The sequence below is a fragment of the Microbacterium schleiferi genome, from assembly GCF_038150145.1.
GTDB lineage: Bacteria > Actinomycetota > Actinomycetes > Actinomycetales > Microbacteriaceae > Microbacterium > Microbacterium schleiferi_B.
Genome location: NZ_JBBWSA010000008.1, coordinates 1 through 57,671, shown reverse-complemented (window position 1 = coordinate 57,671; position 57,671 = coordinate 1). Strand labels below are relative to the sequence as shown.

General features: G+C 66.6%; 48 protein-coding genes, 1 tRNA gene and 3 rRNA genes (1 of these 52 running past the window's edge). 44 read left to right on the top strand and 8 right to left on the bottom strand.

Features of this window, described 5'->3' with window-relative positions; translation table 11 throughout:
* Window positions 1–254 carry the 5' portion of a DUF1844 domain-containing protein gene (locus AADH62_RS10655; protein WP_341579530.1) on the bottom strand. 166 nt of this gene lie to the left of the window's left edge, so 254 of the gene's 420 nt are visible here — the first part of the coding sequence; the start codon lies at window positions 252–254; its stop codon lies beyond the left edge, outside the window.
* A 286-nt stretch (window positions 255–540) separates the two neighbouring features.
* On the opposite strand from AADH62_RS10655, the gene infC reads away from it, so the two are divergent.
* From infC to xerD, 32 genes are all read left to right on the top strand, one after another.
* On the top strand, window positions 541–1,158 hold the full coding sequence (gene infC / locus AADH62_RS10650) for a translation initiation factor IF-3 (RefSeq protein WP_341579529.1): 618 nt from the start codon (window positions 541–543) through the stop codon (window positions 1,156–1,158).
* Window positions 1,159–1,204: 46 nt separating this feature from the next.
* Window positions 1,205–1,399 carry a 50S ribosomal protein L35 gene (gene rpmI, locus AADH62_RS10645; protein ID WP_228177767.1) on the top strand — a complete coding sequence of 65 codons (195 nt, stop codon included), beginning with the start codon at window positions 1,205–1,207 and terminating at the stop codon, window positions 1,397–1,399.
* 30 nt (window positions 1,400–1,429) lie between these two features.
* Window positions 1,430–1,813, top strand: a complete 384-nt coding sequence (gene rplT, locus AADH62_RS10640; RefSeq protein WP_228177768.1) for a 50S ribosomal protein L20 — start codon at window positions 1,430–1,432, stop codon at window positions 1,811–1,813.
* 126 nt (window positions 1,814–1,939) lie between these two features.
* Entirely contained in the window at window positions 1,940–2,743 is an 804-nt protein-coding gene (locus tag AADH62_RS10635) for an RNA methyltransferase (protein ID WP_341579449.1), read from the top strand.
* 71 nt (window positions 2,744–2,814) lie between these two features.
* On the top strand, window positions 2,815–3,462 hold the full coding sequence (locus AADH62_RS10630; protein WP_341579448.1) for a response regulator transcription factor: 648 nt from the start codon (window positions 2,815–2,817) through the stop codon (window positions 3,460–3,462).
* A complete protein-coding gene (locus tag AADH62_RS10625) occupies window positions 3,455–5,662 on the top strand; it encodes an ATP-binding protein (protein WP_341579447.1) in 2,208 nt (735 codons plus the stop codon). The genes AADH62_RS10630 and AADH62_RS10625 overlap by 8 nt, the downstream gene beginning before the upstream one ends.
* 183 nt (window positions 5,663–5,845) lie before the next feature.
* The gene (gene pheS / locus AADH62_RS10620; RefSeq protein ID WP_341579446.1) at window positions 5,846–6,886 is read left to right on the top strand and encodes a phenylalanine--tRNA ligase subunit alpha; all 1,041 of its coding nucleotides are present in this window, start codon (window positions 5,846–5,848) and stop codon (window positions 6,884–6,886) included.
* Entirely contained in the window at window positions 6,886–9,420 is a 2,535-nt protein-coding gene (pheT, locus tag AADH62_RS10615) for a phenylalanine--tRNA ligase subunit beta (RefSeq protein WP_341579445.1), read from the top strand. Before pheS ends, pheT begins: the two co-directional genes overlap by 1 nt.
* 130 nt (window positions 9,421–9,550) lie before the next feature.
* A complete protein-coding gene (locus AADH62_RS10610; protein ID WP_341579444.1) occupies window positions 9,551–12,451 on the top strand; it encodes an MMPL family transporter in 2,901 nt (966 codons plus the stop codon).
* The gene (locus AADH62_RS10605; protein ID WP_341579443.1) at window positions 12,448–14,280 is read left to right on the top strand and encodes a hypothetical protein; all 1,833 of its coding nucleotides are present in this window, start codon (window positions 12,448–12,450) and stop codon (window positions 14,278–14,280) included. The genes AADH62_RS10610 and AADH62_RS10605 overlap by 4 nt, the downstream gene beginning before the upstream one ends.
* A gap of 226 nt (window positions 14,281–14,506) precedes the next feature.
* A complete protein-coding gene (gene argC, locus AADH62_RS10600; RefSeq protein ID WP_341579442.1) occupies window positions 14,507–15,550 on the top strand; it encodes an N-acetyl-gamma-glutamyl-phosphate reductase in 1,044 nt (347 codons plus the stop codon).
* The gene (argJ, locus tag AADH62_RS10595) at window positions 15,547–16,704 is read left to right on the top strand and encodes a bifunctional glutamate N-acetyltransferase/amino-acid acetyltransferase ArgJ (RefSeq protein ID WP_341579441.1); all 1,158 of its coding nucleotides are present in this window, start codon (window positions 15,547–15,549) and stop codon (window positions 16,702–16,704) included. The genes argC and argJ overlap by 4 nt, the downstream gene beginning before the upstream one ends.
* Window positions 16,701–17,600 (top strand): acetylglutamate kinase, encoded by a 900-nt coding sequence (argB, locus tag AADH62_RS10590; protein WP_341579440.1) that lies wholly within the window; start codon window positions 16,701–16,703, stop codon window positions 17,598–17,600. Before argJ ends, argB begins: the two co-directional genes overlap by 4 nt.
* Before the next feature lie 32 nt (window positions 17,601–17,632).
* On the top strand, window positions 17,633–18,886 hold the full coding sequence (locus AADH62_RS10585; RefSeq protein ID WP_341579528.1) for an acetylornithine transaminase: 1,254 nt from the start codon (window positions 17,633–17,635) through the stop codon (window positions 18,884–18,886).
* A complete protein-coding gene (gene argF, locus AADH62_RS10580) occupies window positions 18,883–19,806 on the top strand; it encodes an ornithine carbamoyltransferase (protein WP_341579439.1) in 924 nt (307 codons plus the stop codon). Before AADH62_RS10585 ends, argF begins: the two co-directional genes overlap by 4 nt.
* On the top strand, window positions 19,785–20,870 hold the full coding sequence (locus AADH62_RS10575) for a heparan-alpha-glucosaminide N-acetyltransferase domain-containing protein (RefSeq protein WP_341579438.1): 1,086 nt from the start codon (window positions 19,785–19,787) through the stop codon (window positions 20,868–20,870). The genes argF and AADH62_RS10575 overlap by 22 nt, the downstream gene beginning before the upstream one ends.
* Window positions 20,867–22,294 carry an argininosuccinate lyase gene (argH, locus tag AADH62_RS10570; protein ID WP_341579437.1) on the top strand — a complete coding sequence of 476 codons (1,428 nt, stop codon included), beginning with the start codon at window positions 20,867–20,869 and terminating at the stop codon, window positions 22,292–22,294. Before AADH62_RS10575 ends, argH begins: the two co-directional genes overlap by 4 nt.
* A 69-nt stretch (window positions 22,295–22,363) precedes the next feature.
* Window positions 22,364–23,008 carry a SatD family protein gene (locus AADH62_RS10565; RefSeq protein WP_341579436.1) on the top strand — a complete coding sequence of 215 codons (645 nt, stop codon included), beginning with the start codon at window positions 22,364–22,366 and terminating at the stop codon, window positions 23,006–23,008.
* Window positions 23,005–23,703 (top strand): hypothetical protein, encoded by a 699-nt coding sequence (locus AADH62_RS10560; protein ID WP_341579435.1) that lies wholly within the window; start codon window positions 23,005–23,007, stop codon window positions 23,701–23,703. Before AADH62_RS10565 ends, AADH62_RS10560 begins: the two co-directional genes overlap by 4 nt.
* A gap of 40 nt (window positions 23,704–23,743) precedes the next feature.
* Window positions 23,744–25,072 (top strand): tyrosine--tRNA ligase, encoded by a 1,329-nt coding sequence (gene tyrS, locus AADH62_RS10555; RefSeq protein ID WP_341579434.1) that lies wholly within the window; start codon window positions 23,744–23,746, stop codon window positions 25,070–25,072.
* Window positions 25,073–25,585: 513 nt separating this feature from the next.
* Window positions 25,586–27,107 (top strand): 16S ribosomal RNA (locus AADH62_RS10550).
* Window positions 27,108–27,512: 405 nt separating this feature from the next.
* A 23S ribosomal RNA gene (locus AADH62_RS10545) occupies window positions 27,513–30,612 on the top strand.
* A gap of 101 nt (window positions 30,613–30,713) precedes the next feature.
* Window positions 30,714–30,830: ribosomal RNA gene (gene rrf, locus AADH62_RS10540) — 5S ribosomal RNA — on the top strand.
* The 16S, 23S and 5S rRNA genes sit together here, the layout of an rRNA operon.
* Before the next feature lie 599 nt (window positions 30,831–31,429).
* Window positions 31,430–32,074: a hypothetical protein gene (locus tag AADH62_RS10535; protein ID WP_341579433.1), complete on the top strand. Its 645-nt coding sequence runs from the start codon at window positions 31,430–31,432 to the stop codon at window positions 32,072–32,074.
* Window positions 32,074–33,108 carry an HAD-IIA family hydrolase gene (locus tag AADH62_RS10530; RefSeq protein WP_341579432.1) on the top strand — a complete coding sequence of 345 codons (1,035 nt, stop codon included), beginning with the start codon at window positions 32,074–32,076 and terminating at the stop codon, window positions 33,106–33,108. Before AADH62_RS10535 ends, AADH62_RS10530 begins: the two co-directional genes overlap by 1 nt.
* Window positions 33,109–33,167: 59 nt before the next feature.
* Complete coding sequence (locus tag AADH62_RS10525; protein WP_341579431.1) at window positions 33,168–33,389, top strand: hypothetical protein; 222 nt, start codon at window positions 33,168–33,170, stop codon at window positions 33,387–33,389.
* A gap of 10 nt (window positions 33,390–33,399) precedes the next feature.
* A complete protein-coding gene (locus AADH62_RS10520) occupies window positions 33,400–34,200 on the top strand; it encodes a TlyA family RNA methyltransferase (protein WP_341579430.1) in 801 nt (266 codons plus the stop codon).
* Window positions 34,197–35,120 (top strand): NAD kinase, encoded by a 924-nt coding sequence (locus AADH62_RS10515; protein WP_341579429.1) that lies wholly within the window; start codon window positions 34,197–34,199, stop codon window positions 35,118–35,120. The genes AADH62_RS10520 and AADH62_RS10515 overlap by 4 nt, the downstream gene beginning before the upstream one ends.
* On the top strand, window positions 35,117–36,814 hold the full coding sequence (recN, locus tag AADH62_RS10510) for a DNA repair protein RecN (RefSeq protein WP_341579527.1): 1,698 nt from the start codon (window positions 35,117–35,119) through the stop codon (window positions 36,812–36,814). The genes AADH62_RS10515 and recN overlap by 4 nt, the downstream gene beginning before the upstream one ends.
* Before the next feature lie 17 nt (window positions 36,815–36,831).
* On the top strand, window positions 36,832–38,583 hold the full coding sequence (locus AADH62_RS10505; RefSeq protein ID WP_341579526.1) for a CTP synthase: 1,752 nt from the start codon (window positions 36,832–36,834) through the stop codon (window positions 38,581–38,583).
* A gap of 8 nt (window positions 38,584–38,591) precedes the next feature.
* Window positions 38,592–39,182, top strand: a complete 591-nt coding sequence (locus tag AADH62_RS10500) for an NUDIX hydrolase (RefSeq protein WP_341579428.1) — start codon at window positions 38,592–38,594, stop codon at window positions 39,180–39,182.
* 2 nt (window positions 39,183–39,184) lie between these two features.
* Window positions 39,185–40,108, top strand: a complete 924-nt coding sequence (gene xerD, locus AADH62_RS10495) for a site-specific tyrosine recombinase XerD (RefSeq protein WP_341579427.1) — start codon at window positions 39,185–39,187, stop codon at window positions 40,106–40,108.
* A 9-nt stretch (window positions 40,109–40,117) separates the two neighbouring features.
* Here the strand turns inward: xerD and AADH62_RS10490 are convergent, their stop codons facing one another.
* A complete protein-coding gene (locus AADH62_RS10490) occupies window positions 40,118–41,065 on the bottom strand; it encodes an NAD-dependent epimerase/dehydratase family protein (protein ID WP_341579426.1) in 948 nt (315 codons plus the stop codon).
* Between the two features lie 77 nt (window positions 41,066–41,142).
* Here AADH62_RS10490 and AADH62_RS10485 point away from each other — a divergent pair, with 77 nt between their 5' ends.
* From AADH62_RS10485 to der, 7 genes are read left to right on the top strand one after another with little or no spacing between them, the layout of a single operon-like run.
* Complete coding sequence (locus AADH62_RS10485) at window positions 41,143–42,045, top strand: ParA family protein (RefSeq protein WP_341579425.1); 903 nt, start codon at window positions 41,143–41,145, stop codon at window positions 42,043–42,045.
* Entirely contained in the window at window positions 42,029–42,886 is an 858-nt protein-coding gene (locus AADH62_RS10480; protein ID WP_425355674.1) for a segregation and condensation protein A, read from the top strand. The genes AADH62_RS10485 and AADH62_RS10480 overlap by 17 nt, the downstream gene beginning before the upstream one ends.
* Window positions 42,876–43,460 carry an SMC-Scp complex subunit ScpB gene (gene scpB / locus AADH62_RS10475; RefSeq protein WP_341579424.1) on the top strand — a complete coding sequence of 195 codons (585 nt, stop codon included), beginning with the start codon at window positions 42,876–42,878 and terminating at the stop codon, window positions 43,458–43,460. The genes AADH62_RS10480 and scpB overlap by 11 nt, the downstream gene beginning before the upstream one ends.
* Window positions 43,457–44,296 (top strand): pseudouridine synthase, encoded by an 840-nt coding sequence (locus AADH62_RS10470; RefSeq protein ID WP_341579423.1) that lies wholly within the window; start codon window positions 43,457–43,459, stop codon window positions 44,294–44,296. The genes scpB and AADH62_RS10470 overlap by 4 nt, the downstream gene beginning before the upstream one ends.
* Complete coding sequence (locus AADH62_RS10465; RefSeq protein WP_341579422.1) at window positions 44,293–45,426, top strand: prephenate dehydrogenase; 1,134 nt, start codon at window positions 44,293–44,295, stop codon at window positions 45,424–45,426. The genes AADH62_RS10470 and AADH62_RS10465 overlap by 4 nt, the downstream gene beginning before the upstream one ends.
* Window positions 45,419–46,177, top strand: coding sequence for a (d)CMP kinase (gene cmk, locus AADH62_RS10460; protein ID WP_341579421.1), 759 nt, complete (start codon window positions 45,419–45,421; stop codon window positions 46,175–46,177). The genes AADH62_RS10465 and cmk overlap by 8 nt, the downstream gene beginning before the upstream one ends.
* A gap of 2 nt (window positions 46,178–46,179) precedes the next feature.
* On the top strand, window positions 46,180–47,715 hold the full coding sequence (der, locus tag AADH62_RS10455; RefSeq protein WP_341579420.1) for a ribosome biogenesis GTPase Der: 1,536 nt from the start codon (window positions 46,180–46,182) through the stop codon (window positions 47,713–47,715).
* Between the two features lie 4 nt (window positions 47,716–47,719).
* Here the strand turns inward: der and AADH62_RS10450 are convergent, their stop codons facing one another.
* The 3 genes from AADH62_RS10450 to AADH62_RS10440 are packed head-to-tail and all read right to left on the bottom strand — an operon-like array spanning window position 47,720 to window position 50,573.
* Window positions 47,720–47,899, bottom strand: coding sequence for a hypothetical protein (locus AADH62_RS10450; protein ID WP_292713242.1), 180 nt, complete (start codon window positions 47,897–47,899; stop codon window positions 47,720–47,722).
* Window positions 47,900–47,952: 53 nt separating this feature from the next.
* A complete protein-coding gene (locus tag AADH62_RS10445) occupies window positions 47,953–48,702 on the bottom strand; it encodes an anaerobic ribonucleoside-triphosphate reductase activating protein (protein ID WP_341579419.1) in 750 nt (249 codons plus the stop codon).
* Window positions 48,699–50,573 (bottom strand): ribonucleoside triphosphate reductase, encoded by a 1,875-nt coding sequence (locus AADH62_RS10440; protein ID WP_341579418.1) that lies wholly within the window; start codon window positions 50,571–50,573, stop codon window positions 48,699–48,701. Before AADH62_RS10440 ends, AADH62_RS10445 begins: the two co-directional genes overlap by 4 nt.
* A gap of 408 nt (window positions 50,574–50,981) precedes the next feature.
* Between AADH62_RS10440 and AADH62_RS10435 the strand changes: the two genes are divergently transcribed.
* Both AADH62_RS10435 and AADH62_RS10430 read left to right on the top strand, forming a co-directional pair.
* The gene (locus AADH62_RS10435) at window positions 50,982–53,459 is read left to right on the top strand and encodes an FAD-dependent oxidoreductase (protein WP_341579417.1); all 2,478 of its coding nucleotides are present in this window, start codon (window positions 50,982–50,984) and stop codon (window positions 53,457–53,459) included.
* 42 nt (window positions 53,460–53,501) lie between these two features.
* The gene (locus tag AADH62_RS10430; RefSeq protein ID WP_341579416.1) at window positions 53,502–54,425 is read left to right on the top strand and encodes an NUDIX hydrolase; all 924 of its coding nucleotides are present in this window, start codon (window positions 53,502–53,504) and stop codon (window positions 54,423–54,425) included.
* Window positions 54,426–54,432: 7 nt separating this feature from the next.
* Here AADH62_RS10430 and AADH62_RS10425 read toward each other — a convergent pair whose 3' ends face one another.
* Window positions 54,433–54,807, bottom strand: a complete 375-nt coding sequence (locus AADH62_RS10425) for an RNA-binding S4 domain-containing protein (RefSeq protein WP_292727525.1) — start codon at window positions 54,805–54,807, stop codon at window positions 54,433–54,435.
* The gene (locus AADH62_RS10420) at window positions 54,804–55,523 is read right to left on the bottom strand and encodes a lysoplasmalogenase (RefSeq protein ID WP_341579415.1); all 720 of its coding nucleotides are present in this window, start codon (window positions 55,521–55,523) and stop codon (window positions 54,804–54,806) included. The genes AADH62_RS10425 and AADH62_RS10420 overlap by 4 nt, the downstream gene beginning before the upstream one ends.
* A 107-nt stretch (window positions 55,524–55,630) precedes the next feature.
* Here AADH62_RS10420 and trxA point away from each other — a divergent pair, with 107 nt between their 5' ends.
* From trxA to AADH62_RS10405, 3 genes are all read left to right on the top strand, one after another.
* Window positions 55,631–56,059, top strand: a complete 429-nt coding sequence (gene trxA, locus AADH62_RS10415) for a thioredoxin (protein WP_341579414.1) — start codon at window positions 55,631–55,633, stop codon at window positions 56,057–56,059.
* A 69-nt stretch (window positions 56,060–56,128) separates the two neighbouring features.
* Window positions 56,129–56,202 (top strand) — tRNA-Pro (locus AADH62_RS10410).
* A gap of 220 nt (window positions 56,203–56,422) precedes the next feature.
* The gene (locus AADH62_RS10405; protein ID WP_341579413.1) at window positions 56,423–56,680 is read left to right on the top strand and encodes a transposase; all 258 of its coding nucleotides are present in this window, start codon (window positions 56,423–56,425) and stop codon (window positions 56,678–56,680) included.
* A gap of 19 nt (window positions 56,681–56,699) precedes the next feature.
* Here the strand turns inward: AADH62_RS10405 and AADH62_RS10400 are convergent, their stop codons facing one another.
* Complete coding sequence (locus AADH62_RS10400; RefSeq protein WP_341579412.1) at window positions 56,700–57,614, bottom strand: IS3 family transposase; 915 nt, start codon at window positions 57,612–57,614, stop codon at window positions 56,700–56,702.
* Window positions 57,615–57,671 lie beyond the last annotated feature (57 nt).

Genomic DNA, 57,671 nt, shown 5'->3' with positions numbered 1-57,671 from the left:
GCATTGATGAGCTTGCGGGCCTCGTCGAGGTCCTTCTGCCTGTCGGGGTCGTCGGCAAGCCCGACCTTCACTGCCGCGGCGCTCATGAGGTGCACGGCAGTGGTCGTGATGACTTCGACAGCAGGAACATCGGCGATGTCCCTGGATGCAGCGGCAGCAGCCTCGGCATCCTCCTCCCAGCGTTGCTCGCGCTCGCGGTCTCGGCGGTCGGCCGATTCGCTGGTGGGTGCTGCAGGGTCGGAAAAACCGGGAATCGTCGACACGTGATGCCTTCTGCTAGACTCGTGCGGGCTCCGGAGCACTATGCCCCGGACACGAAAGAGGATCACATCCCACCCGCGCTTGCCGCTCAAGGCTACCGGGTCCACGAACTCCGCTTCCTCCGGCAATCCGATTGCCAGGGAAGTAGCGCTCGACAAGCTGTCGAACGTCAGGGTGAATGAAGCCGATGCAGAGCGTCGAGCGGGTGGAGTGTTCTGATCTCACCCGCGGCGCACCCCGTGTCGCGGTGCCTTACACCCGCACGAAGAGGAGTTCCGCATCAGCGATCCCCGCATCAACGAGCGCATTCGCGTGCCCGAGGTCCGTTTGGTCGGTCCCGGCGGCGAACAGGTCGGTGTCGTTCGCATCGAAGTCGCGCAGCGTCTGGCTCAGGAGGCTGACCTCGATCTGGTCGAGGTCGCCCCGAACTCGAAGCCGCCCGTGGTCAAGATCATGGACTACGGCAAGTTCAAGTACGAGGCTGCGCAGAAGGCGAAGGAAGCGCGACGCAATCAGGCCAACACGGTTCTGAAGGAAGTCCGGTTCCGCCTGAAGATCGAGCCGCACGACTACGAGACCAAGCGCAAGCACGCGGAGTCGTTCCTGAAGGCCGGCGACAAGGTCAAGGCGATGATCCTGTTCCGTGGTCGCGAGCAGTCGCGCCCCGAGCAGGGTGTGCGCTTGCTCCGCAAGTTCGCCGAGGACGTCGCCGAGTTCGGCACTGTCGAGTCGAGCCCGACGATCGACGGCCGCAACATGACGATGGTGATCGCACCTCACAAGAACAAGTCCGAGGCGAAGGCCGAGCAGAACGCACAGCGCGCTGCCACCAAGGAGGCGGCACGTCAGTCCGCCCGCGGTGAAGCCCCTGAGCCCACAGCCGCTCCCGCCGAGTAGGCCCCCAGACTCCCGCCCGGCGGGAACCACAACGAAGGAAAAGAAGATGCCGAAGCAGAAGACCCACTCGGGTGCCAAGAAGCGCTTCAAGGTCACCGGAACCGGGAAGATCAAGAAGCAGCAGGCGAACCTCCGCCACAACTTCGAGGGCAAGCCCACCAAGCGCACTCGCCGCCTGTCGGCGGACAAGATGCTCGCCCCCGGTGACGCGAAGGTCGCCAAGAAGCTCCTCGGCATCTGAGCGCCACGGTACGAACAGGAACGAAACGAAATGGCTAGAGTCAAGCGGGCTGTCAACGCCCACAAGAAGCGTCGCGTCATCCTTGAGCGCGCGTCCGGTTACCGCGGGCAGCGCTCGCGTCTGTACCGCAAGGCGAAGGAGCAGGTCACCCACTCGCTCGTTTACGCCTACCGTGACCGCCGCAAGCGTAAGGGCGACTTCCGTCGCCTGTGGATCCAGCGCATCAACGCTGCGAGCCGCCAGAACGGCCTCACCTACAACCGCTTCATCCAGGGCCTGAACCTGGCCGGTGTCCAGGTCGACCGTCGCATGCTCGCCGAGCTCGCGGTCAACGAGCCGAAGGTCTTCGCGTCGCTCGTCGACACCGCCAAGAAGGCGCTGCCCAGCGACGTCAACGCACCCAAGTCGGCCTGATCGGTCGTTCTTGCCTGGAGGGCGCTTCCCGTGCGGGAGGCGCCCTTCGTGTCGTTCGTGGCATATATGTTCGTGTGGCCCGCGATGGCGCGGGAATCGCCGTCGCTGTACCTCTAAACTGGGCCCGTGCTGGAGAATCCGCGATCCCCACGCGTTCGCGCGGTCGCGAAGCTGTCCAAGCGCAGTGCGCGACAGGAGACCGGGCTGTTCTTGCTCGAGGGACCGCAAGCGGTTCGCGAGGCGCTGACCTATCGATCTGATGCCCTCGTGGAGCTCTATGCGACTCCTAGCGCACTGGATCGGCACAGCGACATCCGGGACGCTGCCCGTGCCGTGGGGTTGGACGTGGAACTGGCAAGCGATGCCGTTCTGGATGCCATGGCCGACACAGTGACACCCCAGGGGCTCATCGCGGTCGCGCGCCAGACCCCCTCGAGCGTCGCTGAGGTCTTCGCCGCCCGCCCGCGGCTCGTCGCGATCTGCGAGCAGGTGCGTGACCCGGGGAACCTCGGGACGATCATCCGCGCGGCCGATGCGGCGGGCGCCGACGCCGTGATCCTCACGGGCAAGTCGGTCGACCCGTACAACCCGAAGGTCGTCCGTTCCACGACCGGCTCGCTCTTCCACCTCCCGATCGCCGTGGGGGTCGACCTGCCGGAGGCTGTCGAACAGGCGCACGCCGCTGGTATCCGCGTGGTGGCCGCAGACGTGGACGGGACCGACTTCCTGGCATCCCGCGACCTTCTTGCGGAGCCCACTGCGTGGCTGTTCGGCAACGAAGCGCGCGGGCTCGAAGAGGATGCCCTCTCGCACGCGGACCTCTCGTTACGGCTTCCCATCTACGGCAAGGCCGAGTCGCTCAACCTGGCGACGGCGGCGAGTGTCTGTCTCTACGAGACCGCGTTCGCCCAGCGCAGCGCGCTGGCCTGAGCTGCGTTTCGACCGGTACACGCGCGCGCGTGCGCCATACTCGGAAAGGGGGCTTTTCTGGGAAGGTCTCTATGGTGCTGCCCGCGCGCGTTGCTGTCGTCGATGACCACGAACTCGTAGCGCTTGCTCTGCAGTCGGTCCTGACCGACGTTGACGACCTCGACTTCGACCGGCACGCGCGCACCGTCGCTGCGTTGACCACTCGGCCCCGCGAGGCTGACGTTGTCGTGCTGGATCTGAGTCTGCGCGATGGGAGCGATCCGGCCGCTAATGTCGCCGCGCTGCGGCAGTGGGGGGCACACGTGCTTGTCTTGACTTCGGCCGAAGACCCGTACCTGGTGCGCGAAGCATCTCGCACTGAAGCGCTCGGCATCCTTCGCAAGACCGCGCCTCGCACGGCGCTGGTCGACGCTCTGCGCTCCGTTGCTGCCGGCGAGCATGTGCCGAGCACGGAATGGGCATCGGCAATCGATTCCGATCCGCTCGTCCACGCCGCCCCGCTGACCCCGCGGGAGCGAGAGGTGCTCGCGCTTTACGCCTCCGGGATGGGCGCACGCGAGGTGGCAACGGCACTGTTCGTGAGTGAGAACACCGTCAACGATCATCTCCGCCGGATCCGGACCGTGTACCACCATCTCGGTCGGCCCGCGGCCACGAAGGTCGAGCTCTACCAACGTGGACTCGAAGACGGCTTCTTCCCGGCGCCGCGCCGTGAGTGAATCACCGCATCGCGCCGAGTTGATCGCGCGGCGCGCCCTCACCGTGTGCGTCTCGCTCTCGGTGTTGGGAACGTTCGCTGGCGTTGTGCTCGCGCGTTCCACGTCGCCGACGGCCGCAGTACCTGCCTGGTACATGGCCCCCGTCATCGTGACCCTCGCGGTACTGATCGTCCCGGGCGCCGTTGTCGTCTGGTTGCCGCTGTCCGCCCTGCGCGTGGTCTCGGGGTTCGGCGCGGGGTGCTACATCGTCATGCTCGCCGGTTTCGGCCCCGCCCTGGCAGTGATCGACGCGGGCGTCGGCTCGGGCGCACTGCCTTGGGCGCTCGCCGTCTACGCTGGACCGGCATTGGCCGCCGTCGTCGCAGCCGGGGAGGGTGCGGGCCTGGTCGTAGCCGCCGCCTCGATGTGCACGGTGCCCATCTACCGGCTCGCCCTGGGGACCGGTGACGCGCTGGGCCCCGCCGTGAGTGATGTGCAGACCGCGCTGTGCGCGCTCGCCGTGTGCGTCGTCGGCGGCGCCCTTGTACGAGGGTCGATCCGTGTGGATGCCCTCGCGGCTCGCGGCGGGGAAGCCAGTGTCCGAGAAGCGGAAATCAGGGGGCGGGTCGCGGCACGCGCCCGGTCAGCGGCGTTCGTCCACGATGAGGTTCTTGTTGCGCTGCGGGCAGCAGCAGAGGGTGGCGCGATCGCACAGGCCGCCATCCAGCGGCAGGCCCGTCGTGCGCTCATGCTTGCCGATCGCTTTCACAGTGGCATGTCGGCAGATGCGGGGACCAGGAACGACGATCTGTGGCTGGACGAGATCCGACGACGTGCCCTCGACGTCGATCCTCGGATCCGTGTTGAGGTGTCCGCGAGTGATCAGCCGGTTTCCGTTCCCGGAGATGTCGCCGAGGCGCTGGTGCGAGCGGCGCGGCAGGCCCTCGACAACAGCGTGCGCCACGCCGGACCCGCAGCGCGTGCTCTGCGGATCGAGCAGAGCGGCGACGGTGTTGTGGTCGACGTCTCGGACGACGGCACGGGGTTCGAGCCTGGCAAACTCCCGCCCGGCCGACTGGGTATCGGCATGAGTATCGTCGAGGCGATGCGCACCGTCGGAGGGCGGGCACGAGTGCAATCGGCGCCGGGGTCCGGGACACGGGTCGTGCTCGAGTGGCAGCGAGCCACCGTCCCCGACGTTGCGCAGCACGAGGGTGAAAGCTTGGACTTGCCGACGGCGGTCCAGGCCTTCGAAGACGCGCGCTTCGGCCGCGGTCTTCGCGCACTTACGATCATGTTCTTCGCGTCGCAGGCTGTCATCGCCGGCATCGTCGGGGTCTCGGCCGGCCAGATGGCAGTGTCTGTCGGCGTACTCGTCGCACTGGCTGCGAGCGGGATCCTCATCGTGCGCGCGCGTGGCAGGGGTCTTACTGCAGGGGCACTGGTGACGGTCCTCCCGGTTGCGGCAGGTCTGACGGGTATCGCCCTCAACCCGGCGCCGGCGGGCTACGAGCAGGTCTGGTTTCTCCCTGCCATCGGGCTCGTCCTCGGTGCGACTGCACTCCGGGCCCACCCTCTTGCCGCGACGATCGGTACGGTCGGGCTGCTTGCCGGGGCGATCCTGATCACCTCCCTCGCAGGCTCGCACAGCGTCGCGTTGGCCCTGGCGACGGCGCGAACCGTGCTCATCGTCTCGCTTGCGATTCTGATCGCGCTCGTCATTCAGCGTGCCCGCGATCTGAGCGTGCGAGCAAGCGAGCGCGCCGTGAGTGCCATCCGCGCGAGCGCAAGGGACGCTGCCGCGCAGCGGGAGATCGAGCGACGCGCGTCGGATCTGGATGTCCACGCGCGCCCGGTCCTCGAGCGACTGGCGGCAGGTGAGGTGCTCTCGCCGGCGGATCGCTCGTTCGCGTGGGCCGTCGAGGGGCGCCTGCGCGACGGCTACCGCGCCCACGCTCTTTCCCGCGGACCACTGGTCGACGCGGTCATGGATGCCCGGAGGCGGGGCGTCGATGTCGTTCTGCTCGATGACAGCGAAGACGCTGAGTACCCGGATGAGGTGTGTGCGGCAATCGCGGACTGGATGACTCCCTACGTGGAGCAGGCGCTCGAGCGATTTGTGGGTCGCCTGCTGCCACCCGGGCGCCCCTTGGTTGCCCGGGCCGTCGTCGACGGGCAGACCGCCGGCTATCCGGCTCGCGGTGAATGGGGAGCTCGATGAGCGTCCACGTCTGAGGGTGCGGCGGCTCCCGGGTGGGGGAGACGGAGCCGCCGCGCACCCATCGTGTCGTCAGCGGCGTACGCGGGCGGATTCAGAAACCACTGATTCTGGTGGTTTCGACATCCGTTCGCCGCCGTGGCAGAAGAGAAGGGGCACCCTGTTGCCTCGGTAGACTCGACTCTCGTGTCCGACGCTCCAGAGATCACCCCCGAGACCGTCGCCGCAGCGGCAGATGCGGCACGCGCCGCGATCGCCGCTGCTACCGATTCGGCATCCCTCAAGCAGGCGCGAGCCGCGCACGTCGGTGAGGGCTCGCCGCTGGCGCGCTTGAACGCGTCGCTGCGTGATGTCGCTCCCGAGCGCAAGGCCGAGTTCGGCAAGCTCATCGGTCAAGCTCGCGGTCAGGTGACGCAGGCACTCGCCGCCCGGGAGGCCGAGCTCGAGGCGGCCGAGCTGGCAGCACGTCTGGATGCCGAAGCTATCGACATCACGGCGTTGCCCTCTCGCGCGCGGGTGGGAGCCCGGCATCCGCTCACCCTGCTGCAGGAGGAGATCTCGGATGTCTTCGTCGGCATGGGCTGGGAGGTCGCGGAAGGACCCGAGCTCGAACACGAGTGGTTCAACTTCGACGCCCTCAACTTCGACGTCGATCACCCCGCCCGGCAGATGCAGGACACCTTCTTCGTCGACCCGATCGACCGCCACCTCGTGATGCGCACGCACACGAGCCCCGTGCAGGTGCGTTCCATGCTCGATCGTGAGCTTCCGGTCTACGTCGTGTGCCCCGGACGTGTGTATCGCACCGACGAGTTCGACGCCACGCACCTTCCCGTCTTTTCGCAGGTCGAGGGGCTCGTGATCGATAAGGGCATCACGATGGCGCACCTCAAGGGCACGCTCGACCACTTCGCGCGCGTCCTCTTCGGTCCCGAGGCCAAGACGCGCTTGCGTACCAATTACTTCCCGTTCACCGAGCCGAGCGCGGAGCTCGACCTCTGGCATCCCACCTTCAAGGGGGGTGCGCGCTGGATCGAATGGGGCGGCTGCGGCATGGTCAACCCGAACGTCCTCCGGGCTGCCGGAATCGATCCCGAGGAGTACTCCGGGTTCGCGTTCGGAATGGGCATCGAACGCACGCTGATGTTCCGCAGCGACGTGAAGGACATGCGCGACATGGCTGAGGGCGATGTGCGCTTCAGTGAGCAGTTCGGGATGGTGGTGTGATGCGCGTTCCGCTGTCGTGGCTGCGTGAGTTCGTCGAGGTGCCCGCCGAGGCAACCCCCGAAGACGTGCTTGCCGCGCTGGTGTCGGTCGGCTTCGAAGAAGAGGACGTTCACCGCTTCGAGCTTTCGGGCCCGATCGTTGTCGGCGAGGTTCTCGAGTTCGTCGAGGAACCGCAGTCCAACGGCAAGACGATCCGGTGGTGCCAGGTGCGCGTTGCAGACGGAGAGGGCACGGATGACGCGCCCGCCGTCCGCGGCATCGTGTGCGGCGCGAGCAACTTCTTCGCCGGCGACAAGGTGGTCGTGACCCTGCCCGGAGCGGTGCTGCCGGGACCTTTCCCGATCGCCGCGCGCAAGACGTACGGACATGTCTCGGACGGCATGATCGCGTCGGCCAAGGAGCTGGGGCTCGGTCAGGACCACTCGGGGATCCTGCGTCTGGTTGAACTCGGCATCGACGCTCCGGTGGGCTCGGATGCCATCGCGCTGCTCGGGCTTGACGATGAGGCAGTCGAGATCAACGTGACCCCCGACCGCGGCTACGCGCTCTCGATCCGGGGTGTGGCGCGCGAATACTCGCACGCCACGGGGGCGGCGTTCCGTGACCCTGCGGATCGGCCGTGGGGCGAGGTCGATCCCGGCGAGGGCTTCCCGATCACCGTCGATGATCCCAACCCCATTCGTGGGCAGGTCGGAGCCTCCGAATTCGTTGCGCGTCTCGTGCGTGATGTGGACGCTTCCAAACCCACGCCACCCTGGATGATCACGCGGCTGACCCTTGCCGGGGTGCGACCGCTCGGCATCCTCATCGACATCACCAACTATGTGATGCTCGAGCTCGGAAACCCCATCCACGGGTACGACTACGACACCCTGCGGGGCGGGATCACCGTGCGACGCGCTCGCGCCGGTGAGAAGCTCGAGACCCTCGATGGGCAGGTGCGCACGCTGGATGCCGAGGACCTCCTCATCACCGATGAGTCTGGTCCGATCGGTCTTGCCGGAGTGATGGGCGGGGCTACGACAGAGATGGGGCCCGCGACGCGCACCGTGCTCGTCGAGGCAGCCCGGTTCGACCCGGTGTCGATCGCGCGGACGGCGCGCCGACACAAGCTGTCGTCGGAAGCCTCGCGACGCTTCGAACGAGGCGTGGACCCCGCTATCGCCTTCGCGGCCGCTCGTCGGGTAGCAGACCTGATGGTGGAGCTGGCTGGCGGGACGCTTGACACGTCCTTCGGGGGCGCCCTGCGCTCTGGTCACGGACAGGACGCGATCGAGCTGCCGCGCGGCTTCGTCTCCGGTCTGATCGGCGTCGACTACACGGCCGACCAGATCGTCGAGGCGCTCCGGCTGATCGGGTGCGACATCCAGGATGCCGGCACCGACCCGGCCGCGCCCTGGCTGGTCTTCCCGCCGTCGTGGCGCCCCGACCTCACCGACCGGTGGACCCTCGCCGAGGAGGTCGCGCGCATCCACGGGCTCGACCAGGTGCCCTCCGTGCTGCCCACCCCGCCATCGGGACGCGGGCTGACCGCTGCCCAGCGCGCGCGCCGTCGCGTCTCCAACGCGCTGGCGGCTGCGGGGTACGTCGAGACCCCGTCGTTCCCGTTCGCCGCGGCCGAGAGCAACGACCTTCACGGCAGTGCCGGCGGAGGCAATCTTCCGAGCATCAAGCTCGCGAACCCGCTCGACGGGCAGTTGCCGTACCTGCGTCGTTCGCTCGTGCCGGGCCTGCTGCAGGTCGCGCATCGCAATGTGTCGCGTGGGCTCGTCGATCTTGCCCTCTTCGAGACCGGCGTCGTGTTCCTGCCCGCTGCGGGAGTCGAGTACGGCACGCCGTTCGTTCCGCCGCTGGGCATCCGGCCCGATGCCGCCACCCTCGCGGGTCTTGACTCGTCGATCCCGTCGCAGCCGCGCCACGTCGCGATGTTGCTGACGGGAGCGCGGGTCGCCAAGCAGCCCGGTCAGAGTGCCGAGACCGCAGACCTCGCCGATGTCATCGATGCGGTTCGCACGGTGGCTTCTGCGGCGGGGGTCGACGTGACGATCGTCCAGACGCGGCGCGCGGCGCTGCACCCGGGGCGTGCCGGTGACGTTCGTGTCGGCGATGTCACCGTCGGGTACGTGGGCGAACTCCTGCCTGCTGTGGCTGCGGATGCCGATCTGCCCGGCCGTGTCATCGTTGCCGAGCTCGACCTCGACCTCGTGATCTCTCTCGCGGGTGAGCGTGTCGTGGCGGCATCCCTGTCGGGTTTCCCGGCGGCGACGCAGGATGTCTCGCTCGTCGTGGCGGAGGCGATTCCCGCGGCCGAGGTCGAGGCTGCGCTCGTCTCGGGCGCCGGCGACCTGCTCGAGGCGGCGCGTCTGGTTGACGACTACCGCGGCCCGGGCGTCGAACCCGGCACGAAGAGCCTCACCTTCGCGCTGCGCTTCCGAGCCGCAGACCGCACCCTGACGGCGGCGGAAGCCACCGAGGCAAAGCTTGCCGGCGTCGCCGTGGCAGCCGAGAGGTTCGAGGCGCGCATCAGGGAGTAAGCGGCAGCTCGGCGTTCCGGTGCCGTGGCTCCTGCGAGCGGCGGGCCTGGACCGCTACGCTGGCGACGGGTCCGGGCGCTGAGGCCGGCCCCTTGCCGCGACCACACGACCCCGAGAAGGAGCCGCGCCGATGTCGTCGTTCCTCTACCGCGTGGGTCGATTCGCGGCCCGCCGTCGGTGGACGGTCATCGTCATCTGGGTGGCTGTTGTCGTTGGAGCCTCGGCGCTGGCCGGAGTGCTTGGCAACCACCTCCAGTCGAGCTTCACCGTGCCCGGCACCCAGGCTCAGTCGGCACTGGATGCCCTGGAGCAGCGCTTCCCGCAGATCAGCGGCGCCAGCGCAAAGGTGGTCGTTGCCGCACCCTCCGGTGGGCAGGTCTCGGCGAGTGAGGACCTGATCGCCACCGCCTGTGAAGACATCGCGGCCCTGGACGACGTGGTAGCAGTCACGTGCCCCTATGCCATGACCGCGAGCGGTTCGACGGCGGCCTCGGACGGCACTGCCTCGCAGATCTCTGCCAACGGTGACATGGCGTTCATCGCCGTGCAGCTCTCGGTAGCCGCGACCGACATTCCCGACTCGCTTGTCTCCTCGGTGGCCCAGGCCACTGCACCGCTCACGGATGCCGGCCTCACCGTCGCGGTGTCGGGACTTGCTGCGAGCGCGTCCTCGGGAGTCGACTGGACCGAGCTTGCCGGAATGGGCATCGCCTATGTCGTCTTGGCGATCACGTTCGGGTCTCTCATCGCCGCGGGGATTCCCCTCGTGACCGCGGCGCTCGGCGTCGGACTTGCAGCGAGCGCCATCACGATCGTCGGTGCCCTCGTACCGGTCTCGTCGACCGCGCCGGTCCTCGCGACGATGCTGGGCCTTGCCGTCGGTATCGACTACGCCCTCCTGATCACGTCCCGGCACCGCGACAACCTTCGGGAGGGGATGGATCCCGCCGAGTCGGTAGCCGTGGCCATCGCGACGGCGGGTACGGCTGTCGTGTTCGCGGGGATGACGGTCATGATCGCACTCGTGGGGCTCGGAGTGGCGGGGATCCCCTTCCTCACCGTCATGGGCCTGGGGGCTGCGGGGGCCGTGCTGACAGCATTGTTGGTCGCTGTCACGCTGCTCCCGGCGATTCTGTCGCTGCTGGGGCGCCGCCTCATCCCGCGAGGTCGGGCAGAGCGTCGCGCAGCTCGTCGCGGTGCGGAGCCGGCGCGCACGGCGCGGTGGGTGAAGATCGTCACGCGGCAGCCGCTGCTGACCGCGCTCGGTGTCGCCGCGGTGCTCGCGGTGATCGCGATCCCAGCGTCCGGGCTGCGTCTGACACTGCCGGATGCCGGCTACGACCCACCGGGCTCTGAAGCGCGGGTCGCGTACGACCTGCTCGACGAGGGCTTCGGCCCGGGTTTCAACGGGCCGCTGCTGGTGACCGCCGATATCTCGCGTACGCTGCAGATCGAGCAGGCTCTCACCGCTCTCGAGAATGCGTTCCAGGGCGTCCCTGGGATCACCGCGGTCTCGCAGGCCTTCCCCAACGAAGCCCTGGACATGGCCGTCGTCACGATCACTCCCGACAGCTCCCCGTCCTCCGATCAGACAGCGCAGCTGGTGCAGACCCTGCGCGATCGTGCCGCAGCGTTCGAGGCGACGAGCGGCTTCAGCTATGAGATCACCGGCCAGACTGCCCTCGCCATCGACATCTCCGATCGCCTGGGCGCGGCGATGCTGCCGTTCGCGATCGTGGTCGTCGGGCTGAGCCTCGTGCTGCTGACCATCATGTTCCGCTCGATAGCCGTGCCGGTCACCGCGACCTTCGGCTACCTCCTGACAGTGGGTGCGGGCCTGGGGATTGCCACCGTGGTGTTCGAATGGGGGTGGGGGGCTTCTGTTCTCGGCGTCGGCAAGGTCGGCCCGGTGATCAGCTTCATGCCGATCCTCGTCATGGCGGTGTTGTTCGGGCTCGCGATGGATTATCACGTGTTCCTGGTGTCGCGGATGCGCGAGCGGTTCGTCAATACCGGCGACGCGCACACCGCGGTCCTGCAGGGGTTCTCCGCCTCCGCGCGGGTCATCACCGCCGCGGCGTTGATCATGTTCTCGGTCTTCTTCTCGTTCGTTCCCGGCGGCAACGCGATCATTCAGCCGATCGCTCTCGCGCTCGCGGTGGGAGTCCTCATCGATGCGTTCGTGGTGCGGATGACTCTCATCCCTGCGCTCATGGCCATGTTGGGTGCCCGCGCCTGGTGGCTGCCGCGGTGGCTCGAGAAGCTCTTGCCGGATGCCGACATCGAGGGCGAGGCCGTGCGGCGGATGCTCGATCAGCGAACCTGGCGTGAGGCCGAGCGCGCGGTACGCGGGAGCGGTATCCACGCACACGAGGCGACGTTCGGTGATTCAGCACCGCTCACCGTCGACCTGCCGGAGTCCGGAGTCCTCGTGGTCCATGGCCCCGAAGCCGCCGCCGTCTGTGCGGGCCTGTCTGGCCGGATTTCGGATGTCGGCGGGGACCTTGCGGTGAGCGGCCGACTCATTCCGTTCGAGAGGGAGCCCCTCTCTCGGGTCTCGGTTCTCGTTCCGGCGCTTCCCGCGCCCACGGACGCGAGCACTCTTGTCGAACACGTGCGGCGCCAGGTGCGCCTGGACGGCAGTCGCGGTGATCATCGTGATCGGGCACGCCGGGCGATCGAGCTGTGGGGCGAGCTGACGGGCGGGCCGAGCGTGCTCGACGAGGTCGATGTGCCGATGTCGCGCCTGGACGAGCATCAGCGCTGGACGCTCGACGCCGCTGCGGCGCTCGCATCGATGCCCGAGGTCACAGTTCTGGATCTGCAGCGCCGGTCAGATCAACCGGCGCTGCTGGGCCGCATTCTGCGCGCCGTATCACCCTCCACGACGCTCGTGGTCGCCGTCGGCGACGCGGCGGTCGAAGAGGCTGTTCACCTGACACCCCACGGGCGCTCCGTGAGCGTTCTCCGGGCAGACCGGTCAGCTGAGGATCCCGGCCCGCAACACGCGAGTACGGAGGCCGTCGTATGACCGGGCTGTCGGGGCTTCTGGCCGGCGGCGGCCGAGGGCGGGCGATCGCGCTCGCGGTCTTCGCGATCCTCATCCCGCTGCTGGTCATGCTGACGCTGTTGCCGCGTCAGACCCAGGAACAGGTTCCCGTGGCGATCGTGAACCTCGATGTTCCGATCCAGAACGGGAGTACGCCCGTCGCCGCGGGCAAGCTCGTCACCGAGAACCTGCTGACAGCCGACGACGGGATCGCCTGGACTCTGACGGACACGGCGACGGCAGATCAAGGGCTCGCCGCGGGCACGTATCTCGCTGTCGTGACGATCTCAGCCGACTTCTCGAAGGACGTCGCCACCCTCAGTACGGATTCGCCCACACAGGCGGAGCTGAGCGTGCAGACCAGCACCCGTCACGGGTATCTGTCCGGAGTGTTGGCCGAGGCTCTGGCAGCAGGGCTGCCGCGTGGCGTGGAAGCTCAGCTCACCTCCGGCTATGTGTCCGGCACGCTCGAAGCTTTCACGGAATTGCATAGTGGCATCGGTCAGGCTGCCGACGGTGCGAGCGAGCTCGCGACGGGCATCGCTGATGCCGCCGGGGGCGCCGGGGTTCTCGCACAGGGCCAGCGAGAGCTCGTCACGGGGCTCGAGGGCATCGGAACAGTACTTCGCGCCCTCCCGACGGGAGTCCGCGACCTGGGTGCGCTCAGCGCGACAGCCGGGTCAGATGCCGCAGCTCTCGCGGGCTCGCTGGCCGGGGCTGCCATCGAGGCCGAGGCGCTCTCCCTCGCACAGGATGCCGGGGTGGCAGACCTCGACGTGCTGGCTGCGCTGATCTCGGCTGATCCGACGGCACCAGCCGGTGACCTGCTCGATGACATCCTCGCGCTCCGGGGCGGGGCAGCCGCGGTCGCGTCGGACCTCCAGGATCAGGCGGGGGCGCTCGCCGGCGACGCGGCAGACGCCGCCGAACTTGCCGTCGGAGCCGATGCCGTGGCCGATCTTGCACGACCTGCGGCGTCAGCGCTCAGCCAGCTCTCGGCGGCCCAGCAGGCCGCGGTGTCCGGCGCATCCGATCTCGCCGCAGGCACGGCAGAACTCGCGAGTGGCCTCGACAGCGCGGCCGGCGCCGCGGGTGACCTGGCGGGCGGTCTGGATGAGGCGGCATCCAGCATCCCCAGCTACTCCAGTGCTCAGCAGCAGAGCATCGCGAGCACGGTGGCCTCCCCGATCGGGGTCACCACCTCGAGCATCGGTGGACCGGATTCCGCGCTGGCAGCGGCGGTGGCAGCATTGGCTCCGGTGTCGCTGTGGCTGGGCGCGCTTGCGACCTTCCTGGTCGTGGCGCCGTTCGCGCGATCATCCCTGGTGACCCCCGCGACGTCCGCGCACATCGCCGCTGACGCTGCCTTGGTTGCCGTAGGAATCGCCGTCGTGCAGTCGGTGCTTGTTTGGCTGGGGGTTGCCGTCCTGGGTGTCGTCCCCGATCGGATCGCGGTGGCCTACGGGCTGACCCTTGCCGTCGCGGTGTCGTTCACGCTGTTCCACCAGGCCCTCACCGCCCTGTTCGGTCGTGCTGGTCTCATCGTGTCGGTGCTGGCACTGGGCCTTCAGCTGGTAGCCGCGGGCACCCTGCAACCGGTGACCGAGGGGTCGCTGGCTGCCACGCCGTTCTCGATCCTGCCGCTGAGCGTTGCCCTGCAAGGCGCCGACGCTCTGGTGGGCGGCTCGCTGCACGAAGTGGTCGGGGCAGCGGTCGGTCTTCTCCTCTGGGCCGCCCTCGCCTTCGCAGGGACCGTGATCGGAGTGCGCCGTGCCCGCGCGCGGGCGGTCAGCGCACTGCTTCCAGTGTGAGTGGGCGCGTCGATTTGCGGCGCCGAGGCCGAGATCGGTACTCTCGCGACATGCTTCCGGCACCGCACGACCTCGTCGCTTCCGCGACGGTGGTTCTCGTGCTGCGCCGACGTCTGGGCGGTCGCCGACTCTAGGCGACCCCGCTGCGTGCACGCGCGCGGCGGTGTCGCCACCTCCGGCTCTGTGCTTTCGATGCACGACGAACCCAGACAATAAGGTGGAATCCATGACCTACTCGGTCGCCGTCTCTGGCGCCTCCGGCTATGCCGGCGGCGAGATCCTGCGGCTGCTGGCGCAGCATCCCGATATCGACATCCGCACCGTCACAGCCCACTCCAACGCCGGTCAGCCCCTCATCGAGCACCAGCCGCACCTGCGTTCGCTGTCTCACCTGACGCTGCAAGACACCACCCCGGAGGTCCTCGCGGGCCACGACATCGTGTTCCTCGCCCTTCCGCACGGGCAGTCGGCGCAGTACACGGATGCCTTGGGCGAGGTGTCGTTGGTGATCGATGCCGGCGCCGATCACCGGCTTCGCGACGCAGCGGCGTGGGAGCAGTTCTACGGTGGGCCGCATCCCGAGGCGTGGACCTATGGTGTGCCCGAACTTCCCGTCGCGGGCGGAAAGATCCGTGACACCCTCGCCGGCGCGACTCGCATCGCCGCGCCCGGCTGCAACGCGTCGACGGTGAGTCTGTCCCTTGCCCCGGGTGTGGCTGCCGGGGTGATCGATCCGCGTGACCTCGTCAGCGTGCTCGCCGTCGGCCCGTCGGGTGCGGGAAAGAGCCTCAAGCCTCACCTGCTGGCAAGCGAAGTGCTCGGCAGCGCGAACCCGTATGCGGTCGGCGGCACACACCGTCACATCCCCGAGATTCGGCAGGCGCTGCAGGATGCCGGGGCCGCCGAGGTGCGCATCTCGTTCACCCCGGTCATCGTCCCGATGGCCCGTGGGATCCTCGCCACCTCGACGGCGCCGATCGCGCCCGGCGCGACGGATGGCGACATCCGTACCGCCTGGGAGCAGGCATACGCCGACGAACCGTTCGTCCAGCTACTGCCGGAAGGACAGGTCCCGCGCACGGCGGATGTCGTGGGGGCCAATACGGCGCTCCTGGGGCTCGCGATCGACCGGGCCGCGGGCCGGGTCGTGGTCGTTGCCGCTGTCGACAATCTCGTAAAGGGCACGGCGGGTGCCGCGGTCCAGTCCATGAACATCGCGCTCGGCCTTCCGGAGGCCCGCGCTCTCACCACGAACGGAGTGGCACCGTGAGCGTCACCGCGCCCGCAGGGTTCGAAGCGGCAGGGGTTGTCGCAGGCCTGAAGTCGACCGGGAAACCGGACGTTGCCGTGGTCGTCAACCGCGGTCCACTCGCCGTCGGTGCTGCGGTGTTCACGAGCAACCGCGCCAAGGCCAACCCGATCCTCTGGTCGCAGCAGGCCATTCAGGACGGCGTCGTCGAAGCAATCGTGCTCAACTCCGGCGGCGCGAACTGCTTCACCGGATCGTTCGGATTCCTCACCACGCACCTGACCGCCGAGCGCGCTGCTGAACTGCTCGGAGTGAGTGCCGGCGACATCCAGGTGTGCTCGACGGGGCTGATCGGCACCGGTGATCAGGTGTTCCGCGACAAGGTGCTCGCGGGTACCGAGGCAGCGATCGGCGCGCTGTCGCCGGACGGCGGCGAGGATGCTGCCCGAGCGATCATGACGACGGACTCGCGGCCGAAGACCACCATCGTCGCCGGCGACGGCTGGACGATCGGTGGAATGGCCAAGGGCGCCGGGATGCTGGCCCCCGGGCTTGCGACGATGCTCGTGGTCCTGACTACCGACGCCGTCCTGACCTCGGCAGAAGCCGACGAGCACCTGCGCGCCGCGACACGGGTGAGCTTTGACCGACTCGACTCCGACGGGTGCATGTCAACGAACGATCAGGTGACCCTGATGGTCAGCGGCGCGAGCGGTGTCACGCCCGCACAGGAGGCGTTCCGTAGCGCGCTCATCGCCGTCTGCACGGACCTCGCTACCCAGTTGCAGTCGGATGCCGAAGGCGCGAGCCACGACATCACGATCGAGGTGATCCACGCGGCATCCGAAGACGACGCCGTGGAGGTCGGCAGGTCGGTCGCGCGTAACAACCTCTTCAAGGCGGCGATCTTCGGCAACGACCCGAACTGGGGACGCGTGCTGGCAGCCATCGGCACGACGGCTGCCGAGTTCGACCCCTACGCCGTGGATGTCGAGATGAACGGCATCCGGGTGTGCTCCAACGGGGGACCCGACCAGCCGCGGGAACTCGTGGACCTCACTCCGCGGGCGACGAAGGTCGTCATCGATCTGAAGGTCGGAGACGCTGCAGCCACGATCTACACCAACGACCTCACCCACGACTACGTTCACGAGAACAGTGCCTACTCGTCATGACTGACCTACAAGAGACCACCCCCGATGAGGCAGCCGAGAAGGCAGCCGTCCTGATCGAGTCGCTGCCCTGGCTCAAGCGTTTTCGCGACCAGATCGTCGTCGTCAAGTACGGCGGCAACGCGATGGTCTCCGAAGAACTGCAGCGTACGGTCGCCGAAGACATTGCGTACCTCCGCTATGTCGGCGTCAAGCCGGTCGTCGTCCACGGCGGCGGCCCGCAGATCTCCCGGATGCTGGAGCGCCTCGACATTCCGAGCGAGTTCCAGGGCGGCTACCGGGTGACCAGTACCGAAGCGGTGTCCGTCGTCCGTATGGTGCTCACCGGCCACATCAACCCGCAGCTGGTCTCGAAGATCAATGCTCACGGCCCGTTCGCCACCGGCCTGTCGGGCGAAGACGCGGGCCTGTTCGGCGGCCGCCGCCGTGGGGTGGTCATCAACGGCGAAGAGGTCGATCTCGGCTCGGTCGGCGATGTCGTCCACGTCAACCCGACAGCGGTCCTCGATCACCTCGCCGCCGGTCGCATCCCCGTCGTGTCCTCGATAGCGCCCGACCTCGATCGGCCCGGGCACACGCTGAACGTCAACGCCGACGCCGCGGCCGCGGCGCTCGCTGTGGCGCTGAACGCCGCCAAGCTCGTCATCCTCACCGACGTTCCGGGACTGTACGCCGACTGGCCGAACCGCGACTCGCTCGTCTCGCACCTGACCTCGGCAGAGCTGCGCACGATGCTCCCGACGCTGGAGTCGGGGATGGTCCCCAAGATGCAGGCGTGTCTGGACGCCGTCGACGGGGGAGTGGACACGGCAGCGATCATCGACGGGCGCGTGCCGCATTCGCTTCTGATCGAAGTCTTCACGAGCAAGGGCATCGGAACCGAAGTGGTGAGCGCATGAGCACGGTGCTCCCCGAGACGAAAAGAGGCGACATGAACGACGAGGCAGCAATCCCGGCATCCTGGCGGGACGATGCCCGCCGCGACCTGCTCGCCAACGCCGGCGACCGCCTCGCGCTGTTCACCCGCGGCGAGGGTGCCTACCTCTGGGATGAGGCAGGCAAGCGCTACCTGGACTTCCTTGCCGGTATCGCGGTGAACTCCCTGGGACACGCGCATCCGGCGTTCGTCGAGGCGGTGTCGGCGCAGGCGGCGACGCTCGCTCACGTGTCGAACTACTTCGCGACCCCGCCGCAGCTCGCGCTGGCAGCGAGGCTCAAGCGGCTCGCGGGAACCGGCGATTCCGGCCGCGTTTACTTCTCGAACTCGGGAGCGGAGGCCAACGAAGCAGCGTTCAAGCTCGGCCGACTGCATGGCGGGGCCGACAGACCACGCATCCTCGCCCTCACCGACGCGTTCCACGGCCGCACGATGGGCACTCTCGCCCTCACAGGCAAGCCGGCCATGCAGCAACCGTTCCTTCCGATGGTTCCCGGTGTGGAGTTCCTGGACTCGACGATCGAGGCACTCGAGGCGGCGATGGATGACGCGGTGGCCGCGCTTATCCTCGAACCCATCAAGGGGGAGGCTGGCGTTCTGCCGCTCCCGGACGGCTATCTCGAGGCTGCCCGCGAGCTGACTTCGCGCCACGGCGCGCTTCTCATCCTTGATGAGATCCAGACTGGTGCCGGCCGCACCGGCGAGTGGTTCGCGTTCCAGCACACCGGCATAACCCCGGATGCCATCACCGTTGCCAAGGGCATCGGCGGCGGGTTCCCGATCGGTGCGCTCATTACGTACGGCGCGGCGAGCGAGCTGTTCTACCCCGGCACCCATGGTTCGACGTTCGGCGGTAACGCGCTGGCCACCGCAGTGGCCGGGGCGGTGCTGGAAGAGATCGAGCGCGCCGACTTGGTGAGCAACGCGCGCACGCGTGGCGCCCAGGTGCGTGAGGGCGTCCTCGCGATCGATTCCCCGCTGATTGCCGGATGCCGCGGGCAGGGCCTGCTGCTTGGCGTGGCGCTCTCGCGTCCCGTTGCGAAAGCAGTCGTCGCAGCGGCACAGGAACACGGGCTCATCGTCAACGCCGCCAACGACGAGACGATCCGGATCGCGCCGGCACTGACGATCGGCGATGTCGAGATCGATGAGTTCTTGACCCTGTTCACCGCGTCCCTGGCAACCGTGACCGATGCCCTCCTGCTCGATGAGACCTCGCAGCCCGACCACAAGGAAGCCGCGCAATGACCCGCCACCTGCTTCGTGACGATGACCTGACCCCGACAGAGCAGGCGGAGATCCTCGCTCTTGCTGCGGAGTTGAAGAAGGATCGCTGGCAGGTCCAGCCGCTGGCGGGCCCGCAGACCGTCGCGGTGATCTTCGACAAGTCATCAACGCGCACCCGCGTGTCGTTTGCCGTGGGCATCGCGGATCTCGGCGGGTCCCCGCTGATCATCTCGACGGCCAACAGCCAGCTGGGTGGCAAGGAGACTCCCGCCGATACCGCGCGCGTGCTCGAGCGGCAGGTTGCCGCGATCGTGTGGCGCACCTACGCGCAGGCGGGGCTGGAAGAGATGGCCGCCGGTACCCGCGTGCCCGTCATCAATGCGCTCAGCGACGACTTCCATCCGTGTCAGATCCTGGCCGACCTGCTCACGATCCAGGAGCACAAGGGTGAGTTGAAGGGCCTCACGCTCGCCTTCTTCGGTGACGGGCGCACGAATATGGGTCAGTCCTATGTGCTCGGCGGGGTCACAGCCGGGATGCATGTGCGGGTCGCCTCGCCGGTGGAGTACGCACCGCGGGAGGATGTCGTTGCCGATGCCGACCGCCGCGCCGAACAGACTGGCGGCTCGGTCTCGCTCTACACCGACCCCAACGAGGCCGCCGCTGGCGCAGACATCATCGTCACCGACACCTGGGTCTCGATGGGCAAGGAGGCCGAGAAGCTGCAGCGGCTTCGCGACCTGACGCCCTACAAGGTGTCGCAAGAGCTCATGAGCCTCGCCAAAGACGACGCGATCTTCATCCACTGTCTGCCTGCCGACCGCGGGTACGAAGTGGATGCCGAGGTCATCGACGGTCCACAGAGCGTCGTGTGGGACGAAGCCGAAAATCGACTCCACGCGCAGAAGGCCCTGCTGGTGTGGTTGCTGCAGCAGCAGTAGCCGATCGGGTCGTCGGTAATCTCCGGCGCCTTGACGGACCACCGCGGATTCCGGGGCTCGATCTTGCCCGCGGACTCGCGGTGATCGGGATGCTCGTAGCTCACCTGTTCACACTGCCCGAGATCGACTTGACCGATCCGGCGACCTGGGGTGGGATTGCCGGTGGTCGCTCATCGATTCTGTTTGCGACACTCGCCGGGGTCTCGATCTCGATCGTCACCGCTGGCCCTCGCGCTCCCCGCGCACCCGGCAGGTGGCTGGCCTGGCGAGCCCTCGTGCTCTGGGTCATCGGTATCGCACTCATCCTCACGGGTGTGCCGATCTACGTCATCCTGCCGGCGTACGCGATCCTGTTCGCCGCGGCGATCCCGTTCGTGCGCGTGCGAACGGCGACCCTGTGGATCGGGGCTGCCGTGGTGGCGCTGGTCGTTCCGTGGCTGCTTCCCCCGATCGAGGCGGCGCCGTTCTGGGACACGGCGCCGGGTGAGGCGGTCTTTCTGTTGACGGGGTGGGCCTACCCTGCACCGCTGTGGCTTGCGTTCCTCCTGGCTGGTATGGCAGTCGGCCGCCTCGATCTCACGCGCCCAGCGGTGCTCTGGACGACGGCGGGGGTGGGCCTTGTCGTCACAGCGGTGGCAGAGACGCTGGCCGTCGTGCTTCCGGCCCCCGACGACGACTATCTCGGCCAGGTGTGGCGAGCGAGCGAGCATAGCGGCGGCATCCTCGAGGTGTGGAGCTCGGGCGGGTTCGCGATCGCGATCATTGCGCTGTGCGTGCTGGTGTGCCGCACCGTCCTGCGAGCCGTCGTACTTCCGATCCGGACGCTGGGTGCCATGCCGCTGACGGCGTACTCCGCGCAGATCGTCGTCTGGGCGATCTGGGCATTTATGGCGCTGGGAACGACCTCCGACCTCTTCGGTTTTCGCGCCATGAACCCGTTCTGGCCGATGACTCTCGGGATCATCGCAGCCTGTCTCGTGTGGGCGCTGCTGCTCGGCCGTGGTCCCCTCGAACGGCTGGTCGATCGGGTGTCGCGGCCGCGCGCGGATAGGCTGGCAGGATGACTGCGACGGGTGATGCAACGCACGATGGCGCCCTCTGGGGTGCGCGATTCGCTTCGGGCCCTTCGCCCGAGCTTGCGGCTCTCAGCGTCTCCACTCACTTCGACTGGGCGCTCGCCGCGTACGACATCCGAGGATCGCGCGCTCACGCATCTGCCCTCGAGGCAGCGGGCTACCTCACGTCCGACGAAGCTGCCAGCATGCGCGCCGGCCTCGACGAGCTCGCGGATGCCGTTGCCCGTGGCGACGTCGTTGCCCGGCCTCAGGACGAAGACGTCCACGGTGCGCTCGAGCAGGCTCTCATCGATATCGTCGGTCCCGAGCTGGGCGGAAAGCTCCGGGCCGGACGTAGCCGCAACGACCAGATCGCAACGCTGGTGCGGATGTACCTCCTCGACCACACGCGGACGCTGGTGCGTGAGATCGTCCGTCTCATCGACGCCATCGTCGCCCAGGCCGAGGCGCACCCCGCCGCCATCATGCCGGGGCGCACTCACCTCCAGCACGCGCAACCGATCCTGCTGGCGCACCACCTGCTCGCGCACGCGTGGCCACTCGTGCGCGATCTCGAACGACTCCGCGATTGGTCGGCGCGCGCGTCGGTGTCTCCGTACGGCGGGGGAGCGCTCGCCGGATCCACTCTGGGACTTGATCCCGCGCTTGTCGCTGCAGAACTCGGGCTCTCTCGGCCAGCAGAGAACTCGCTGGATGGGACGGCGGCGCGCGACGTCGTCGCCGAGTTCGCGTTCATCGCGGCCCAGATCGGGGTCGATCTCTCGCGCTTTGCCGAAGACATCATTGTGTGGAACACGCGCGAGTTCGGTTTCGTCACGCTCGATGACGGCTACTCGACAGGCTCGAGCATCATGCCGCAGAAGAAGAACCCCGACATCGCGGAACTGGCGCGGGGCAAGGCGGGGCGTCTGATCGGAAACCTCACCGGGCTGCTCGCGACACTCAAGGGTCTGCCCCTGGCCTACAACCGCGATCTGCAGGAAGACAAAGAGCCCGTCTTCGATTCGGTGCGCACACTCGAGACCGTCTTGCCCGCCTTTGCCGGGATGGTCGCGACCCTGCGCTTCGACACCGATCGGATGGCGGAGCTCGCGCCGCAGGGCTTCTCGCTTGCCACGGATGTCGCGGAGTGGCTCGTTCGGAAAGGTGTTCCCTTCCGGGATGCCCATGAGATTTCCGGAAAGCTCGTGCAGGCATGTGAGGCCCGGGGAATCGGACTCGAAGACGCCGACGATGACCTGCTGGTGGAGGTGTCGCCGCGGCTCACGCCGGGAGTTCGCGACGTGCTGACGATCGAAGGATCGGTCGCCAGTAGGACCGGTGCCGGCGGAACTGCTCCGGTGCGGGTCGCTGAGCAGCGCGCGGAACTGATTTCCCGCGTCCAGGACGTCGCGCACGCGCTGGGGTTGTGACGGAACTGGTCACCTCCACAAATCAGCTCTAGGCTTATTATCCTGCTACATAAGCGCTAAGCTGATTGCGTGACCATCGCGGTGATCGCTGACATCGTCGGATCCCGGCGCCTTGCCGACCGGGATGCTGCGCAGCGCGAGCTGGAGGCGACGGTTGCGCGCGTCCACGCCGAACGGCCAACGGCGCTCGTGCCGCTGACGGCGACCTTCGCCGACGAACTCCAGGCGGTCTTCGAGGAGCTGGATCACGCGCTTGCGTGGCTGCTGCTGCTTCAGCTCGCGCTTCCCGAAGAGATCGACCTGCGCTTCGGGGTCGGCATCGGCGCCGTGGGGGCCGTCTCGTCAGCAACCGGTCACATTTCCGACGGCCCCGGTTGGTGGTCGGCCCGTGACGCGGTCGAGGCCGTACACCGACTTCAGGATCGTGCCGTACCGCGCGCCCGGACGCGCGTTGTCGCAGCACCGGGGGAGGATGCCGCCATGGCAGAGCGCGTCCGATCCGTGAACGCATACCTGCTTGTGCGTGATGAGATCGTCGGCGCGATGTCGCCGCGCACACGCCGCCTCGCTTACGGCCGTTGCCTGGGCCGCACGCAACACGACCTCGCCGCACAGGAGGGGATCACGCAGTCCGCGGTCTCCCAGGCACTCGCCACCGGCGGGGCCGCAGGACTTGTTGCGGGGTTCCGGATCCTGGACGGCGCGTCCGGATGATCGCCGCAGGCATCGTCCTCCTCGCGGTCGGCGGCGTCGACCTCACGCGGCGCTCCTTGACCGGGCTGTCGCGCGCGGGTGTTCTTGCAGCGCTCGGAGTTGTCTTGCTCATCGCCTCGGCCGGCGCGGATGCCGCGGTTTGGAGCTTCGTCGCCGCCGGTGTGGCGGCGGTCTGGGTGCTGACCACCCCGGATCGCCGCGGCGGGCGCGCCGGCTTTTGGCCCGTCGCGCTCGTGGTGGCAGTCGCTGCCCTCGCCGTCGCGCTCCTGGGTGTCCGAGAAGACCAGGGACCGCTCGGTGACATGTGGCCCTCCGGCTCGCCGCTGGGAGCAGTGAGCCTGGACGTCGCTGTCCTCGTCATCGGCGCGATCGTCTTCCTGCTCGAATCGGGCAACGTGATCGTTCGGATCGCGCTTCGAGACGGCGACGTACCCGTCGAAGAGCGCGCGGCGACGCTCAAGGGCGGACGACTCATCGGTCCGATAGAACGGGTGCTCGTCTTCGCCCTCACCCTCAGCGGTGCGTTCACGCTCCTGGCCGCAGTGCTTGCAGCCAAGGGCATCGTCCGCTTTCCCGAGATCTCTCGTGACGGCGAGGGCGGCATCCGCGCCGAGTACTTTCTGATCGGGAGCCTCGTGAGCTGGACGACAGCCCTTGCTGTGGCCTTCCTGGTCTGGTGGGGGACCTCGACCTGAGGCCCCGGTCAGCAGTTGGCGCGCTGCTAGCCTGAGGATCGTGGCAGAACTGACGACCGATTCCCCCGTCCGCGCGCTGGAGCCGGCGAATGATCCTTCGTTCGAATCGGTGTGGGACGAGATCGTCTGGCGCGGTCTGGTGCATGTTTCCACCGATCAGGAGGCGCTGCGCGAGCTTCTGGGGGGCCGGCCGATCACCTACTACTGCGGGTTCGACCCGACCGCGCCGAGTCTGCACCTCGGCAACCTCGTCCAGCTGCTCCTGCTGCGTCGGCTGCAGCTTGCCGGCCATCGGCCGCTGGGACTTGTCGGAGGATCGACGGGGCTCATCGGCGATCCGCGACCGACTGCCGAGCGCACGCTGAACACGCCGGAGACCGTGCAGGAGTGGGTGACGCGCCTGCGCGCGCAGGTCGAGCAGTTCCTCAGCTTCGAGGGCGAGAACGCTGCCCGCATCGTCAACAACCTGGACTGGACCGCGCCACTGTCGGCAATCGACTTCTTGCGTGAGATCGGCAAGCACTACCGGGTCGGCACGATGCTGAAGAAGGACGCGGTTAGTGCCCGACTGAACTCCGAGGCGGGGATCAGCTACACGGAGTTCAGCTACCAGATCCTCCAGGGAATGGACTTCCTGGAGCTCTATCGCACCTACGGGTGCGTACTGCAGACCGGCGGTAGCGACCAGTGGGGCAACCTCACCAGCGGTGTGGATCTCGTCCACCATGTCGAGCACGCGGGAGTTCACGCGATCGGGACGCCGCTGATCACCAACAGCGACGGCACGAAGTTCGGCAAGAGCGAGGGCAACGCGATCTGGCTGGATGCCGCGATGTGCTCTCCGTACCGGATGTACCAGTTCTGGCTCAACACCGACGACGCCGACGTCATCACGCGGATGAAGATCTTCACGTTCCTCACTCGCGAAGAGATCGAAGAGTACGAGCGACTCGTTGCGGTGGAGCCCTACCGCCGGGCAGCGCAGCGTCGTCTCGCTCTCGAGGTGACGACGACCGTGCATGGCGCAGAGGCGACGGCGGCAGTGATCGCCGCTTCCGAGGCCCTGTTCGGACAGGGTGATCTCACATCGCTGGATGCCGAAGTCCTTCGCACCGCGCTGGAGGAGTTGCCGCACGTGCAGGGGACGGAGGAGATGACCGTCGTCGAGGCGCTCGTCGCAACCGGACTTGTCACCAGCCTCTCCGAGGCTCGCCGCGCTGTCGCGCAGGGAGGAGTGTCGCTCGACGGTAATCGTGTCGACGACGACGGTGCGCTGGTCACCGGCGGGCTGCCCGGGGGGGTGTCGGTGCTGCGCCGCGGCAAGAAGACGCTGGCCGGTGTCTTCGTCGACCCGCGTAACTCCGCGTGATGCGGCGCGACACGCCCGGGATGCGGCCAGGATTTGTCACGCTGTTCACATCCGCGTAATGTCTTACTTGTTCGCCCCAAAGGAGCGCGGTGAGGCTGAGAGCCTCCCCTCCTCAAGCAGTGAACCACCCCCCACCATAAAGACTCCTTGAGAGTCGCAGACCTCCGGGTCTAGGATGGGGAATCCGCTCTTCGCGGTGGTCCTGTCGACCGCTCGAGCGAGTCTGAGACTCGCCGGACGCCGATTTGACAGCAACGAAGAAACGGATAAGATAGAGAAGTTGCCCTGCGGGGAGGTCGAGAGGCCGAAAGCAGGAGCATCCGATCCTTGAGAACTCAACAGCGTGCACTTGTCAAATGCCAAAAAACCTCGATTCAGCTTCGGCTGAATGAGATTCCTTTGGATCAAAGTCCGGCACTTCGGTGCCGGCAACGGATAGTCAGCAATGACATCCCTTTGGTCAGATCAAACTCGCTGCTTCAGTCAATTTCCGGCTGATCGCAGCAACATTTCTTCACGGAGAGTTTGATCCTGGCTCAGGATGAACGCTGGCGGCGTGCTTAACACATGCAAGTCGAACGGTGAAGCAGAGCTTGCTCTGTGGATCAGTGGCGAACGGGTGAGTAACACGTGAGCAATCTGCCCCTGACTCTGGGATAAGCGCTGGAAACGGCGTCTAATACCGGATACGAGCTGCGAAGGCATCTTCAGCAGCTGGAAAGAATTTCGGTCAGGGATGAGCTCGCGGCCTATCAGCTTGTTGGTGAGGTAACGGCTCACCAAGGCGTCGACGGGTAGCCGGCCTGAGAGGGTGACCGGCCACACTGGGACTGAGACACGGCCCAGACTCCTACGGGAGGCAGCAGTGGGGAATATTGCACAATGGGCGAAAGCCTGATGCAGCAACGCCGCGTGAGGGACGACGGCCTTCGGGTTGTAAACCTCTTTTAGCAGGAAAGAAGCGAAAGTGACGGTACCTGCAGAAAAAGCGCCGGCTAACTACGTGCCAGCAGCCGCGGTAATACGTAGGGCGCAAGCGTTATCCGGAATTATTGGGCGTAAAGAGCTCGTAGGCGGTCTGTCGCGTCTGCTGTGAAAACCCGAGGCTCAACCTCGGGCCTGCAGTGGGTACGGGCAGACTAGAGTGCGGTAGGGGAGATTGGAATTCCTGGTGTAGCGGTGGAATGCGCAGATATCAGGAGGAACACCGATGGCGAAGGCAGATCTCTGGGCCGTAACTGACGCTGAGGAGCGAAAGGGTGGGGAGCAAACAGGCTTAGATACCCTGGTAGTCCACCCCGTAAACGTTGGGAACTAGTTGTGGGGTCCATTCCACGGATTCCGTGACGCAGCTAACGCATTAAGTTCCCCGCCTGGGGAGTACGGCCGCAAGGCTAAAACTCAAAGGAATTGACGGGGACCCGCACAAGCGGCGGAGCATGCGGATTAATTCGATGCAACGCGAAGAACCTTACCAAGGCTTGACATATACGAGAACGGGCCAGAAATGGTCAACTCTTTGGACACTCGTAAACAGGTGGTGCATGGTTGTCGTCAGCTCGTGTCGTGAGATGTTGGGTTAAGTCCCGCAACGAGCGCAACCCTCGTTCTATGTTGCCAGCACGTAATGGTGGGAACTCATGGGATACTGCCGGGGTCAACTCGGAGGAAGGTGGGGATGACGTCAAATCATCATGCCCCTTATGTCTTGGGCTTCACGCATGCTACAATGGCCGGTACAAAGGGCTGCAATACCGCGAGGTGGAGCGAATCCCAAAAAGCCGGTCCCAGTTCGGATTGAGGTCTGCAACTCGACCTCATGAAGTCGGAGTCGCTAGTAATCGCAGATCAGCAACGCTGCGGTGAATACGTTCCCGGGTCTTGTACACACCGCCCGTCAAGTCATGAAAGTCGGTAACACCTGAAGCCGGTGGCCCAACCCTTGTGGAGGGAGCCGTCGAAGGTGGGATCGGTAATTAGGACTAAGTCGTAACAAGGTAGCCGTACCGGAAGGTGCGGCTGGATCACCTCCTTTCTAAGGAGCATCTGGCACCCTCGGGTGTCCAGGCGCCGGATCGAGACAAACGTTCTCGCCGGTTAGCTCATGGGTGGAACATTTGACGAGGTGTCGATCGAAGATCGCCCCGCATAGTACGTCCTTCGGGACTGGAACCGCGGATCGTGAACGATCGACACATGCACGCTGTTGGGTCCTGAGGGACCGGATGCCGCGAATGCGGCAGCTGAACCTCAGGGCCTTTTCTGGCGGTCGCAGAGCGACACGCGGGGAAGGTACCGCCCGTACTTTGAGAACTACACAGTGGACGCGAGCATCTTAGAGACGATCTTCGGATCGTTTCACAAAGATGATCTTTTTAGATCATTAGTCAATTTCTGATCCGGCTTCGGTCGGATCCGATTCTTGATAAAACTCATGTGATTTCAAGTCTTTAAGAGCAAACGGTGGATGCCTTGGCATCTGGAGCCGAAGAAGGACGTAGCAATCTGCGATAAGCCTCGGGGAGTGGATAAGCACACTTTGATCCGAGGATCTCCGAATGGGGAAACCCCGCTGGGCGGCGTGCCGACCCAGTGACTCCCGCCTGAATATATAGGGCGGGTAGAGGGAACGTGGGGAAGTGAAACATCTCAGTACCCACAGGAAGAGAAAGCAACCGCGATTCCGTTAGTAGTGGCGAGCGAAACCGGAACAGGCTAAACCGAGTACGTGTGATATCCGGCAGGAGTTGCGTATTCGGGGTTGTGGGACTTTTCGTGTTGTTCTGCCGAACAGCAAGCGTTACAAGAAGGTATAGACGAATGGCATTGAAAGGCCAGTCATAGAGGGTGCCAACCCCGTAGTCGAAATGCCTCCCTTGGCGCGAGAAGTATCCCAAGTAGCACGGGGCCCGAGAAATCCCGTGTGAATCTGTCAGGACCACCTGATAAGCCTAAATACTCCCAGATGACCGATAGCGGACAAGTACCGTGAGGGAAAGGTGAAAAGTACCCCGGGAGGGGAGTGAAATAGTACCTGAAACCGTTTGCTTACAAACCGTTGGAGCAGCCCTAGCAGCTGTGACAGCGTGCCTTTTGAAGAATGAGCCTGCGAGTTAGCGATATGTGGCGAGGTTAACCCGTGTGGGGTAGCCGTAGCGAAAGCGAGTCTGAATAGGGCGATTCAGTCGCATGTCCTAGACCCGAAGCGAAGTGATCTATCCATGGCCAGGCTGAAGCGACGGTAAGACGTCGTGGAGGGCCGAACCCACTTAGGTTGAAAACTGAGGGGATGAGCTGTGGATAGGGGTGAAAGGCCAATCAAACTTCGTGATAGCTGGTTCTCTCCGAAATGCATTTAGGTGCAGCGTTGCGTGTTTCTTGCCGGAGGTAGAGCTACTGGATGGCCGATGGGCCCTACAAGGTTACTGACGTCAGCCAAACTCCGAATGCCGGTAAGTGAGAGCGCAGCAGTGAGACTGTGGGGGATAAGCTTCATAGTCGAGAGGGAAACAACCCAGACCACCAACTAAGGTCCCTAAGCGCGTGCTAAGTGGGAAAGGATGTGGAGTTGCTCAGACAACCAGGAGGTTGGCTTAGAAGCAGCCACCCTTGAAAGAGTGCGTAATAGCTCACTGGTCAAGTGATTCCGCGCCGACAATGTAACGGGGCTCAAGCACGCCACCGAAGTTGTGGCATTGACATTATTGGTAGGCCTTCGTGGTCCAGCCGTGTTGATGGGTAGGAGAGCGTCGTGTGGCCAGCGAAGCGGCGGTGTGAACCAGCCGTGGAGGCTACACGAGTGAGAATGCAGGCATGAGTAGCGAAAGACGTGTGAGAAACACGTCCTCCGAAAGACCAAGGGTTCCAGGGTCAAGCTAATCTTCCCTGGGTAAGTCGGGACCTAAGGCGAGGCCGACAGGCGTAGTCGATGGACAACGGGTTGATATTCCCGTACCGGCGAAGAACCGCCCCAATCAATCCAGTGGTGCTAAGTGCCCGAATCCCCTTGTACGATCCCTTCGGGGTGAGGCATTGGGCCTAGCGCACGACCCCATGCTGGTGCGGTTAGCGTATTAACAGGTGTGACGCAGGAAGGTAGCCCAAGCCAGGCGATGGTTGTCCTGGTGCAAGTGCGTAGGCCGAGTGATAGGCAAATCCGTCACTCATACGGCTGAGACACGATGCGGATAAAAAGTGGGCGATCCTATGCTGCCAAGAAAAGCATCGACGCGAGGTTCTAGCCGCCCGTACCCCAAACCGACTCAGGTGGTCAGGTAGAGAATACCAAGGAGATCGAGAGAATCGTGGTTAAGGAACTCGGCAAAATGCCCCCGTAACTTCGGGAGAAGGGGGGCCTTCGACGTATTAGGACTTGCTCCGAAAGCGTTTGGAGGCCGCAGAGACTAGTGGGTAGCGACTGTTTACTAAAAACACAGGTCCGTGCCAAGTCGCAAGACGATGTATACGGACTGACGCCTGCCCGGTGCTGGAAGGTTAAGAGGACGGGTTAGCGCAAGCGAAGCTCAGAATTTAAGCCCCAGTAAACGGCGGTGGTAACTATAACCATCCTAAGGTAGCGAAATTCCTTGTCGGGTAAGTTCCGACCTGCACGAATGGCGTAACGACTTCCCAACTGTCTCAACCGCGAACTCGGCGAAATTGCACTACGAGTAAAGATGCTCGTTACGCGCAGCAGGACGGAAAGACCCCGTGACCTTTACTACAGCTTGGTATTGGTGTTCGGTGTGGCTTGTGTAGGATAGGTGGGAGACTTTGAAGCAGGGACGCCAGTTCTTGTGGAGTCATTGTTGAAATACCACTCTGGTCACTCTGGATGTCTAACTTAGAACCGTAATCCGGTTCAGGGACAGTGCCTGGTGGGTAGTTTAACTGGGGCGGTTGCCTCCCAAAAAGTAACGGAGGCGCCCAAAGGTTCCCTCAACCTGGTTGGCAATCAGGTGGCGAGTGTAAGTGCACAAGGGAGCTTGACTGTGAGACTGACAGGTCGAGCAGGGACGAAAGTCGGGACTAGTGATCCGGCAGTGGCTTGTGGAAGCGCTGTCGCTCAACGGATAAAAGGTACCTCGGGGATAACAGGCTGATCTTGCCCAAGAGTCCATATCGACGGCATGGTTTGGCACCTCGATGTCGGCTCGTCGCATCCTGGGGCTGGAGTAGGTCCCAAGGGTTGGGCTGTTCGCCCATTAAAGCGGTACGCGAGCTGGGTTTAGAACGTCGTGAGACAGTTCGGTCCCTATCCGCTGCGCGCGTAGGAAGTTTGAGAGGATCTGACCCTAGTACGAGAGGACCGGGTTGGACGAACCTCTGGTGTGTCAGTTGTTCCGCCAGGAGCACCGCTGATTAGCTACGTTCGGGATGGATAACCGCTGAAAGCATCTAAGCGGGAAGCCGGCCTCAAGATGAGACTTCCATGCCTACGGGCGAGAGGCTCCCAGCAGACTACTGGGTTGATAGGCCAGATGTGGAAGCGTGGTAACACGTGCAGCTGACTGGTACTAATAAGCCGATGACTTGATAACACACCGTTTTTGGTGCTTGCGTCCACTGAGTGGTTCTCGATGTACGGTCGAGAACCGCATGACAATGACTTTTGTTGTGCAGACTGAAACATCAATAGTGTTTCGGCGGCCATAGCGAGAGGGAAACGCCCGGTCCCATTCCGAACCCGGAAGCTAAGCCTCTCAGCGCCGATGGTACTGCAGGGGGGACCCTGTGGGAGAGTAGGACACCGCCGGACTTCTTTCACGAAATGGCCACCCAGTGTTGGGTGGCCATTTCGCGTTAACGGGCCGTTGCATCGTGCATGCACGCCACTGTGGAAGGATCGGGCAGGACATGGTAGAGGACAACGCCGCTGAGGCTGACGATTCTTCGCGCGGCAGCCGAAACGAGGGGCCATCACGCCCTCGAGGAGAGCGCGGCCCCGCCCGGGGTGGCCGTCCTGATCGTGCTGGTGCCGCTCGACGCAGTGGGACAGATCGTAAGCCCTCTCGCGGCTCGACCGGCCGCCCTTCGAGCGGTGGCCGGGACGGGTCTTCCCACTCGAGCGAGGGGCGCCCTGCCCGTTCTGACGACCGTGGCAGACCACGCACCGCGGATCGTCACAGTGCGGGCAAGCGTCCCTCGGGCGATCGCCGGCAGTCTGAGCGTGGGCGTCCCGATCGTGCTGGGCGTCCGGATCGTCAGCCCCGTGTCGAAGACGTTCGTGAGCGCGCACCGGAGATCCCCGATGAGATCACGGCGCGCGATCTTGCGGCGCCGGCGCGTAACGAGCTCAAGACACTCAGTAAAGAGAACGCGGATGCCGTCGCTCGTCACCTCGCCATGGCGGCGCGGGTGATTGATACGGACCCGACGCTGGCGCACGCGCACGCGCAGGCCGCGGTAAAGCGCGCAGGCCGGATTGCTGTCGTTCGAGAGACGGCAGCGATCACCGCGTACGCAACCGGCGATTTCGCGCTCGCGCTGCGTGAGCTGCGTACCTACCGTCGTATCTCGGGCAAGGATGACCAGATTGCCCTGATGGTCGACAGTGAGCGTGGGGTTGGTCGGCCCGATCGGGCGCTGGAGGCCGGGCGAGCGGTTGACCGTTCCGCGCTCCCAGCTGGTGTGCGCGTCGAGCTTGCGATTGCGATGTCTGGTGCGCGTCTCGATCTCGGCGAACCCGAGCGTGCACTGAGCGAACTCGATATTCCGGAGCTGGACCCAGACCGCGCGTTTGAGTGGTCGCCGGCGCTCTTTGCTGCGCGTGCGACAGTTCTGGAGGAACTGGGGCGCGTCGAGGAAGCGCACGAGTGGCAGCGGCGCGCGATTATCGCTGCCGACGCTCTGGATGCGGCAGCCGGCTATGCCGAGAGCGAAGAGCTGTTCGTCGAGGACATCGAGCCTGAAGAGACCGAGCCTGCGGAGGAACCCACTGCACCTGCGGATCCGTCATCCGCTGTGGAGAGTGGCGAGGACCGCCTCGACGGGCCCCGCTGATGGCGGTGTTCTCGCGTCGCCGCGCCTTCTCAACGCCGCTTGATGGCGTGGATGTCGTCCTCGCCGACCTCGACGGCGTCGTCTATGCCGGAGCCGGTGCGCTGCCGTGGGCGGTGGAGAGCCTGTCGGGACTGGGGGAGCGGCGTCTGGGTTTCATCACGAACAACGCTTCTCGTACCGACGAGGCAGTCGCCGCGCACCTGCGGGAGCTCGGCCTTGCCGTGCAGGCCTCTGACGTCGTCACGAGCCCACAGGCTGCCATGCGCCTGCTTCGTAGTCGTGTCGAACCGGGCGCGACGATTCTCGTCGTCGGCGGGGAAGGCCTCGTCGTCGAACTCGAGAAGGCAGGATACGTCGTCACCCGCAGCGCCGAGGATTCCCCGGCCGCCGTGGTTCAGGGATTCGCGCCCGACGTGGGCTGGAAGCAGTTGGCAGAGGCTGCGTTCGCACTGAAGATTCCGGAAGACGAGGGCGGGATCCCCTGGATCGCGACGAACACCGACTGGACGATCCCGCAGGCGCGCGGCATTGCGCCGGGCAACGGCACTCTGGTGTCGGCGGTTCACACCGCGGTCGGTCGCTTGGCGACGGTCGCGGGAAAGCCCGAAACGCCCATCTTCGAGGAGGCCGTCGCCCGATTCGGCGCAGAGCATCCGCTCTTCATTGGAGACCGTCTCGACACCGACATCCTCGGCGCGTGCAGGGCGGGAATCGCCTCGGCTCTGGTGCTGACCGGAATCGACAGACCCAAGCACGTGTTGGCAGCTCCGGCCGGATCGCAGCCGACCTTCATCCTCGGTGATCTGCGGGAGCTGTCGGAGCCCTACCCCGAGGCGGTGACCCGTGACGGGGTGACCGACGTGCGCGGCGCTCGCGTCCGCATCGATGGCCCGGACGTCGAGATCCTCGCGGAGGGGGAGCGCCCCATCGACTTGCTGCGCGCGGGAGCCGCGGCGATCTGGGGGACCGGCCGCGCTATTTTCGGGTTCCGCGTGCCCGAACGCCTCTATGCGGATCCGTTCCACCGGCCCTAATCGCATCAGACCCCCTGTCGGGGGCCGCAGGGTGCTGTCGCGCCCGTAGTCTGGGTGTCATGCTCAGCGACGATCGTTCCGACGAGGATGCCGCTTCCGACCAGGCCGGGACCGGCGACGACGTGCCGGATGCCACCGCTCCGCGGCCCGACGAGGATCTGCTTTCACGGCTCGACATCGTCGAGTCGCAACCGTTGTCTGGCCGTGCGGCCGCCTACGAAGCGATCCACGAGGATCTGGCACGGCGCCTGGAGCACAATCCCGAAGTCCCACATCAGTGATCTCTCACCGATGACGCCCCGATTGGATGCCGAGCTCGCCGCTCGCGGCCTGGCACGCTCGCGAACGCACGCCGCGCGCCTGATCTCCGCGGGTAGCGTCACCGTCGACGGCCGCGGGGTCGTCAAGCCCTCAGCGGCGGTGGACGCAGCATCCGTCATCGAGGTCGCAGCCGACGATCACTACGTCAGTCGCGGGGCGCACAAGCTCAGTGCCGCACTCGACGCCTTCGCGGTGGATGTAGCCGGCAAGGTCGCGCTAGATCTCGGCGCGTCAACCGGCGGCTTCACGCAGGTACTGCGGGAGCGGGGAGCGACACCTGTCGTTGCGGTCGACGTCGGCCATGGGCAGCTCGCGCCCACTGTCGCCTCTGACCCCGAGGTCATCTCGGTCGAGGGGTTCAACGTGCGCTATATGGACGCCGATACGCTGCGTTCGGCATCCGGGGTGTCGTCTCAGCCCCAGATCGTGGTGGGAGATCTCTCCTTCATCTCTCTGGGGCACGTGCTTCCCGCGATCTGCCGCGTCGCAGCGGCGGATGCCGACATCATCCTGCTCGCGAAGCCGCAGTTCGAGGTCGGGCGCACCAGCATCCGTGAAGGGGTCGTGACCGACGCAGCGCTGCGTTCCGAGGCTGTCATGGGGGTGCTCTGGTCTGCGTGGGATGCGGGACTCGGCACCCTCGGGGTGATCTCCTCCCCGATCGTGGGAACCCACGGCAACCTCGAGTACCTCGTGCATCTCGCCGCGTCGCGGGGCAGCAATCCGACAGAATGGATCAGCACGGTGAATCAGCTGACGGGAGCACGATGACCAACGAGGGCCGCAACATCCTCGTGGTCGCGCACGCGCTCCGCCCCGACACCGTCGACGCTGCTGCCCGCGTGATCGGCGCGCTCCGTGAGGCCGGCGCAACCCCCGTCCTCTCCTCCGACGATCGGGCTGAGCTCGGTACCGCGATCCCCGGCCCGCTCGCCGTACTGGGGGCCGATATCGCCGTCGCCGACATCGAGCTGGCGATCGTGCTCGGGGGCGATGGCACGATCCTGCGGGCCGCAGAGCTCGTTCGCGAGGGCAGCGCCCCCGTCCTCGGGATCAACATGGGTCACGTCGGCTTCCTCGCCGAGATCGAGCGCGATGACATGGATGAGGCAGTCCGGCGGGTCATCGACCGCGACTATACGGTCGAAGAGCGACTCGCGCTGCAGGTGCGGATCAAGGACCGCGACGAGCAGGTCATCTACGAGACGTGGGCGCTGAACGAAGCAACCGTTGAAAAGGCCAGCCGGGAGCGGATGCTCGAGGTCGTGATTGAGATCGATGGGCGGCCACTGTCGTCGTTCGGCTGCGACGGCATCGTGGTGTCCACCCCGACCGGCTCGACCGCCTACAACTTCTCCGCCGGCGGTCCGGTGATCTGGCCGGGAGTCGAAGCGATCGCCGTCGTCCCACTGTCGGCGCACGCGCTGTTTGCCAAGCCGCTCGTGATCGCGCCCGAGCACACCGTGGCCGTCGAGTTGCTCGAGCGCACGAACGGCACCGGCATCCTGTGGTGCGACGGTCGCCGCTCTCACGATCTTCCCGCCGGTGCCCGCGTCGTCGTGCGCCGATCGGAGCATCCCGTGCGGCTCGCGCGGCTGCATCCCGCGTCGTTCACCGATCGACTCGTCAAGAAGTTCCGCCTGCCCGTCGAAGGATGGCGCGGCCCGTCACCCGCGGCGGAGAGTTCGTGATCGAGCAGATGACCCTGCGGGACCTGGGCGTGATCGCCGAGGCCACCCTACCGATCGGTCCCGGGTTCACGGCGATCACGGGTGAGACCGGAGCGGGCAAGACGATGGTCGTCACGGGCCTCGGACTGCTTCTCGGTCAGCGCTCGGACAGCGGTGCTGTGCGCGCGGGGGCGGCCCAGGCATCCGTCGAAGGTGTGTGGATCGTGCCGCCCGATGGGCCTGTGGTCGAGCGCGTGCGTGAGGCTGGCGCGGATGTCGAACCGATCGATGACACCCGAGCCGAGCTGATCGTCGGACGCACCATCTCGAGCGAGGGGCGCAGCCGGGCGGCGGTCGGCGGTCGAGCAGCCCCCGCGGCTGTTCTCTCGGATCTTGCGGATGACCTCGTCGTCGTACATGGGCAGTCCGAGCAGCTGCGGTTGCGATCGAGCGCTGCCCAGCGAGACGCGCTCGACCGGTTCGGAGGTGCCGCGGTCGCCGACGCCCTCGAGGCGTACCGGGACCGATTCAGTGCCTGGGAGCGGCTGGACGAGCAGCTCACGACACTCGTCGCCGATCGCGATGCACGCGCCGCGGAAGCCGAGGAACTCCGCGCCGCGATCGCGGTGATCGAAGCGGTGGCACCGCGCGCCGGGGAGGATGCCGAACTCACCCAGTGGGCCGAGCGGCTCGCGAACGCCGAGGCGCTGCGGGAGGCCGCGGCGCTGGCGCATGCGGCACTGACAGCCGAAGACGAGGCAACAGACGCGACGACCCTCGTCGGGGAGGCGCGGCGTGCCCTGGAGCGTGCCGCGGGAAGTGACCCCGAGCTCGAGCGTCTCGCCGAGCAGGTAGCCGAGATCGGGTACCGGCTCGTCGATGTCTCAGCCTCGCTCGCGGGGTACCTCGCCGACCTCGATGAATCGGGTCCGCACGAACTTGCCGCCGTCGAGGAGCGCCGTGCGGCCCTGTCAGAACTGGTGCGCGCGCATGGCTCACTGGATGAGGCGATCGCGCTTCTGGACACCGGGTCGGCGCGGCTCGCAGAACTCGACGACGACGGCGAGCGGGTCGAGCGACTCACTCGGGAGCGGGAGGAGGCGGCATCCGCTCTCGATGAGGCGGCAGCTGCCCTCACGGCGGCGCGCACGACGGCTGCCGCCCGCCTCGGAGAGCTCGTGACCGCCGAGTTGCATGCTCTGGCGATGCCGGATGCCGAGATCGAGGTTTCCGTCACCCCCGCAGCTCCGAGCCGCTCCGGGCGGGACGAAGTGGCGATCCTCCTGGCACCCCACCCGGGTTCGTCGCCACGCCCGGTCTCGCGCAGCGCATCCGGCGGTGAGCTCAGCCGCGTCATGCTCGCGATCGAAGTCGTGATCGCGGCGGTCGATGCCGTGCCCACCTTTGTTTTCGACGAAGTGGATGCCGGAATCGGCGGCGCTGCGGCCATCGAGGTTGGCAGGCGCCTGGCGCGCCTGGCGCAGACATCCCAGGTGATCGCCGTGACCCACCTCGCGCAGGTCGCGGCGTTCGCGAACAACCATCTGAACGTCGTCAAAGCCAGCGATGGCGCGGTCACGGCATCCGGGGTTCACCAGCTCACCGGCGCCGCTCGCGAGGCCGAGATGGCGCGACTGCTGTCGGGGATGCCAGACTCCGAGGCAGCGCTCACCCACGCCCGCGAGTTGCTCGACCTGGGCACGATTGCCGACTGATAGGATCGAAGCCCGTGATGCAGACCCCGAGTGACTCGCCCGGATCCCCTTCGGATGATGCCCCGGCGTCCCTTTCTTCCACCGTCGAAGACCGCTCGTCGGGCCTCACGACGACGAAGCACATCTTCGTCACGGGAGGCGTCGTTTCCTCCCTCGGCAAGGGTCTGACTGCCGCGAGCCTCGGCAATCTGCTCACCGCTCGCGGCCTGCGTGTCGTGATGCAGAAGCTCGACCCGTACCTGAACGTCGATCCTGGAACGATGAACCCGTTCCAGCACGGCGAGGTCTTCGTAACCGACGACGGTGCTGAAACCGACCTCGACATCGGGCACTATGAGCGGTTCCTCGACATCGACCTGAGCCAAGCGGCCAATGTCACGACCGGGCAGATCTACTCCCAGGTCATCGCCCGCGAGCGCCGGGGTGAATACCTCGGCGACACGGTGCAGGTCATCCCGCACATCACCGATGAGATCAAGCGGCGCATGCGGTTGCAGGCGACCGAAGACCCGCAGCCCGATGTCATCATCACCGAGATCGGCGGCACCGTCGGTGACATCGAGTCGCAGCCGTTCATCGAGTCGGCGCGCCAGATCCGGCACGAGCTGGGTCGCAAGAACGTCTTCTTCGTGCACGTGTCGCTCGTGCCGTTCATGGGAGCCTCGGGGGAGCAGAAGACCAAGCCCACGCAGCACTCCGTGGCGACGCTGCGCTCGATCGGCATCCAGCCCGACGCACTCGTGCTGCGCAGCGATCGTCCCGTCACCGAGGCGAACAAGCGAAAGATCGCGCTCATGTGCGATGTCGACGAAGGCGCCGTCGTCAACGCGGTCGACGTGCCGAGCATCTACGACATCCCGACGATGCTCCACGACCAGGGGCTGGATGACTACATCGTCGACGCGCTCGATATCGCCAAGGCCGACCGCGTGGACTGGACGCGCTGGAGTCGCGTACTCCAGGCGGTCCACAACCCCAAGCACGAAGTCACCATCGGACTGGTCGGCAAGTACATCGATCTTCCCGACGCCTATCTGTCGGTGACCGAGGCCCTGAAGGCCGGCGGCTTCGCGCACGAGACCCACGTGAACATCACCTGGATTCCCTCGGACCTCTGCGAGACCCCGGAGGGCGCGGCGAAGGCGCTCGCGTCGGTTGATGGGATCGTCGTTCCCGGCGGGTTCGGCATCCGGGGCATCGAAGGCAAGCTCGGTGCGCTGCGATTTGCCCGCGAGCAGGGCATCCCGACGCTGGGCTTGTGCCTCGGCTTGCAGTGCATGGTGATCGAGTACGCGCGGAATATGGCAGACCTGCCGGGTGCGTCTTCGAGCGAGTTCGATCCCGACACCGAGTTCCCGGTCATCGCGACGATGGCCGAGCAGGTCGACATCATCGATCACGGCGACCTGGGCGGCACGATGCGGCTGGGGCTGTATCCGGCACAGCTCGACGAGGGGTCGATCGCGGCCGAAGTGTACGAATCCACGCGGGTTTCGGAGCGCCACCGCCACCGGTACGAGGTCAACAACGCCTACCGCGACCGCCTCGCAACCGCAGGCCTGCGTTTCTCGGGGCTCTCTCCCGACCGCAACCTCGTCGAATACGTCGAGTTGCCGCGCGAGGTGCACCCGTACTACATCGCGACCCAGGCCCACCCCGAGCTGCGCTCGCGGCCGACGGCGCCGCATCCGCTGTTCCGCGGGCTCGTGGGTGCGGCGCTGGACCGCCACCGTGCGAGCGAACTCTTCGACGTCGAATCGGATGAGTGACGAATCTGATGAGTGACACAGTGACCGGCGCCGTTCGAGATGAGCCGTTCGAGGCTCCCGTCGTCTCGTCGACTCTGGTACACGAGGGCCGGGTGTGGGATGTGCGCAGCGACACGGTTCGCTATGGCGATGCCGAGATCGTGCGTGAATATGTGGATCATCCCGGTGCTGCGGCTGTCGTCGCGATCGACGATGAGGGGCGGATGCTGCTGATTCAGCAGTATCGGCATCCGATTCGTCACCGGGACTGGGAGATCCCGGCGGGACTGCTCGATGTCGCCGGCGAACCGCCGATGGCAACGGCGCAACGGGAGCTTGCCGAGGAGGCTGACCTCGTCGCCGCGTCGTGGCAGCCGCTGGTGAGCATCTACACGACCCCGGGCGGCAACGACGAGGTCGTGCATCTGTTCCTTGCCCGCGGGCTGAGCCCGGCGCCGGAGGCGCACGAGCGCGAGGATGAGGAAGCCGACATTCGGCTCGAGTGGGTCCCCGTCGATGAGGTCATCACGGGTGTTCTCGACGGGAGCCTGCGAAACGGCATCCTCTCGGTGGGGGTGCTCGCCGCGGCCGAAGTGCTGCGTCGCGAACGCCGGGACTGAGGATGCAGCTCGATCGGGCGCTCGATGCGTACCTGCGCCACGTCACGATCGAGCGGGGCTTGTCGGCGCACACCGTGGCCGCGTATCGCCGTGATCTCGGGCCATACCGGCAGTGGCTCGCAGACCGCGGCATCGATGACTCGGCGCAGGTCACCGCGGCGCTGGTCACCGACTACATCGCCGAGCGCGCGGCATCCGACCCGCCGCCTGCTGCCACGAGTCTTGCGCGCCTGCAGTCATCGGTGCGGGGGATGCATCGGTTTCTCGTGGTCGAGGGAATCGATCGTATCGACCCGACGACCCACGTGAGGCCGCCGAAGATGCCCCGGCGCCTCCCGAAGGCTCTCACGATCGCCCAGGTCGAGGCGTTGCTGGCGGCTGCGGGTCCCGAGCCTGCCGCGGCGACACCCGGGGATCTCGTGGCGCTACGGGACCGCGCCCTTCTCGAACTGCTCTACGCAACGGGTGCGCGCGTCTCGGAGGCTGTGGGCGTCGATGTCGATGATGTGACCGATGGCGACATCCTGCGGGTGCGAGGAAAAGGTTCGAAAGAGCGCATCGTTCCGATCGGTTCGTACGCGCGGGCAGCCGTGGATGCCTACCTCACGCGGGCGCGTCCCGAGCTCGCACGCCGCGGCAAGGCCAGTCCGCGGCTGTTCCTCGGAGCGCGCGGGGCGCCGCTATCGCGGCAGAGCGCGTGGCTCGTCATCCAGGCGGCCGCCGAACGTGCACACCTCGAGGCCCACGTGTCGCCGCACACGCTGCGGCATTCGTTCGCGACGCACCTGCTGCAGGGAGGCGCCGACGTCCGCGTCGTGCAGGAGCTCCTCGGGCACGCCTCCGTCGCGACGACGCAAATCTACACGCACGTCAGCGTCGACGCCCTGCGTGATGTGTACGCGACCTCGCACCCTCGCGCGCGCTGAGCGCAGGTTCTAGGGCTGAACGCGCTGCTGCCATGCCCGCGCGGTGGTGGCGATGAGTTGATCCCAGTGCGCGGGACGGATGCCGAAGGTCTGCTCGGTCTCGCTGGCATCGACCTCGAACGGTGCGTCGAACTGATACAGCATCCCGTCAACCTCGCGAAGGAGAGGGACGACCAGGCTGCCGGTCTGGAGCAGCCACCGCGGCACGACGCGCAGTCGCGGTTCGGGAGCGCCGACTGCCGTGCTCAGTTCCCGGAGGGCGTCGCGCACACTGACGGGCGGATTGCTCGGGACGAGCCACGGCCGACCCCAGGCCCGCTCGTCTCGACCGAGCGCTGCCAGAGTTCGCGCGACGTCGTCGATCGCCGTCCAGGCGTGTGGCACGTCCGGGTCGGCGAACACGGAGGCGGGCTTGCCCGCGAGCGTTGACTGCGCGTACCTCGCGAGGAGCCCACTGGCAACGGGGAGAGTCGGGCCGATGTAGTCGGAGGCGCGGGCTTCTGTCGCGCGGATGCGGCCAGCCTCATGCGCCGCGCGCGCGTCATCCCACATCTTCGCCCGCAATGCGCCCTTGTGGTCGGTGGGGCGTAGTGGCATCTGGGCCGTCATCGGCACCGTGACCGGGCCGTAGCCGTACAGGTTCGACATCGTGACGAGCACCGCGCCCGTGGATTCCGCAGCGGCGAGCAGCGCCGACGCCATTGGCGGCCAGAGCCGCTCCCACTGCGTGTAGCTGCCGGGGTTCGCGCAGTTGTAGATCACGGCCGCACCCGCCGCGATTCGGGTGAGCGCCTCGGGGTCAGAGGCGTCCGCGGCTATCGAGGTGATGCTGTCGGTGCCCGGCGCACTGCCGGAGCGGGTGATGACGATCACCGACTCTCCGTCGCCTGCGAGGATGCGCGCGAGAGACGACCCGACCGGGCCGGCTCCGACGATGACGTGGGGTGCGCGGGACATGGCCCGAGTGTAGGCCGGAACGCGCACGGCACGCCTCGCGGTCGGTGAACGCTCGGTGACTAGAATCGATCAACGGCATGGCGAAGTCAGGAGAGTCGGTGGCGGGCAGCAAACGAGGCGCGAAGACGGACGCGGAGTCCGACATCCTCGGCCCCACCGGCCGGCCGTATCGCGGGTTCGACACCCCTCCGCCGCTGTCGTCGCACGGTCCTGCTCGGGTCATCGCACTGTGCAACCAGAAGGGCGGCGTCGGCAAGACCACGACGACGATCAACCTGGCTGCCTCGCTCGCGGACTACGGCAGGCGAGTGCTGGCCGTCGACTTCGACCCGCAGGGCGCGCTGTCGGCCGGTCTCGGCATCCCGACGCACGACATCACCACGATCTACGAGCTGCTGCTGGACCCCAAGCGTGACCCGCACGACGCGATCGTGAACACCTCTGTCGAGGGCCTCGACGTCATCCCGGCGAACATCGACCTGTCGGCGGCGGAAGTGCACCTCGTCAACGAGGTTGCCCGCGAGACGATCCTCGCCCGAGTGCTGCGCAAGGTCGCGGGTGAGTACGACGTCATCCTCATCGACTGCCAGCCCTCGCTCGGGCTTCTGACCGTGAACGCGCTCACCGCGAGCCACGGCGTGATCATTCCTCTCGAGTGCGAATACTTCGCGCTGCGCGGGGTCGCCCTGCTCATCGAGACGATTGACAAGGTGCGTGATCGTCTGAATCCCGACATCCGGCTCGATGGGGTTCTGGCGACCATGTACGACCCGCGCACGCTCCACTCGCGCGAGGTGCTCGAGCGCGTCGTCGAGGCGTTCGGCGATGACGTCTTGGAGACCGTGATCGGCCGCACCGTCAAGTTCCCGGACGCGTCAGTGTCGGGGATGCCGATCACGACGTTCGCTCCCGAACATGCCGCGGCGCAGGCCTATCTGCGGCTCGCGCGAGAGCTCGTCGCCCGTGGCGCCGTCGCCTGAGCACTCGAGCGCGACGGATGCCGCTCCCGGTGCCGGGGCGGATGGGACGGCCGGGGCGGACGGCGGGTTCCGCGTCACGCTCGATGTGTTCGACGGCCCGTTTGATCTGCTCCTGACCCTCATCACCAAACGCGAGCTCGATATCACCGAGGTCTCGCTGAGTGAGGTCACCAACGAGTTCATCGCTCACGTGCGTGCGCTGGGCCCCGAGCACGACCTGGACGAGTCGTCGCAGTTTCTGGTCGTCGCGGCGACGCTGCTGGACATGAAGGTCGCGGGGCTCCTGCCGCAGGGTGAGCTGGTGGATGCCGAAAGCGTCGCGCTGCTCGAGGCCCGCGATCTGCTCTTTGCCAGACTGCTGCAGTACCGCGCGTTCAAGGAGGTCTCGGCGTGGTTCGGGCGCAGCCTCGTGCGCGAGGACACGCGTCACGCGCGCACCGTGCGGCTCGATGCGAAGTACCGGGATGCCGTCCCCGAACTGGTCTGGACGCTCTCGCCGCAGGATTTTGCGGCGCTGGCGATGCTCGCGTTCGCGCCGAAGGAGATTCCCCACGTAGGGCTCGATCACCTGCACGCGCCCTTGGTCAGCATCCGCGAACAGGCGGCTGTCGTCGTGGCGCTGCTTCGAAGCTCCGGTTCGCTCAACTTTCGTGAACTGATCGCCGGCGTGGACCAACCCGGGATCGTGGTTGCCCGCTTCCTCTCGGTGCTGGAGCTCTACCGGCACGCAGCGCTCTCGTTCGAGCAGGTCGAGCCCCTCGGTGAACTCACGCTGCGCTGGACCGCCGAGCGGTGGTCGGACGAGAACCTTGCCACACTGGGAGCCGACTATGACCGATGACACGACTTCAGATATCGCCTCCGACATCACGCGCCGGATCGAGGCGATCATGATGATCCTCGACGAGCCCCACAGCCTCGTGAGCCTTGCCGCGGCTGTCGGCGCGCCGGTGCCCGCTGTGCGCCAGGCGATCGAAACCCTCGTCGCTGACTACGACGGTCTGACCGGTGGCCCCAAGCGCGGGTTCGAACTGCGCGAAGTCGGCGGTGGTTGGCGGCTATACGTGCGAGAAGAGTTCGACGATCTCGTGAGCGACTTCGTCGGAACGCAGGCTCCGTCGCGGCTCTCGCAGGCCGCCCTCGAAACGCTCGCCGTGATCGCCTACAAACAGCCCGTTACCCGCGGTCAGGTCGCGGCGATCCGTGCCGTCAACGTCGATTCGGTCGTGCGCACACTGCTGTCTCGAGGCCTCATCACCGAGGTGTTCACGGATCCCGACACCGGGGCGATCCACTACGGCACGACCGACGCCCTGCTCGTGAATCTCGGGATCAATTCACTCGATGAGCTGCCACACATCTCACCGCTCCTCGACGACGGCGCCGATGGCTTCGCGGGGGAGTCGATCCGATGACGGCATCCGGATTCGAGTCGGAGGGCCCCGACGGCGTGCGTCTGCAGAAGGTGCTCGCCGCGGCCGGTGTCGCGTCGCGCCGCGTGTCTGAGCAGCTGATCGCCGCGGGACGCGTTCGCGTCAACGGGCGCGTCGTCACCGAACTCGGGACGCGCATCGATCCGACCACAGACCTCGTGGACGTCGACGGCGTAGCGGTGCAGCTCGATGAGAGCAAACGCTACGTCGTGCTCAACAAGCCGCGCGGCGTCGTCAGCTCGATGCGCGACGAGCGGGGCAGGCCGGACCTGCGCGAATACACGGCGGAGTGGTCCGAGCGACTGTTCAACGTTGGACGCCTGGATGCCGACACCAGCGGACTGCTCGTTCTCACGAACGACGGCGACCTCGCGCATGTGCTCTCGCACCCGTCGTTCGGGGTGACGAAGGTCTACATCGCCAAGGTCGAGGGTCGCGTCACGCCGCAGACGATCGCCCGGCTCACGCGGGGTGTGACCCTCGAGGATGGTCCGATCGCCGCCGACAAGGCGCGGCTGCTGTCGGCATCCGATGCCGGAGGCGGCTCACTCGTGGAACTCACCCTGCACTCGGGTCGCAACCGCATCGTGCGGCGCATGATGGCGGAGGTCGGGCATCCGGTCGTGGAACTGGTGCGCCGTCAGTTCGGCCCGCTGCACCTGGGAAGCCTCCCGGTTGGGGCGGTAAGGGAGTTGACTACAGTAGAGCGAGGCGCATTGCTGACTCTTGCGCGCCGCGAGGGTGACCCGCAGCAAGAGATGGCGCCCCACGAGGCTGACGACTCTTCGTCGCCCGATTCTCAGGAGATCTCCCCGTGACGAGCACCGATACGTCAGCCGTGGCCGGCGGTGATTCGCTGACCCCGCGCGTCACCGGCACGGTGCGCGTCGTCGGCGCCGGACTCCTCGGCGCCAGCGTCGGACACGCACTGCGAGCGCGGGGCGTCGATGTCGTGCTCGAGGATGCCTCGCCATCGCAACTGCGTCTTGCCATCGACTACGGCGCGGGCCGTGCTGCGACGCCCGACGACCAGCCGACGCTCATCGTCGTCGCGGTTCCGCCGGATGTCGTCGCCGATGTCGTCGAGCGGGAGCTGCGCGCGTTCCCGGGCGCCGTCGTGACGGATGTCGCGAGCGTCAAGCTCGAGCCCCTGCAGGAGCTTCGAGGTCGCGGCGTCGACCTCACCCACTACATCGGGTCGCATCCGCTCGCCGGTCGGGAGCGGGGCGGCGCGATCTCGGCGCGGGGCGATCTGTTCATCGGAAGCCCGTGGGTGGTGTGCCGTGACGGCAAGACTCCGGCATCCGACCTCGCGCTTGTCGAGGCGCTCGCGCTGGATCTCGGCGCGACGCCGATCGAGATGACCCCCGAAGACCACGATCGTTCGGTCGCGCTGGTCTCCCACGTTCCCCAGCTGGTGGCGAGCCTCCTGGCGGGCCGGTTTACCAACGCCCCCGACGGGTCGCTGCGCCTTGCCGGTCAGGGTGTGCGTGACACGACCCGGATCGCTGCGTCGGCTCCCGAGCTGTGGGTGCAGATCCTCTCGGCCAACGCTGCCCCCGTCGTCGACATCCTGGATGCGCTGTCGCGGGATCTCGCAGCCGTCGCCGAGGCGCTGCGGGCGCCCGATGCCCCGGGTGCCCGGCGTGAGATCGCCGACACGATCCGTCGCGGCAACGAGGGCGTCGAACGCCTGCCGGGCAAGCACGGCCAGAACCGCCGCTTCGCTTCCCTCGTCGTGATGGTCGACGACACTGCCGGTCAGCTCGGTCGCCTGTTCGGTGACCTCGGCGCGCTCGCGGTCAACGTCGAGGATTTCCGGTTGGAGCACTCGCCGGGGGCTCCGTTCGGCCTCGCCGAGATCGCCGTCGCACCTTCCGTGCTGCGCGACGCGATCGCCGGACTCGAAGAGCGCGGATGGAAGATCGCGAGTACCACCAATGACTGACGCCTCTCACACCGCCGCCGACACCGTCGAATCCGACGTCGTGATCGTCGCGGTTGACGGCCCCGCCGGCAGCGGCAAGTCCAGCGTGTCGAAGCAGGTTGCCCGCTCGCTCGGGTTCGGCTACCTCGACACGGGAGCGGCATATCGGGCTCTTGCCTGGCATGCGCTGGCGCGCGAGGTCGATACCTCCGATGCCACCGCTGTGCTGGAAGCCGTCAGCGACTTCGACTTCCGCATTTCCCTGGACCCTGACGACTACTGGGTGCGCTCGGGCGAGACCGATGTGACCGATGCTATTCGCGAGCAGCGGGTGACGGATGCCGTGAGCGGCGTTGCTCGGGTCCCGGCGATCCGGCGGACGATCAATGCGGCGTTCCGGCGGCTGGTGGCGGCATCCGGTTGCCCCGGCGTCGTTGTGGAGGGTCGGGACATCACGACGGTTGTGGCTCCGGACGCGCCGGCGCGGATCCTGCTGACAGCCGACCCTGCGGTCCGAGCAGCGCGACGCAGCGCGGAGATCAGCGGGTCGACAGCGGCGGAGGTCGCCGAGGCCTTGCGACGCCGTGATTCGTCGGACTCGAAGGTCGTGGACTTCCTGACTGCCGCTCCGGGAGTTGTCGTGGTCGATTCGACCGCGTTGGATTTTGACGAGACGGTGGCCGAAGTGCTCGCCGTCGCCCGCCGGGAACTCGCGGGCGCCTCGATCGAGGGCGCCGACCGAGCAGCCCCCGGCGTGGAGGGGAAGGACTGACAATGAGCACCACTGGTGATGAGTTCGACGAGACAGCGGCGGGGGACGACAACCTCGCCGATACTCTCGCGGATCTCGACGATGAGCTGGCCGAGTCGCGGGCAGCAGCGCTGCGAGCGACCCTGGATGACTACGACCTCGACGAGGATGATGCCGCGGTACTCGCTGGCCTCGTTGCCGGTGACGACGGCATCGAGTACCTGCCGGCGCTGCCGGTCGTCGCGATCGTTGGGCGTCCGAACGTCGGCAAGTCGGCGCTCGTGAACCGCATCCTTGGCCGTCGCGAGGCTGTCGTCGAGGACACCCCCGGTGTCACGCGTGACCGCGTGACCTACAAGGCAGAGTGGATGGACCGCCGCTTCACCCTCGTCGACACGGGCGGGTGGGAGCCTGACGCGCGCGGTATCGATCGGTCGGTGGCCGCACAGGCGGAGATCGCGATCGATCTCTCGGATGTCGTGCTGTTCGTGGTCGACGCGATGGTGGGGGCGACCTCGACCGACGAGCATGTCGTCAAACTGCTGCGCAAGAGCGGCAAGCCGGTGTTCCTTGTCGCCAACAAGATCGACGACGCCCGCCAGGAGCCCGAAGCTGCCGCCCTGTGGAACCTGGGGCTCGGCGAGCCGCATCCGGTCTCCGCGATCCACGGTCGCGGGGTCGCTGACCTGCTCGATGAGATCATGAAGGTGCTGCCGGATGTCTCGGCCGTCGCCAAGCACGAGATCGGTGGACCGCGCCGCGTCGCGATCCTCGGTCGCCCGAACGTGGGCAAATCGTCGCTGCTGAACAAAGCCGCGGGCGAGGAGCGGGTTGTCGTCAACGACCTGGCGGGAACGACGCGCGACCCGGTTGACGAAATCGTCGAGATCGGCGGGCGCCTGTGGACCTTCGTCGACACTGCCGGCATCCGTCGTCGCGTTCACCTGCAGCAGGGTGCCGACTTCTACGCATCGCTTCGCACCTCGGCGGCGCTCGAGAAGGCGGAGGTCGCTGTCGTCGTGCTCGATGTCAGCCAGCCGCTCAGCGAGCAGGACGTGCGGATCATCGATCTGGTGCTGGAGTCAGGGCGGGCGCTCGTGCTCGCGTTCAACAAGTGGGACCTGCTCACGACACCCGAACTCGAGAACCAGGATCGTCGCCGGTACCTCGAGCGTGAGATCGAACAGGATCTCGCGCACGTCTCGTGGGCCCCGCGGGTGAACATCTCCGCGCGGACCGGACGCCATCTCGAGAAGCTCGTTCCGGCGCTCGAGACGGCGTTGGAGTCGTGGGATCAGCGGATCCCGACCGGCAAGTTCAACGCCTTCCTGGCTGAACTCGTCGCCGAGCATCCGCATCCGCTCCGCGGTGGCAAGCAGCCCCGCATCCTGTTCGGCACGCAGGCCGCCACGCGCCCGCCGACGTTCGTGCTGTTCACGACCGGATTCCTCGATCCCGGCTATCGCCGGTTCATCCAGCGCCGCTTGCGCGAGCTGTTCGGTTTCGAGGGCACCCCGATCGTGCTCAACATGCGGGTCCGGGAGCGCCGTCAGCGCTGAGCGTTCAGGCGCCGTCGGTCTGTGCCGGCGGCAGGTCCTGCAGGTGCGAGCGGTCGTCGCCCGGGTCCCCGGTGCCCTTGTCGGTGCCTGATTCGGCGTTACCGAAGTCGTGGTCTTCCCACTGACCGTGAGTTTCGCCGTTCTCTGGAGTCTCGATCATCTCGTGGTCGTGTGCGTTTCCCATGGCACCAGCCGACCACCCGTGCAGCGGTCGTGCGAGGGTCTTGACAATCGTGATCAGCGCGTGAGGACGCTGGGGAATGCTCCGGCGAACTCGGCGGCGATCATCTCGACCAGGTCGTCGGTTGCCGCGGTGGCGGGAACGGGCGGGGCATCCGGTCTCGTGCCCACATCCCGGGCTCGCTGCAGGGCCCACCACCGCACACCTTCGGCAAGGAGCTGTTCGCCCAGGAGGCGCAGCCGGTCGGCGTCGGTGAGCTTCGGGTCGACGGTCGTGCGCACCTCGTACGCCAGGGGGTGGTCGCTGCCGGCGCGGGCACGCGCGGCATCCAGCACGAGTCGCAGCGACCGCCACGCATGGATGCCGCTGCCGCGCCGCTGCGTGATGGTGGCGTAGTCGGCGGCGGACGCCTTGATGTCGAGGCCTACCCAGTCGACAGCGGGGAGGGCGGCATCCAACCGCTGCGGGAAAGCTCCCCCGGTGTGCAGGCCGACGCGCAGGCCGAGGCGTCGCGCATCGTCTGTGGCGGGCAGGAGCGCGGTCTGCATCGTCGGCTCGCCGCCGGAGAAGACGACGCCATCGAGCTGTCCACGACGCTGTTCGAGGAACGCGAGAACCTCGCGCCACGTGATCGTGCCCGCGCTGTGGGGGTCGATCAGGTCGGGGTTGTGGCAATAGACGCAGTCCCACGGACAGCCCTGGAGGAAGACAGTCGCGACGAGGCGGTCGGGCCAGTCCGAACCCGAGAATCGCGTGAGCCCGGCAATGCTCAGCTCGTCGGCGAGAAGGGGGGCGATGACGTTCACTGGTGTGCCATTAATGGCCGTGCTGCATCTTTCGCGGCTCGGTGTGCGTCGAAGTAGACCCGCTCAGCGGCTTCGCCCTGCTTGCCGATGTTGAACGATGACACCGGGCGGAAGTAGCCCATGACGCGCGTCCACACTTCGCAGTCTCGACCGCAGCGCGGGCAGAGCGGATGGTCGCCCGAGACGTATCCGTGTGCGGGACAGATCGAGAAGGTCGGTGTGACGGTGAGGTAGGGGAGCCGGAACCGTTCGAGCGAGCGCCGAACGAGGTTCTTGCAGACGGATCCCGACGCGACAGCTTCACCGAGATACAGGTGCAGCACCGTCCCGCCGGTGTAGAGCTGCTGCAGCGGCTCTTGCAGCTGCATCGCCTCGAACGGGTCGTCGGTGTAGCCGACCGGCAGTTGCGAGGAGTTCGTGTAGTACGGGTGGTCGGCGGTGCCCGCGTGGCGGATGCCGTCGCCGCCGGCGCCCCGGGGAGCGCCGCTCTGCTCGCCGAAGCTGGCGATGTCCAGCCGCGCGAACCGGTAGGTCGCGCTTTCGGCGGGGGTCGCTTCGAGGTTGTACATGTGCCCCGTCTGTTCCTGGGCTTCGACCATGCGAGCCCGAACGTGCTCGAGCAGCCACGACGCCAACTCCATGCCCTCGGCATCCGTGATGTCGTGAGCGTCGAGGGTGAAGTTGCGGATGAACTCGTTGATGCCGTTGACGCCGATCGTTGAGAAGTGGTTGTCGAGCGTGCCGAGATAGCGCTTCGTGTAGGGGAAGAGGCCGCCGTCGATGTGACGGCCAATGACCTCGCGCTTTGCCTCGAGGCTGTCGCGGGCGACCTCGAGCAGCGCGTCGAGGCGGCGCAGGACGCCGTCGGCGTCGCCGGGGAAGAGGTAGCCCAGGCGTGCGCAGTTGACCGTCACGACCCCGACGGATCCGGTCTGCTCGGCCGATCCGAACAGACCGTTGCCGCGTTTGAGCAGCTCGGTCAGGTCGAGCTGCAGGCGGCAGCACATCGAGCGGATCATGTGCGGGTCGAGGTCGGAGTTGACGAAGTTCTGGAAGTAGGGCAAGCCGTAGCGGGCGGTCATCGCGAACAGGGCGTCGACGTTGGGCAAGTCCCAGTCGAAGTCCTTCGTGATGTTGTAGGTCGGGATAGGGAAGGTGAAGGCACGACCCTCAGCATCCCCCTGGCTGTATACATCGATGAAGGCGCGGTTGATGATCGCCATTTCGTCGGCGAGGTCGCCGTAGGCGAAGGGTTGGACGACGCCGCCGATGAGCGGATGCTGGTCGGCTAGGTCATCGGGACACGTCCAGTCGAAGGTGAGGTTCGTGAAGGGCGTCTGCGTGCCCCAGCGGGAGGGGACGTTGAGGTTGAAGACGAACTCCTGCACGGCTTGGCGCACCTGTTCGTACGAGAGTCCGTCGATCCGGACGAACGGCGCGAGGTAGGTGTCCACGGAGCTGAAAGCCTGCGCGCCGGCCCACTCGTTTTGCAGCGTGCCGAGGAAGTTGACCATCTGACCCATGGCTGCCGAGAGGTGCCGTGGGGGAGCAGCGGAGATGCGCCCGGGGATACCGTTGAAGCCTTGCTCGAGGAGCGCGCGGAGCGACCACCCGGCGCAGTAGCCGGCGAACATGTCGAGATCGTGGATGTGGATGTCGCCGTCGCGGTGCGCGGCTCCAGCCTCGGGCGCGTAGACCTCGTCGAGCCAGTAGTTGGCGATGATCTTGCCCGCGGTGTTGAGGATCATGCCGCCCAGTGAGTAGCCCTGGTTCGCGTTGGCGTTCACACGCCAGTCAGACTGCGACAGGTACTCGTTGATCGTCTCGGAGACGGCGACGGTACGTGGCGTGGCGGAGATACGACGGTTCATCGGCGGCTTCCTTCGGGGTGCGGTGGCGCTGGTTTGAAAGCTCTCGCGCAGTGCGGGATGCCACTATATGCAGCGTCCAATCTCGTTCGCGACACAATATGTGGTGTCACACATGGTCAGACCACATGGTGTCATGCATCCTTGTGGCGGCGTACAGCCTCGCGTGTCGGTCCAGGCGAAATCGCGACGGAGGAGTATGTGCCCGGAGCCCATCTCTTTCGGTCGCGCCGTGTTGCGGGTGTTGCGTGCTGGATGCCACAACACGGCGCGACTGAACGGATTGGCATCGGGCGGGCTCTTCGCACGCCCCGCGACGAGGGACCTTTGCCCCTGACTGCGGATATACCCCCGGGAGTACCTTCATCTCGGAGCCGCGAACTGCTGCGGCCCGAATGCGAGGAGAACACCATGAAGATCGTCGTCGTCGGAGGAGTCGCCGGCGGAGCATCCGTCGCGGCGAGGGCTCGCCGTCTGGACGAGTCGGCTGAGATCGTCGTTCTCGAGCGGGGCGAGTACGTATCGTTCGCGAACTGCGGTCTGCCGTACCACATCGGCGGTGTCATCGCCGATCGCAGCCGGCTCCTGCTCCAGACCCCCGAGAGTCTTCGCGAGTCGCTCGACATCGATGTACGCATCGGCCAGGATGTCGTCGGTCTCGACCCCGCGGCCCAGACGGTTACGGTGCGCGAAGTCGCGACCGGGCGCGAGTACACCGAGTCGTACGACGCGCTCGCGCTGTGCCAGGGCGCCGATCCGCTGCAGCTTCCGCTTCCGGGCATCGACCTTCCCGGCATCCACACCCTGCGAAACGTCACTGACATGGACGCCATCAAGTCGCGCCTCGACGAGGCTCTCGCCGCCGCCGCGGCTCAGGGCCGTGCCGCGAAGACCGTGGTCATCGGCGCGGGCTACATCGGCATCGAGATGGCCGAGAACCTCATTCACCGCGGAGCCGAGGTCACCCTCGTCGAGCTTGCCGACCAGATCCTGCCGCCCCTCGACAAGGACGTCTCGATTCCGGTCGAGCAGCACGCGCGGGGGAGGGGAGTCGAACTGCAGCTCGGCACTGCTGCGGCTGCCTTCACCCGGGCATCCGACGGGATGCTGCGGGTCGAACTCAACAACGGCCAGTCGCTGCCGGCAGACCTGGTCGTGCTCTCGGCGGGCGTGCGACCCAACGTGGGTCTGGCCCGCGAGGCGGGGCTCGAGATCGGAGAGCGCGGCGGGATCGTCGTTGACACGCATATGCGCACCTCCGACCCCCACATCTGGGCGGCGGGCGATGCCGTCGAGACCGCGCACACCGTGCTGCCGGGGCGCTGGATCACACCGCTTGCCGGGCCCGCGAACCGCGAAGCGCGCGTTGCCGCCGAGAACATCTGCGGCCGCGACACCGAGTACCTCTCGACGCAGGGCACTTCGATCGTGAAGGTGTTCGACATGACAGCCGGCGCTACGGGGGCGAACGAGCGTCAGCTTGAACGGGCAGGCGTCGACTACCTCACCGCACACGTGCATCCGTCAGGGCACGCCGGGTACTACCCGGGCACGGCGCAGATGCACATCAAGGTCACGTTCGCGCCCACGGACGGCAAGCTCCTCGGGGCACAGATCGCCGGGTTCGACGGGGTCGACAAGCGGCTGGATGTCTTCGCGACCGCGATCAGGCTCGGTGCGACGGTCCACGACCTCGAGCACCTCGAGCTCGCGTACGCGCCGCCGTTCGGTTCGGCGAAGGACCCCGTCAACATGGCGGGATTCGTCGCGAGTAACGTGCTCAGCGGTGACCTGAAGCTCTGGTACGCGAAGGACTACCCGGCAGCGACCGACGGATGCCGCATCATCGACGTGCGCACCGACGTCGAATACGACATCTGGCACATCTCGGGAGCCGAGAACGTGCCTCTCGGCATCCTTCGCGAGGCGTGCGAGAGCTGGGACCGGGACGTTCCCATCCGTCTGTACTGCGCTGTCGGGTTCCGCAGCTACCTCGCGTACCGGGCGCTCGTGCAGCGCGGGTTCACCGATGTGCGGACGCTCTCGGGCGGCTCGACGACGTTCCGCTTCTTCCATGACCTCGAGCCCGTGGGGTTCGTGGCCAAGCCCGCCGAGATCCCGTATGCCGAGGCATCCGATCTGCTCGCCCAGGTGAAGGGGTCGGGCCAGGTGGTCGACCTCGACTGCACGGGGCTCGCGTGCCCAGGCCCGATCATGAAGCTCACGAAGCAGATGGACGAGCTGCAGCCGGGCGACGACGTCGTCGTGCACGTCTCGGATCCCGGGTTCGCGCACGACGCTCCGGCGTGGGCCGCAAGCCACGGCCACGAGATGCTCGCGATCGCACCCGAGGGGCCCGGCTATGTGGCGACCTTCCGCAAGAGCGCGGGAACGGATGCCCCGCGCGCCGTGCAGACGCTGAATCAGACATCCTTCGTGGTCTTCTCGGGCGACCTCGACAAGGCCATCGCGGCGTTCATCATTGCCAACGGTGCGCTCGCGATGGGGCAGAAAGTGTCGATGTTCTTCACGTTCTGGGGCCTGAACATGCTGCGTCGGCACGATGCACCGCCGCGCGAGAAGAAGGTCATGGATCGGATGTTCGCGATGATGATGCCCTCGGATGCCGGCCACCTGCCGCTGTCGCAGATGAACATGGCGGGCATGGGACCCAAGATGATCAAGGACGTCATGAAGCAGCACAACGTCCCGACCCTCGAGGAACTCATGGCCTCGGCGCGCGAGGGAGGTGCACAGCTGGTGGCGTGCACGATGACGATGGACCTGCTCGGGATCGCCGAATCCGACCTGCAGGACGGAATCGACTTCGGTGGTGTTGCCACGTTCCTCGGCGAGGCCCAGAAGTCCGGGACGACCCTGTTCATCTAGCGCGCGACCGGTGGAGCCCGCTCGGTGTGACAGGCTGAGATCGTGACGATCGAACCCTCGGCTCCCGGCGAGCCGCGCCGCCCGTCGGGCCCGCGCGATCCCGGTGACGCATGGGTCATCGCGCCGACGGGGGAGCGATACTGGGGCCGGTTCGGCGCGGCGGGTCTTCTTGCCGTGGATGCCGAGCGCGGCATCCTGTTGCAGCACCGGGTCGGGTGGAGCCACCACGGCGGCACCTGGGCACTGCCCGGCGGTGCGCGACACGAGAACGAGGATGCCGGTGTGGCGGCGCTCCGCGAGGCGCGGGAGGAAGCCGCGGTGCCGCCGGATGCCGTGCGGCAGCGGTTCTGGAGCGTGCTCGACCTCGACATCTGGTCGTACACGACGGTGATCGCGGATGTCATCGTGCCGTTTGACCCGCAGATCGCGGATGCCGAGAGCGTCGCGCTCGAGTGGGTTCCGGTAGGCGAGGTCGCGGACCGGCCGCTGCATCCGGCGTTCGCCTCGGCATGGGAGCACCTTGGCCCGCTGCTGTCGGTGCGCCCGGCCGTCGTGATCGACGCGGCGAACGTCGTGGGTTCGGTGCCTGACGGATGGTGGCGCGACCGCGCCGGTGCTGCCGGCCGGCTCATTGACCGGGTCAGGGGTTGGCAGGCGCGGGGAGTGGATGCCAACGCGCTCGAGCTTCCGGGCGCGCACTGGTTCCCTGACGTGTCGATCGTGCTCGAGGGGCAGGCCAAGGCCGCGGACCTGCCTGCGGATGGCGCAGGCGCCGGCATCCGTGTCGTGTTGGCCCCCGGCGAGGGTGATGACGAGATCGTGGCCGAGACGCAGCGGCGCATCGGCGCCGGTGAGCAGGTCGTCGTCGTGACGAGCGACCGGGGACTCGCCGATAGGGTCAGCGTCGCAGGTGCATTGGCCGTCGGTGCCGGCTGGCTGCTCGATCAGCTCGACGAGGGCGCGTAGCCCAGCCTTATTCGGCGGACCGGCCCCGCAGTCGGTCGATGTCGCGACGTTCGCGCTTGGTCGGCCTCCCTGCGCCGCGGTCGCGAACCGGGACGAACGGGGTCTCTTCCCGAGACGGGCGCGCCGGGGTGCGGTCGTCGACCGCGAGGGCGGCCGCCGGAGCTCCGACGCGCTTTGTCAGCAGCTGCTTGACGACGAGGATGCGGTCGAAGCCCGCGATCCGGACCCGCAGCTCATCGCCGATCCGCACGGGCTGGGCCGCCTTCGCGCGGTCCCCACCGACCCGCACATGCCCCGCGCGGCATGCCGCTGTCGCTGCGGATCGGGTCTTGTAGACCCGGACTGCCCAGAGCCAGGCATCCACGCGAACGGAGTCGGTCACACCGTCGATTCTCTCGCGGCCCGCGCAGCGTGGGTCGCGATCACCGCTCCCACGGCGATGAGTCCCTGCCCGAGCGTGTAGGTGATCATGACGAGGGCGCTGCTGCCCGACGGCATCGTTTCGGGGAGGAAAAGCCGGAACGCGAGCACCGTGTCGGAGATGAGGAAGAACGCTCCACCCCACGCAACGGCCGGGTGGCATCGGGTGGACAGCACGGCTGTGCCACCGAGGACGAGTCCGTAGATCGCGACCCCCACGGCAAGTCCGCCGAGGGCCGGCCAGAGGTAGACGACCAGGACGACCCACCAGACCGCATAGACGGCAGACCACCACGGCAGCCGCCGCAGCGCGAGGAACCGCCAGAACAGCACAATGTAGGCGATATGCGCGAGACCGAAGCACAGGAGCATCGCCGGGAGTTCGTCATCAAGGAACGGGAAAAAGGTCGCGGCGCCGTCGCCGAGCCACGACAGCGCGAGAGCGACGAACAGCAGCGTGTAGGGGGCACCCCACTGCGAACCCCGGCCGCCCCAGAGCACAGCCACGGCAAGCAGCGGCATGAGCGCGAGCTTGGTGGGGCCGCTCACGGCATCCCACCCCGACAGCAGTGCCGTGACGTGCACGATCGACACCGCGACGTAGGGCAAGAACCCCCACCACCAGCGCGGAGAGAGGTCGGATGCGGCGACTCGGGTCGTAGCGGCATCAGCGGTCACAGACACTCCTTCGTGTTGGGAACCGCTCCCACCCTATTGCCGCTGAGCGCGCGAGAGGTAGCGCTGGTCGCACGCGGATTGCGAGAATGAACGGGGAGGGAGTCAGGATGGCGGACTCGGTTGTGACGGCATGTCCGTCGTGTGGTGCGAAGAATCGGGTGCCGGCGGCGCGAACCGGTAAGGTCCGTTGCGCCTCGTGCCACGCAGATCTGCCCTGGCTTGTGGAGGCCGACGATGCCTCGTTCGACGCCGTCGTTGGTAGCGCGACGCTTCCGGTGCTGGTGGACGTGTGGGCGCCATGGTGCGGCCCGTGCCGGATGGTGTCGCCAATCGTCGAGCAGATGTCGCGGGACTTCGCCGGAAAGCTGAAGGTCGTCAAGGTGAACTCGGACGAGTCACCGCGCGTCTCGCAGCGTCACGGCATCCAGAGCATTCCGACTCTGCTGCTCTACCGAAACGGTGCGGAGCAATCGCGGCAGATCGGTGCGCTTCCGGCACCGCAGCTGCGCCAGTGGGTTGCCGCGCAGGTCGGCTAGGGCTGGGTTCGTGCGCTGCCGCCCGGACCGGCTAAGATAGGGGAGTTGTCCGCGCTTCGGTGCGGGTTCCGGGATGTGGCGCAGCTTGGTAGCGCACTTGACTGGGGGTCAAGGGGTCGCAGGTTCAAATCCTGTCATCCCGACGGAAAAGCCCTGATGAGACGCAAGTTTCATCAGGGCTTCATCGTTTGCGTCGACGAGTTTTTTGTTGGTCCCACTCTCGTCCCCTGGCCGATTCTGAGCCGACGCTTGGGCTCCGGAGTGCGGCTCGAAATGGACTGGCCTGTGGATAAGGGGGGAGCCTGACCCGGTTTCCCGGACACCAACTTTGAGGCGATGATCGTCTCGGAAGGAGTCCGTGAGATGCCTGCTGCCCACCCGCCGGAGTTCCGGCGTCGAGCCCTCGACCTCGTCGCGCAGGGCAACCCGGTTGCCCAGACCGCGCGCGATCTCGGGATCGGCGAGTCCTGTCTTCGCAACTGGATGAGCCGCGACGCGATCGACTCCGGCCGCAAGCCCGGGATCACGACCGATGAGCACAAGGAGCTCGTCGAGTTGCGCCGCCGGAACCGGGTGCTGGAGATGGAGATCGAGATCCTCAAGCGCGCGTCGGCGTACTGAATCGGCCTGACTTTCGTTCCTATCGGGAGCCTTGTCCGGCAGGTGCTGGGTTGGCTGATTCGAGGTCAGCGTAATACGCCTGCTCGACCTCGAGGGGAGTGCGCATGTCGAGCTCCCCGTGGGGGCGCTGGTTGTTCCACCACCACACGTATTCGAGGGTCGCGAGTTCGACCTGCTCGACCGTTCGCCAGGGCCCGCGTTGGCGGATCAGTTCGTTGTTGACCGCCTCGGCGAGGGCGTTGTCGATCGAGTCGCCGACTGTTCCGGTTGAGGGAACAGCGCCGAGTTCGACGATCCGGTCGGTGTAGATCATCGCCATGTAGTTCGACCCGTGATCCGAGTGATGCGTCAGCCCGGTGAGGTCACCACCGGCGTCCCACGCGGCCATATCCAGCGCTTGCAGGGGGAGGATCTCCGACCGGAGCGTCGACGCGACGTTCCAGCTCACGAGGCGGCGCGAGTAGACATCGGTGACGAACGCGACGTAGGCGAACCCGGACCATGTCGCAACATAGGTCACGTCGCAGACCCAGAGACGTCGCGGCGCTGGTGCGGTGAACCGGCGGTTCACGAGATCGCTCGGCAGCACGGTCGTCTTGTCCGAGCGGGTCGTGAACACCCGCTTCGACGTGCGAACCCCGCGCACCCCGGCGAGGCGCATGAGGCGCTCGGTCTGGTCCCGACCGATCTCCCACCCTTGTCGGCGCATCAGGGCGTGCATCTTCCGGCGCCCGTAGACGCCGTAGTTCTCCGCATGCAACCGGGCGACCTCCGGGACGGGGAGTTCGTCCTTCAGCTGCCGGGCCGACGGGGCGCGGCCGACCGCGGCGCGATACCCGCGCGCGGTGAGAAAGCCCTGCACTGCCGGGCGGAGGACCCGGCAGATGAGCTCGACCCCGAAACGATCCCGGTACTCGTTGATGAACCGGATCATCTCGGTCAGGGGCGGTCGAGCTCCTTCGCGAAAAACACGCTCGCAGCCTTAAGGATC

Excerpts from the sequence above, each read along its gene's own strand:
- AADH62_RS10560 (WP_341579435.1), top strand. The coding sequence starts at position 23,005 with ATGATCGCCGCAGGCATCGTCCTCCTCGCGGTCGGCGGCGTCGACCTC.
- AADH62_RS10515 (WP_341579429.1), top strand. The coding sequence starts at position 34,197 with ATGACCAACGAGGGCCGCAACATCCTCGTGGTCGCGCACGCGCTCCGC.
- AADH62_RS10440 (WP_341579418.1), bottom strand. The coding sequence starts at position 50,573 with ATGAACCGTCGTATCTCCGCCACGCCACGTACCGTCGCCGTCTCCGAG.
- AADH62_RS10520 (WP_341579430.1), top strand. The coding sequence starts at position 33,400 with ATGACGCCCCGATTGGATGCCGAGCTCGCCGCTCGCGGCCTGGCACGC.
- argB (WP_341579440.1), top strand. The coding sequence starts at position 16,701 with ATGACTGACCTACAAGAGACCACCCCCGATGAGGCAGCCGAGAAGGCA.
- rpmI (WP_228177767.1), top strand. The coding sequence starts at position 1,205 with ATGCCGAAGCAGAAGACCCACTCGGGTGCCAAGAAGCGCTTCAAGGTC.
- AADH62_RS10400 (WP_341579412.1), bottom strand. The coding sequence starts at position 57,614 with ATGATCCGGTTCATCAACGAGTACCGGGATCGTTTCGGGGTCGAGCTC.
- AADH62_RS10490 (WP_341579426.1), bottom strand. The coding sequence starts at position 41,065 with ATGTCCCGCGCACCCCACGTCATCGTCGGAGCCGGCCCGGTCGGGTCG.
- der (WP_341579420.1), top strand. The coding sequence starts at position 46,180 with ATGAGCACCACTGGTGATGAGTTCGACGAGACAGCGGCGGGGGACGAC.
- AADH62_RS10405 (WP_341579413.1), top strand. The coding sequence starts at position 56,423 with ATGCCTGCTGCCCACCCGCCGGAGTTCCGGCGTCGAGCCCTCGACCTC.
- AADH62_RS10630 (WP_341579448.1), top strand. The coding sequence starts at position 2,815 with ATGGTGCTGCCCGCGCGCGTTGCTGTCGTCGATGACCACGAACTCGTA.
- AADH62_RS10505 (WP_341579526.1), top strand. The coding sequence starts at position 36,832 with ATGCAGACCCCGAGTGACTCGCCCGGATCCCCTTCGGATGATGCCCCG.
- AADH62_RS10585 (WP_341579528.1), top strand. The coding sequence starts at position 17,633 with ATGAACGACGAGGCAGCAATCCCGGCATCCTGGCGGGACGATGCCCGC.
- argC (WP_341579442.1), top strand. The coding sequence starts at position 14,507 with ATGACCTACTCGGTCGCCGTCTCTGGCGCCTCCGGCTATGCCGGCGGC.
- argF (WP_341579439.1), top strand. The coding sequence starts at position 18,883 with ATGACCCGCCACCTGCTTCGTGACGATGACCTGACCCCGACAGAGCAG.
- cmk (WP_341579421.1), top strand. The coding sequence starts at position 45,419 with ATGACTGACGCCTCTCACACCGCCGCCGACACCGTCGAATCCGACGTC.
- AADH62_RS10605 (WP_341579443.1), top strand. The coding sequence starts at position 12,448 with ATGACCGGGCTGTCGGGGCTTCTGGCCGGCGGCGGCCGAGGGCGGGCG.
- AADH62_RS10610 (WP_341579444.1), top strand. The coding sequence starts at position 9,551 with ATGTCGTCGTTCCTCTACCGCGTGGGTCGATTCGCGGCCCGCCGTCGG.
- AADH62_RS10530 (WP_341579432.1), top strand. The coding sequence starts at position 32,074 with ATGGCGGTGTTCTCGCGTCGCCGCGCCTTCTCAACGCCGCTTGATGGC.
- trxA (WP_341579414.1), top strand. The coding sequence starts at position 55,631 with ATGGCGGACTCGGTTGTGACGGCATGTCCGTCGTGTGGTGCGAAGAAT.
- AADH62_RS10470 (WP_341579423.1), top strand. The coding sequence starts at position 43,457 with ATGACGGCATCCGGATTCGAGTCGGAGGGCCCCGACGGCGTGCGTCTG.
- AADH62_RS10450 (WP_292713242.1), bottom strand. The coding sequence starts at position 47,899 with ATGGGAAACGCACACGACCACGAGATGATCGAGACTCCAGAGAACGGC.
- argH (WP_341579437.1), top strand. The coding sequence starts at position 20,867 with ATGACTGCGACGGGTGATGCAACGCACGATGGCGCCCTCTGGGGTGCG.
- AADH62_RS10525 (WP_341579431.1), top strand. The coding sequence starts at position 33,168 with ATGCTCAGCGACGATCGTTCCGACGAGGATGCCGCTTCCGACCAGGCC.
- pheT (WP_341579445.1), top strand. The coding sequence starts at position 6,886 with ATGCGCGTTCCGCTGTCGTGGCTGCGTGAGTTCGTCGAGGTGCCCGCC.
- AADH62_RS10500 (WP_341579428.1), top strand. The coding sequence starts at position 38,592 with ATGAGTGACACAGTGACCGGCGCCGTTCGAGATGAGCCGTTCGAGGCT.
- scpB (WP_341579424.1), top strand. The coding sequence starts at position 42,876 with ATGACCGATGACACGACTTCAGATATCGCCTCCGACATCACGCGCCGG.
- AADH62_RS10485 (WP_341579425.1), top strand. The coding sequence starts at position 41,143 with ATGGCGAAGTCAGGAGAGTCGGTGGCGGGCAGCAAACGAGGCGCGAAG.
- xerD (WP_341579427.1), top strand. The coding sequence starts at position 39,185 with ATGCAGCTCGATCGGGCGCTCGATGCGTACCTGCGCCACGTCACGATC.
- rplT (WP_228177768.1), top strand. The coding sequence starts at position 1,430 with ATGGCTAGAGTCAAGCGGGCTGTCAACGCCCACAAGAAGCGTCGCGTC.
- AADH62_RS10435 (WP_341579417.1), top strand. The coding sequence starts at position 50,982 with ATGAAGATCGTCGTCGTCGGAGGAGTCGCCGGCGGAGCATCCGTCGCG.